Origin of the sequence: Pseudomonas sp. ATCC 43928, from assembly GCF_005938665.2 — a bacterium.
GTDB lineage: Bacteria > Pseudomonadota > Gammaproteobacteria > Pseudomonadales > Pseudomonadaceae > Aquipseudomonas.
In genome coordinates this window covers 979,603-1,037,273 of record NZ_CP041753.1, presented here as the reverse complement: position 1 = coordinate 1,037,273, position 57,671 = coordinate 979,603, and the positions used below count along the sequence as shown (strand labels likewise).

The window sequence follows — 57,671 nt, the reverse complement described above, 5'->3', positions numbered from 1 at the left end:
CTTTGCGGGGGCTTGGCACCGCGCGCACAGGTGCGTACTTCTCTACTGCACCGTTCCTGGGGGCCGCTATTTCGATCCTGTTGTTAGGCGAAGCGGTGACGTGGGTGTTTTGGGTGGCCGCAGGCCTGATGGGGGTTGGCGTCTGGATACACCTGACCGAGAGCCACTCTCACGAGCACCAACACGATCCGCAAACACATGACCATCCGCATATTCACGATGCGCACCATCAACATGAACATGCCTTTGAGTGGGACGGCACTGAACCTCATAGCCATTTACACGACCACGCTCCCATTAAGCACAGTCATCCGCACTTTCCCGATATCCATCACAGGCACCAACACTGAGCGACTGAGACGGCGCGGCAGTTGCTCAGGGTCAACAGTAGTGGAAAAGGATTTCTCTGACAGATTAGAACCACGTCATCCTGGGAATTTTCCTGCAACCCGTAGCGACTGCCATGAACTGGTGAACAACATTTCTGAAAGATAGTCTTCACCCTTCGCTGCGACCCTGCGGATGGTTTTAACAAGCCGAAATTACGTAAGGATCCCTAAACCAATGGAACGCCCTTATGAAAAAGATCACCCGAATCCCACTGAAAAATCCGGCCACTTCACAACCTGAAACCCTCGACCCGACCCAACAGCCCAAAACCACCGAACGCTCCGTCAGTGCCCGCCGGCGCAACCTGAACAGGAACATCTTCAGCGTCCGCCCCGACGTCGACATGCCCACCCTGCTCGCTCACGCCAGCGAAACCCTGGCGTCCCTCAACGTCATGACGCTGGACTTTGCCGACCGACTCGAAGGCCCGCAGCGCAATGTGGCACTGGCGCTTCAGCAGTTGACGATGCTGACTGAGCTTTTGGTCAACCGAGCGAAGGATAACCTTGATCCGAACGCGTCGGTGGCCGCGGGAGAGCCTCCCGTTCTTCACTGAGTGATCGCGCTCGTTGATCGAATGGAGTCTTTACCGCTCCCCCAACACAAAAAGGCACCTGACGAGAATATCGCAGGTGCCTTTTTGGGCTTTGAATGGGTAGAGATGTTCTGTATGCGTGACAATTGAAGCTGAATGTTACTTATACGAGACAATGCAGTGTCAGACGACTCAACACTAGGTTTCATAATCTGCAACTTACTGTCGACTCAATAGACGACAGAGTAGCCACGTTTTCGCCCAAGCGACTTACAGGACAGGGTTTTCAGAAATTTCCTGCAAGCCGTGACGACTCCGAGCTGATTGTGTAGCTCACGCTTCAAACCTACTCTGCCCAAACAAAACAGCGGTTCGTCCCCGACCAGTTGCTTGAGTTCACCCTTACGACCAGAATCCATCCATCGGATCACCTGCTGACAAGGAGGCCAACATGCAAAACATTAAGCTACCTAGCCGCCTTGTCGGCATTGGCTTGTACACCCCAGCAGAAGCTTCGCTCTACACCGGGATTTCAGCTACCGATATACGCCGCTGGTTATTCGGGTACACCGCCCACGGTGTTCAACATCCGGGGCTTTGGGACTCAGAGCTGTCTGATGTGAACGAGTGCGTTCTAGGTTTTCATGACTTACTGGAAATTCGTTTCGTTCATGCTTTTCGCCAACACGGCGTAAGCCTGCAAGCCATCCGTAGTGCCTCGCAGCAAGCAAAAGAGTTGTTTAACCAAGCGTACCCATTCACCTGCAAACGCTTTCAAACCGACGGACGAAGCATCTTCGCCACGGTGATGGGTGAAACAGGGGATGAGGCACTTCTGGACTTGATCAAGCGACAGTATGCATTCGAACAAGTCATCAAACCTTCGCTCTATGAAGGTATCGACTACACAGGATCAGGCTCAGCGCAGCGCTGGTATCCGGTCAAACGCAGCAAAGCCATCGTTCTCGACCCCTCTCGAAACTTTGGAAAACCTGTCCTGTCAGGTACGGGAATTGACACAGCAGCCATTTTTAGCGCCTACAGAGCTGAAGGCAGAGACGTCAAACGTGTAGCCCGCCTCTATGAAATACCTATTGCTGCAGTTGAGGCAGCGGTCAGTTTTGAGCAAAGGAATGCGGCTTGAAGTTCCTATTGGATAACAATCTTCCCCCTGCGTTGGCCCGAGCCTTGAACGAACTGACTAAAGCTGAGGGCCATTCGGTACTGTCTTTAAGGGATAAATTTCCGCAAAGCACCGCTGATGTGGCATGGATATCAGTGCTGAGAGAAGAAGGTGGATGGGCTGTCATCTCTCAAGACAAATTCACAAAAGGTGATATTGAAAAGAGAGCGTTCCGCGAGTGCGGACTGCCGGTCTTCTGTTTGGCCAAGCATTGGGGAAACGAGTCTTATTGGAACAAAGCGCATAACCTGGTGCGATGGTGGCCGTCGATCATGAGTCAGGCACATCTGAATGGAGGTGGCGCTGCGTTCCGCGTACCGTGGAAATGTCCGGCGCACGGAAAATTTGATCAAATAAAAATATAAACCCCGAACCGTGACAGGGCTTCTTTTCATTCATACCTTTGGTGAAGCTACGAGCGACTGAAGCCATCCATCCACATGAATTTTTCTTCACCCCACCGCCCCCCCTCCAACCTGTACATTCCCCCTCGCTCATTCAAGAAACTACGGTTTGCCCGCCCTCCCGCGGGCTTTTTTTTGCCTGCGATCTGGTTAGCGGTCGGTTCCAGTGACTGCTCCCACCATCATTTCAACCGATACAGATACGTAACCTGCGCCTCATGCGGCTGCAAACAAGGCCTCTGATAACACCGTCTGATCAAACCAAACCCGGCCGCTTCGGCCAGCCGCTGGCTCGCCACATTGGCCGATGCGATGGTCAGGTAAAACGTGAAACCGGGCATGCTTTTGATCAACGCTTCAAGCGCCGTGCGCATATAGCCTTTGCCCGAATACTCGGTATTGACCCAGTAGCCGACCACATACCGGTTACGGCGCCGGGGCTTCAAGCCAATGCAGCCGATGATCGCGCGCGCGGTATCGTCGACGATAAACAGCCGCCGCTCACCGGTTTCGCTTTTGAATTCATCGACTGCCCGCGCGAGGAACGATCGGGCCTCGTCCTCGGTGGTGTAGGGTTTGGCCCAGGGCAGAAATTCGCAGTGGACTGTAAAACTGGCATTCAGCGCATGCTGCAACGCTTTACACCATCCGGGGTCGGGGGCGCTCAATCTCAATGTGTGAATACCAACGGTCAGCGCAAGCTCCATTGCATCATCCTTAACTACCAACTCCATGACGTCAGACAATAACAGCGCCTGGAAGGACGCTGCTACTCAGATCGCCCCCCGTTAGTGCTGCCCCAACGTCACCCGTCACCTCTCGCTGGCCGTTCATGTTTCGTTAAGCATTCAACTCGTATGCTTGGGGTTCCCGGTCCCCTGCTCGGTTAGCCAGAAACTCATGTCACGCCCCGTCTCTTCACTGTTTCTACTCGCCGCTCTGCTGTTTTTCTTCGCCCTAAGCAATCACCAATTACAAGGTTCCACGGAGGCCCGGGTCGCCGGAATTGCCATGGAGATGCACCTGGATAACGACTGGGTGACCCCGCATTTGTTCGGCGAGCCATTTCTTGAGAAACCGCCCTTGAGCTTGTGGCTCGACGCCGGGGCGATTCGCGCATTCGGCGGTACGCCGTGGGCGGTGCGGCTCGCGTCGGCGTTTGCCGGGTTGTTCAGCGTGATGTTGCTGTATGCGATGCTGCGGCGGTTCGACCGGCCCAAGGTCATTGCCTGGACGGCGGGGATTTTGCTGGCGACCATGGCCAGTTACTGGAGCAACACGCGCAGCGTCGGCGAAGACGCGTTGCTGGCCTTCGGCGTGAGCATGGCGCTGCTGGCATTTTTTCAGGGGACACGGTATTCGACTGTCGGCAACGCCCTGCTTTTTGCATCAGGGATCGCCATCGCGACCTTGAGCAAAGGCGTACTGGGGCTGGCGATGCCGGGGGTGGTGATCTTCGCGTATCTGCTGACCGAAACCTTGATGGACAAGCGCCTGAAGCCCTCGGACTGGCTGCGCCCCGGCCTGTTGACACTGTTGGGATTGGTGCCGCTGATGATCTGGCTCGCGGTGCTGTATCAACGCGATGGTGCGCATGCCGTGGGGGAAGTGTTGCTGACCAATAGTGTCGGGCGCTTCAGCGGCTCCTTCGTCGAGGCCGGCCATTACGAACCGTTCTACTACTACCTGGCCAAACTGCCGGAGACCTTCGCGCCCTGGAACATTCTGGTGTACCTGGGGCTGTGGCACTTTCGCAAAAGCCTGATGGCCAATCGTTACCTGTTGTTCTTCACGGTGTGGCTGCTGGCGCAGTTCGTCATGCTGACCCTGGCGTCGAGCAAACGCACGGTGTACCTGATGTCCATGACGCCTGCAGCGGCGGTGATTGCCGCGGAATATGCGAGCGTGCTGTTCGAGCGACTTCAGGCCTACTCCGGTGCATCGACCTTGCCGGGGCTGATTGTCCGGCATCGTCGCGGTATAGGGGTTGGCGTACTGGCCGTGGTGATTGGCAGCTACCTCGCTGCCGCACAATGGGTATTGCCTCACGCTGATCGCACGCTGTCCTTCCTGCCGCTGACTGAACAGATTCAGGCATTCCAGGCCAGCGGGCAGCAGGTCGCATTGTTTCAAGCCAACGAGCGGGTGGGCGGCGCCAGCGTGTTCTACACCCGACGCGTACTCAAAGGCCTGGATACCGAGGCGCAATTGCATGAGTTTCTGAGCGCCTCACCGGCTAATGTGGCACTCATGTCTGGTGTAAATGAACCCGCCGCGCCCTTAAAGGTGATCAAGACAATGATGGTGGGGCGTCAGGCTTACTACTTTGTAACCCTGTAAACGGCTCAGCGACGGGTAGCTCAGCCTTTTGCAGCACCGGCAGCTCCAGTCGCGCCCGCCCATAGAACGCCAATGCCGTCAGTAAACACGTCAGCCACACGAAGATCCCGGCCCAAAAGGTGTGGGACATGTAGTGCCAGCCTTGCAGGACCCGTGTCGTGCCGTAGACGAAACCGAGCAGCAGCGAGCCGTACATCATCGCTTTAGCGTACCGCCAGCGGTAGCGGCGAGCCACGAAGTACAGCGCGAGCATGGTGAAGCCGCCCGACGCATGCCCACCCGGCCAGCAGCGACCGTCACCGGCTTCTTTCAGCAGGTCAAAATTCTGGTACCACTCCTTGTGCTCGATTTTCCCGGCGTACTGAGTGGTTTCAACCGGGCAATACACACTGGTGTGGCTCTTGAGGTAGTGGATAACGCCGGTGCTGATGGAAAACGCGAACACCACATACAGGAAGTCCCGGCGGTGTTTACTGGCGAACCGAAGCACAGGCGCGACTTTGATTTTTTCCAGGAAGGCGATGATCTTCGAATGTTTTTCAGCCTTCAGTCGCGGCCAGAGAAATGACAGCAAGGCGCCGATGATCGCAATCTCACCCGTCCAGTTCGGGATGATCCGCGCCCATTTATGGGTGATCTGCTCGAACAGACGGACATGCTCCAACGGAAACACCTGGGTAACCGGGTCATAAAAAAGATCGCTGAAAGCGATGTCGATTTTGGTCATGTCAAACATCAGGAACACCGCGACCGCGCAGGCCAGCGGAATACCAAAGTTCACCCAGTAAAAGCGGTAACGGGAAGAAGTCAGCATCGTACGTCCAGATCCAGAGTGATGAAGAAGAAGCTCATTCGGTGGTCACCGAGTGCCAGTCAGAGGCCTCGATGGAACCAAGCATACGAGGTTCCTGAGGTTTTTCAGCGGAGATAAACAGAGAAGCGCCGTAGCCTAGAGTAGCAGTCGGCAGCTTGAGCTCTTTTTCGAGTTCCGCCATGCACTCGCTGTGGGTCACCAGAATCAGGTTGCGCCCCGCCACTTTGTGCGCCAGAGCATCACGTAACATACTGCCCCGGCAGTTGATCAACCAGTCTTCGCCGACGCCAACCTTGTTGAACATATAACTGGAGGTCTGTGCCGCACGGATGATCGGACTGTTATAGATATCGGTCTTGTTCAGGCCCAGACGTTCAAACTGCGCACCGACCCCCACTGCCACACTGCGCGAGCGATCTGTAATGCCATCATTGCCAATCAGACAGGGGGCGGTGGAGTGATCGCAACGCTCAACGTGACGCACCAGCACGATCATGTCGCCCTTGGCCCACCCCGCAGCCAGCGCACGGGCACCCGCCACATTGCCATGGGACAGATCGGGCACAGCCGCAGGTCGCAACAGCCACACGGTCAGCGGAATCACCAGCAGCAGTGAGGCCACGATGACCATTGCGTTTCGATAACGGGCCAAACGGCTCAGATCGATCGAGCGTTTTATCCCGAACAGACTCAGTCTCAATTCCACGTTCAGCCGCCTCGCCGGCATGCATCACAATCATACAAAACCGCAAGGGTAGCGAGTCTCGCGTTGGCTGCTGGTGAAACCCATGTGAAAAAAAGCTTAAGAACTGCGTAAAAATCTTGTTACAGAATCCATCCGACAAAATCCTTTCAGCTCCCGGGATTGCGGCCGATACATACCTGCTACACACCTTGCTGGCTCCCAAAAACAAAAATCTTCCAGCCAACCGACGATCGAAAGCGCAACGTTCCTGGAGGAATTTGATGAATAGCTGGTTCGGCAACATCAGCGTGAACTTGAAACTGGGCCTGGGATTCGGCCTGGTCCTGGCACTGACCTGCATTCTCGCCCTGACCGGCTGGACCAGCCTGGGCGGGTTGATTGACCGCAGCAACTGGATGAGCGACATCACTCAGCTCAATGCCGGCCTGACCAAGCTGCGCGTGGTTCGCCTGCAATACATGCTGACCAACGGCGACGAAACCGCCGCACAGAATGTGCAAACCACCCTGGACAGTTTTGTTGCTCAGCAAACCGCCCTGCTGGGCAGCTTCAAAAACCCTGAAAACGTCAAAATGCTCAAAGAGCAGGCCGCGACCATCGCCGCTTATCAGACGTCGCTGAACAAAATGCGCAGCGCCTACCGCACCGGCAACAGCGCCCGCGACGCCATGGGCGCCAACGCCGAAACCGCCAGCAAGCTGATCGACGCAATCAACATCCGCGTACAGCAAATGCCCTTGAGCGATCAGCGCTTCGAACAGTTCCTGGCCATCACTGCCGCCAAGGAAGCGTTCATTCTTGCCCGCTATGAAGTGCGCGGCTACACCGCTAACACCAATGCCGAGACCGAGCAGAAAGCCGTTTCCCAACTGGATGCGGCCATCGCCAGCCTGAAGTCGCTGAACGCGCATTTCGCCGACACACAACAAGACGCGCTGCGTCAGTTGGAAACCGCCCTGAGCAACTACCGCAGTGCCTTGCAAGCCTATAAAGCCGCCAACAGCGATGCGGTGCAGGCGCGTAAGGAAATGACCGATCAGGGCGCCGCCATCGTGACCCTGAGCGATCAGCTGTATCAATTCCAGCTCGACCGCCGTGATGCCGAAAGCGCCCAGGCCCGCACACTTCAATTGATCAGCACCTTGCTGGCGTTGCTGGTGGGCATCATCGCCGCCGTGGTCATCACCCGTCAGATCACCGGTCCGTTGCGCGATACCCTTAAAGTGGTCGAGCGCATCGCCGGTGGTGACTTGTCTCAGGACATCAAGGTCACCCGCCGCGACGAACTCGGCGTGTTGCAGCAAGGCATTGCGCGCATGGGCGTGACCCTGCGGGACTTGATCAGCGGCATCCGCGATGGCGTCACCCAGATCGCCAGCGCCGCCGAAGAGCTGTCGGCCGTGACCGAACAGACCAGCGCCGGTGTGAACAGCCAGAAAGTGGAAACCGATCAGGTCGCCACCGCCATGCACGAAATGACGGCCACCGTGCAGGAAGTCGCGCGCAACGCCGAAGAAGCCTCTCAGGCCGCAGCCGCCGCTGACGGTGAAGCTCGCGAAGGTGACAAAGTGGTCAACGAAGCCATCGCCCAGATCGAGCGCCTGGCCAGCGAAGTGGTGCGTTCCACTGAAGCGATGAGCGTACTGCAGCAGGAAAGCGACAAGATCGGCAGCGTCATGGATGTGATCAAGGCCGTGGCAGAGCAGACCAACCTGCTGGCCCTCAACGCTGCCATCGAAGCGGCCCGTGCCGGTGAGGCTGGTCGTGGTTTTGCGGTGGTGGCTGACGAAGTTCGTGGCCTGGCCCAGCGCACGCAAAAATCCACCGAGGAAATCGAAGGCCTGGTGGCCGGCTTGCAGAACGGCACTCAACAAGTGGCGGCGGTGATGAACAACAGCCGTACCCTGACCGACAGCAGCGTGGCGCTGACTCGCAAGGCCGGCGTATCACTGGAAAACATCACCCGCACGGTGTCCAACATTCAGTCAATGAACCAGCAGATCGCTGCCGCCGCCGAGCAACAAAGCGCCGTGGCCGAAGAGATCAGCCGCAGCATCATCAACGTACGCGACGTGTCCGAACAGACCGCCACCGCCAGCGACGAAACCGCTGCGTCCAGTGTCGAGCTGGCGCGGTTGGGCAATCAGTTGCAGATGATGGTGAGTCACTTCCGGGTTTGATATTCACTTTGCGGTGAATGATAAATCGCCTTCTCGGGCAAGCCTCGCTTCTACAGGTTCAGTGAGTAACCTGTACAAGGAGCGAGGCTTGCCCGCGAAGGCTATCTAACGCTTAAACACTAATCGCATTGGTAAACACCAACCGATTGCCAAACGGATCGGCCACGGTCATGTCCTGACTGCCCCACGGCATCGCCTGGATTTGTGGGTGCGCAAACTTATAGTCCTTGGCCAGCAATTGCTGCTGGAACGCCTCCAGCTCATCGGTCTCGATGCGCAGGGCCGAGCCCGGTGTCGCGTCGCCATGATGTTCGGAGAGGTGCAGCACGCACTCGCCACGGGAGATTTGCAGGTACAGCGGGAGGTTCGCCTCGAAGCGGTGCTGCCAATCAATCTTGAACCCCAGAAACTCGACGTAGAACTCCAAAGCCTTGGTTTCATCGAAAATCCGCAGGATCGGGGTGGTTTTGCCGAAACTCATGGGGTAACTCCCTGACTGAATGAGCCCAGTGTGACTGGGCTGGATGTCAGCGCTTCGGCTTGGTGACGGCTTTCTTTAACTGCAATGTGCCACCATGAGACCTGGATCAAAAGATCGTCCGAACGCGGCCCGAACCTTCGGCAGCTTCTACGAAGGCGCGATCAATGAAACCCTCTACGCAAATCCCCCTCCCGCGCCAGAAATCGCCCTTCCCTTCTGCCGTTCGCCTGCCCGTCGCGGTAACTCCAGACTCCGTTGATCCACACTCCATCAATCCCTTGCGCCGCCCGCTGCGGATCGTTGAAGTCGGCCACATCGCGAATCGTCGCCGGATCGAACAACACCAGATCCGCCCAATACCCTTCACGAATCTCGCCACGTTCCTTCAAGCCAAAGCGTGCCGCCGACAACCCGGTCATCTTGTACACGGCGGTATGCAGCGGAAACAGGCCGACGTCGCGACTGAAATGTCCGAGCACTCGTGGGAACGCGCCCCACAAGCGTGGATGCGGAAACGGGTCTTCCGGCAAACCGTCGGAGCCGATCATCGACAGCGGATGCGCGAGGATGCTTCGTACATCGGCCTCGTCCATGCCGTAATACACCGCCCCCGCCGGTTGCAGTCGGCGGGCGGCTTCGAGCAGCGCAGTGCCCCACTCGGCAGCAATGTCCATTAGATCCCGCCCCCCCATTTCCGGGTGCGGCGTGGACCAGGTGATGGTGATGCGATGGGCGTCGGTGACTTGCTTGAGGTCCAGCGTCGAAGAACTCGCCGCGTAGGGATAACAATCGCAAGCCACCGGGTGGGTTTTCGCGGCGTGTTCGAGGGACGCCAGCAATTGCGGACTACGTCCCCAGTTACCGGCGCCGGCACATTTGAGGTGGGAAATGATCACCGGCGACTGTGCGTGGCGTCCGATGCGGAACGCCTCGTCCATGGCCTCCAGCACCGGTTCGAACTCACTGCGTAAATGGGTGGTGTAGACCGCGCCGAATGCCGTCAACTCTTCGGTCAACTGCATCACCTCATCAGTGGATGCCGAGAAGGCGCTGGCGTAGGCCAAGCCTGTGGATAAACCCAAGGCACCGGCCTCAAGGCTATCGCGCAGTTGCTCGCGCATCGCGCTGATTTCAGCGTCGGTCGCGGTGCGATACAGATCGTCCAGGTGATTGCTGCGCAACGCGGTGTGCCCCACCAGCGCAGCTACGTTCAGCGTGGTATTGGCCGCTTCGACGGCCGCGCGATAGTCGCTGAAGCGCGGATACACGAACGCCGCGGCGGTGCCGAGCAGGTTCATCGGGTCCGGCGGATCACCGCGCAAACTCACCGGCGACGCGCTGATCCCGCAGTTGCCGACAATCACCGTGGTCACACCCTGGCTGAGTTTGGGCAGCATCTGCGGCTGGCGAATCACCACCGTATCGTCGTGGGTATGCACATCGATGAAACCCGGCGCCAACACTCGGCCAGCGGCCTCGATTTCTTCGATGGCGCGAGCGTCGTGCAAATCGCCGATTCGCTCGATGCGGCCATTCAGAATCGCCACGTCAGCGGGGTAACCGGGGGTGTTGCTGCCATCGATAATCAGCGCATTGCGGATCAGCGTGTCGTACATCATGTCAGTCTCCCAGCGGCAAGTGATCGTCGCCGCCGCGGTAGTCGTCCAGGGCCAGTTTGATCCGCCGCAGACGTTCTTGATTGTCTTCAGGACTGGCCAGCGCCAGCTCGGTGGCGAGCACATCGATGGCCAACAACATGCCGTAGCGCGCCGCCGTGGGTTTGTAGATGAAGGAAGTCTCGGCGCTTTGCAGCGGCAACAGCACATCGGCCAATTGCGCCAGCGGCGAGTCGGCGCGGGTGATGGCGAGAATTCGTGCGCCGTAGCTGCGCGCCAGCTCCACCGCTTCGAGCAGTTCGGGCGTGATGCCGGTCAGCGAGCAGGCGATGACCGCGTGTTCGGCGCCAAGGCTGGCGGCGGTGACGCGCATCATCACCGGGTCGTGGCACACCGCAATCGGGTAGCCAAGGCGCACCAGGCGCACTTGCAGTTCATCGCTGCACAGGGTCGAGCAGCCGCCCATGCCGAAGGCGTGAATCATCCGTGCCTTGCCCAACAGTTTCACCGCATCGGCGAAGCGCGACTCATCGAACGCCGCCAGGTGCTGGCGCAAGGTCGACTCGATATCGCCGACGATCTGCCCATAGAACGCCGACTGTTCAGGCGTGCCCGCCGGGTCCAGAAAGCGGCTACCGACGCCGCTGGCCTGGGCCAGTTGCAGGCGCAAATCCCGCAGGTCGCGGCAACCGACTGTGCGGGCGAATCGCGACAGCGTGGCAGTGCTGACTTCCGCCCGCTGCGCCAGCTCATCGAGGCTGGCGGATGCGGCAAATCCTACATCGTCGAGCATCAGCCGAGCGATACGTCCTTCGCCGGCGCTGAAGGATTCCTGACGAGCGCGGATCTGATAGAGGATGTCCATGGCGGATGGCTCCGACTAAAGCAGGTGAGAAAGGCCAACGGTCAGGCCGAAGGCGACCACCGAGATCAGCGTCTCGAGCACTGTCCAGGTCTTGAAGGTCTGGGTGACGGTCATGTTGAAGTATTCCTTGATCAACCAGAAGCCGCCGTCGTTGACGTGGGAAAAGATAACCGACCCCGCCCCCGTCGCCAGCACCAACAGCTCCGGGTGGGGATAACCCAGACCAACGGCCACCGGCGCGACAATCCCTGACGCGGTGGTCATGGCCACGGTGGCAGAACCAGTGGCGATGCGCATCAACGCGGCGAACAGCCACCCCATCAACAGCGGCGACAACTGGAATTCATCGGCCAGGCTGACGATCTGATTGGTGACGCCAGCGTCCACCAGAATCCGGTTCAAGCCACCACCGGCACCGACCAGCAAGGTGATGCTGGCGGTCGGCGCCAGGCATTCATTGGTGAACTTGAGGATCGACTCGCGATTGAAGCCCTGGGCCAGGCCGAGGGTCCAGAAACTCAGCAAGGTCGCCAGCAGCAAGGCGATCACCGAGTTGCCAATGAACAGCAGGAACTGATTGAAACCGCTACCCGGCGTGGAGATCAGGTTGGCCCAGCCGCCGATCAACATCAGCACCACCGGCAACAGAATCGTGGCCATGGTGACACCAAAACCCGGCAGGCTATCGCGCGGTTCACGCTCCAGGAACTGGCGTTCCAGGGGGTTATCGGCCGGCAGTTGAATGCGCGGCACGATGAATTTGGCGTAAAGGGGACCGGCGATAATCGCGGTCGGAATACCGATCAGAATCGCATAGAGCAAGGTCTGCCCCACCGACGCCTGATAGACCTGCACCGCCAGCATCGCCGCCGGGTGTGGCGGTACCAGCGCGTGGACCACCGAAAGCCCCGCAACCATCGGCAAACCGACCATCAGAATCGACACGCCCACCCGCCGCGCCACGGTGAATGCGATGGGCACCAGCAAGACAAAACCAACCTCGAAGAACAGCGGCAGCCCTACAAGAAAGGCGATACACACCATCGCCCAGTGGGCATTTTTCTCGCCGAAACGGTCGATCAAGGTGCGCGCCACCTGCTCCGCACCGCCGGACTCGGCCATCATCTTGCCGAGCATCGTGCCCAGCGCCACCACCAGCGCAATGTGCCCCAGCGTCTTGCCAACCCCGGCCTCATACGCCCCCACCACACCCGACGGCGGCATCCCCGCCAACAGCGCCAGGCCGATAGACACCAGGGTGATCACAATGAAGGGATTGATCCGGTAACGGGCGATCAGAACGATCAGCGCAATGATGGCGATGGCGGCGTAAACCAACAGCCAATAGCCGAAGGAAAGCGTCATGCGGTACTCCTCGAAAGGGTCACGTCGAATGGGTTGTGAAACTCATAAATCATTTCGACGGGCTACTTTCAAACGAAGTGAAAGTAATTTTCGTGGAGGGGTAAGGGATGTCGTGCAGAGGTATGGGAGATCGCAGGTTATGAAAATCGGATAGCGGAATTTTCATCCCTCTGCGTGAGAACAATCAGCGTAGAGGGATGATAGTTCCACTATCGAGGCAGGCTTGACTCTGCTGTATCGAGATCAAGTCATCAGAGATTGCGCGATAGCGCCCTGCGTACGCTATCACTGTTCAGCGCAGGGCTTTCAGTCTCGGCAGGGGATAGCGTCGGTGCAGGACTTTCGGCCTGGAAAGAGATTTCAGCCTGGTCCGAGCTTTCGGCTTGAACAGGGCTTGGCGCCTGTTCGCGACTGGCGACTCGATTGTCCAGGGTCTCGATGTAGGCGTTCAAATCTCTAATCAGCAGTTTCTTGCGCTGGGCGCCCCGATACCACGCGTAGAAAAAATAGCCCGCCGCCGCCAGGAAGCCTAGCCCGGCCGTAGCAAGACCGGCGATGCACAATCCAAGCACGATCAGCACTGTCTTCCAGTTAAAGGGCGACAGCTCCAGTTCGGTATTCAGTGCACTCGCGTCACGCAGCACCCATCGCTTGGACGCTGTGTGGTTCTGCAAAATGGTGTGCAGAGGCGAACCATCCTTTTTCAAGGCACTGATCAAAGAGATTTCCTGACCTGTGCGCAAAGGAATGTCCATGCCGCGCAGCTTTACATCGTGCTCGGTACCGTCCGGGGTTTTGACCCAGATCTCATGATTGATAATTGAAACAGAACTGATGCGCACAGGCGTCACATCACCGTCGTTACCGTTCACCTGAACGCCGCCCGTGGATGTCACACGGGTCTCGCTGATTTTTTCACTGCTCACCACTTCACCGCTCAAGACGGTGAAAGAAACGGTTTTATCGCCATGGGTAAAGTTGTGCATTTCGATTCCTTGATAGACCCACGTCGATCGACGCGCAGGAGAAAGATCCGTATGCAGCGGATGCTACTAAGTAGCCATCACACTGTCCATAATTCGCCACCACTCGTGACACAGAGCACAGGAACGCCCCCCATCGATGTCAGTCGTGATGCTCGCTGGCGCGTTTGAGCAGTTTCTTGCAGCGATCGGACAAGTGCAGCACGCGTAGCTGCTTGCCAGCCTTGGTGTAGCGCTCGCGCAATGTCTTCAACGCGGCGATGGCCGAGTAATCAACGAAGCTCAAGTGGCGACAGTCGACAGTGACCACAGACGGATCATTGGCGGGATCGAACTGGTTGAGAAAAGGCGTCGTCGAGGCGAAGAACAACGTGCCGTGCAGGAGGTAGAGCTTGCTGCCGTCGGCTTCAACGTGACTGTCGGCATACAGCTCGCGAGCGTGTTGCCAGGCAAAGTTGAGCGCCGCAATGATGATCCCGCACAACACAGCGATGGCCAGATCGGTGAACACGGTAATCACCGTGACCGCGATGATCACCAAGACATCGTTCAGCGGCACCTTGTTCAGTACCCGCAATGAAGCCCAGGCGAACGTCTGCTGCGACACCACGAACATCACCCCAACCAATGCGGCCAGCGGAATGCGCTCGATCAGCGGCGAAAGGAACAGCACAAACAGCAGGATCATCCCCCCGGCCACCGCACCGGACAGCCGACCGCGACCGCCGGAGCTGAGGTTGATCACGGTTTGCCCGATCATCGCGCAGCCACCCATGCCGCCGAACACACCAGAAACCATGTTGGCAGCGCCCAAGGCCACGCACTCGCGATCCGGATAACCGCGGCTCTCGGTGATCTCGTCGGTGAGGTTCAGGGTCAGCAGGGTTTCCAGCAAGCCGACCACCGCCATCAATATCGCGTAAGGGACGATGATGCGCAGGGTTTCCGGGCTCCAGGGGATGTCTGGCAGCGCAAAACCCGGCAAGCCACCGGCAATGTGCGCCATGTCGCCCAGGGTGCGGGTCGGCAGGCCGAGCAGGTAAACCGCCAGCCCAACGCCCAGAATCGCCACCAGCGCCGGCGGCACGGCCCGCGTCAGGCGCGGCATCAGGTAAACGATGGCCATCGTCAGCGCCACCAGCCCGATCATCATGTACAGCGGCGCCCCACTCAACCAGGCCTCACCGCTCTTGAAGTGCTCCAACTGGGCCAGCGCAATGACAATCGCCAGACCGTTGACGAAGCCGAGCATCACCGGATGCGGCACCATGCGCACCAGCTTGCCCAGCCTCAACAGACCAAACGCCAACATGATCAGCCCGCCCAGCAGCACCGTCGCCAGCAAGTACTGGACACCGTGCTGCACCACCAGCGCGACGATCACCACCGCCATCGAGCCAGCGGCACCAGACACCATCCCCGGCCGTCCGCCGAAGAGCGCAGTCAGGGTGCAGATGATGAAAGCGCCGTAAAGCCCCATCAATGGATTGAGGTGGGCCACCAGCGCGAAAGCGATACATTCGGGGAGCAGGGCGAAAGAGGTGGTGAGTCCGGCCAGGACATCGGCGCGCAGACGTTTGGGTTTCATGGCTTACCTAAAAATACAGGCGGGAAAAGAGGGACGCGGATGTTACGGAATTGACGGCGGGCGGGCCAGTGAATGGGTGGCCTGCTCGCAATGAACGATCACGCGGTCTGCGAATCAGCCCCTGAAATCGGCAATCGCATAAGCCGCCAATTTGCCCTGGATGAAGTCCAGAAAGCACTGGATCCGTAGGGCCAGTTGCGAGTTGCGGTAGTACACCGCGTTGATGGGTTGGCGATAACCGCTGTTGAACTCCGCCAGCAGCACCTGCAAGCGACCGGCGCGGATGTCGTCGATGGTCATGAAGTGCGACAGGCAGGCAATGCCTTGACCGGCCAGCGCCAGGTGCCTGATCGTCTCGCCACTCGACGCACTGATCGACGCTTGAATCGGCCAGCGGTCACCATGGACATAGCGCAGTGGCCATTGGTTGAGACCTTCATTATGGGTAAAGCCCAGCAGCGTGTGCTCGCTCAAATCCTCGACAGCGCTCGGTACGCCGTGTTGTTCCAGATACGCTGTGCTTGCGACGATGTGCAGCGGGCTGCAACCCAGGGAGCGGGCGTGCAGGGTCGAGTCGGCCAGCGTGCCGATGCGGATGGCGATGTCGGTGCTTTGTTCGAGCAGGTCGATGATCAAATCGTTGCTGTTGAGTTCGAGCTGGATGTCCGGGTAGAGACGGCGGAACTCATCGATGTACGGCACGATGGCGTGCAGCATGAACGGCGACGCGGCGTTGATCCGCAGTCGCCCGGACGGGGTTTGCTGGCGTGAGGACAGACGCTCTTCGAGCTCGTCCATCTGATCGAGAATCAGCTTGGCGTGCTCGAAGAAATATTTGCCCTCTTCGGTCAGGTCCATGCGCCGCGTGGTGCGATTGATCAGCGTGGTATCGAGCTTGGCCTCCAGCCGCGACAGCGTGCGGCTGACCGCCGACGGCGTTTGCCCGACTTGCTCAGCCGCAGCCGAAATCGACCCGCACTCAATCACGCAGACGAAAATCTGCAACTCATCGGATCTGGCTTTCACGTGTGTCCCTTATCGATAGTCCTGCACTGCTTCAGATATCGATAGTAGCCGAGCGTCATGCCTTAAGGCCAAACACCTCGGTCAAGTGCTGCTCATAACGCGCCACATCCGCTTCGATATTCGGGCGCTTCATCACATCGACGCACAAAAAGGTCGGCAGACCGGTCATGCCGAGGAAGGTATTGGCCTTGTGGAACGGCAGGTACACCGCGTCCACGCCCTTGGCTTCGAAGAAGTCGGTCGAGTCGTCGAAGGCTTGCTGCGGGGCGTTCCAGGTCACCGAAAGCATGTACTTTTTACCGTGCAACAAGCCGCCGCTGCCGTACTTCTGCGACGCGTCGGAGCGCGTGCGGCCGTCGCTGGCGTAGAGGCTGCCGTGGCCTGCAGTGAAGACTTCATCGACGTACTTCTTGACCGTCCAGGGCGCGCCCATCCACCAGCCGGGCATCTGATAAATGATCACATCGGCCCAGAGGAACTTGGCGACTTCCTCGGCGACGTCGTAGCCCTCGTCGATGAACGTGGTTTTCACATCCACACCACCGCGATCCAGCACGCTCAACGCTGCTTCATGCAGCGTCGTGTTGTAGCGACCATCGGAGTGGGCAAATTTTTTGCCGCCATTGAGCAACAGGACTTTTTTCATGAGAAATCTCGCAAGGTTGGAATCGATGGCGGCAGCCTAACGATCAGCCTCGCGCGGAATAAGCGCTCCATCCGCAAAATTCATTTGACCTATACGCACGAATCAACAAGCGATTGTTGCCATAAACTTGCGCCGATTCTGACTGTTTAGGAGATTCTGATGAGCGAACTGCAAGGCTTCATCCTGCACGCCAAGACCCGCCCGGAAAAAGCCGAGGCCTTCGAAGCGTTCTTCCGTGCCTATGTCGAACCGAGTCGCGCCGAACCCGGTTGCATCGAGTACCACATGCTGCGCGACAAGCAGGACCCGACGCTGTTTATCTTCTACGAGATCTGGCAATCCCAGGCCCATCTGGACGTGCACTCGAACCTGCCCCATATGAAGCAGTTCCTCGACATGCGCATGGAATATCTGGAGCAGGATTTCGATATCCGCCCGATCGAGATGCTCAGCACATCGTCCGCTAGCCGCTGATCAGCAAGTGGCCGCCGAGCACGCCGAGGCCGATGAAGAACACGCGCTTGAACAACACGGCGCTGATCCGCTGGCGCAGCCATTGCCCCAGCAACATGCCGAGCACCGCCGGGATCAGCGCCAGCAGCGACGCGCTCAACTCGCCACCGCCGAGGGCGCCGCGCCATGACAGGCCGGCGGCCAACGCGAGAGTCGAGACAGTGAACGACAGGCCCAGCGCCTGCACCAGTTCATCCTTGTTCAAGCCCAGTGCTTGCAGATAAGGCACCGCCGGAATCACGAAGACACCGGTGGCCGAGGTGATGACGCCCGTCAGCACACCGCAGAGCGGACCGAGCCAACGCTCGGTGCGACCGCCGACGCGCAAGGTCGGCAGGAACAACCCGCTCAAGGCGTAGATCAACAGCGCCGCCCCCAGCCCCCGTACCACCCAATGTCCACCGGCCATGCCGATCCACACTGTGCCAGCACCAGTGCCGATGAAAATCGCCAGCAGCATCGGCCATAACCGGTTGAGCAACCCGCGCAAATGACCGCCGAAGGCCAGTTGCCAGACGTTGGTCAGCGTCGCGGGAATGATCAACAACGCCGCAGCCTGCGACGGTGCCATAGCCAGGCCGAGCAGGCCCATGGCAATGGTCGGCAGACCAAGGCCGATCACACCTTTGATCATCCCAGCCAGCAGGAAAGTGGCGACAATCAATAAGGACAGGGCCAAGCCCAGATGTTGATAGAACGCGGCAAGTGTATTCATGGGGCTATCGTGGGCCCTGAAGGGTGCCTTGAAAATCTGCCATATACTGAGGCTGCCTCTTGCTCTACAAGAGGCAAATGATCCGGGACACTGTATGCACTTCGACCTCACCGACCTGCGCCTCTACCTGAACATCCTCGACACCGGCAACATCACCGCCGGTGCCGCCCGCAGCCATTTGTCGCTGGCGGCGGCGAGTGCACGAATCCGCGCGATGGAAGCCTCACTGGGCATCGAGTTTCTTGAGCGAGGTCGCCGCGGTGTCAGCCCCACTCCGGCCGGCAAGGCACTGGCGCAGCACGCTCGAGTCCTGCTGCAACAGGCCGAGCGCATGCAGCAGGACCTGGTCGAATACGCCAAAGGCGTCAAAGGCCAAGTGCGGTTGCTGTGCAATACCACTGCGATCACCGAGTACCTGCCGGAATTGCTGGCGGACTTTCTGCGCGACCATCCGAACCTCGACATCGACCTGCAGGAGCTGCCCAGCACACGCATCACCCACGCCTTGCGCCAGGGCGCAGCAGACCTGGGGATCGTGTCCGACGCCGTGGATACCGACGGCCTGCAAACCCGCTATTTCCGCGACGATCCGCTGGTGCTGATCCTACCGCGTGATCACCCCTTGGCCGACACCGGACCGCTAAATTTCAGCGCCACTTTGCACCACGACTACGTCGGCCTGAACGCCAACAGCGCCTTGGCCATTTACCTGGAAGAACAGGCCCTGCACAGCGGCTTGCGGATGCAGGTCCGCATCCGCGCCGATGGTTTCGAGGGCGTGATGCGCATGGTCGCCCGGGGAGCGGGGCTGGCAATCGTGCCCTTGGCGGCGGTCGAACGCTGGTCGGCTGAAACGCCGTTCAAAAGCGTCGTACTGGAAGAGCCGTGGGCTCGCCGCAAACTGTTGCTGTGCGCCCGGGACTTCACCGTACTGCCCCGTTATGCCCAGGCCTTGCTGAGCGCCTTGACTCTGCCCTGAGGGGCAGGTTTTTGCCCGCCGGAAAATCTTTGAGCGTTTGCGCGTTTCTGGACAGCTCGATGTCGAATACAGACAACTGAGCGGAGCATGGGCGCTATAGGGTGCGACTTCAGTTCTTCAGTACCACTTTCTATATTCCAAGGCCCGGAGTCCACATGACCGCACCGATTACCGTTCTTCGCGACACTCACCCGTTGCCCGTACTCGACGCCTGCAAATGGGAAAAGCTCGAAGGCGATCCGCACACCGTCAACCTCAACGCGTACACCAGCGAAGATGGCAGCAAGATCATGGGCACCTGGATCTGCACGCCGGGCAAATGGTATGTGGAATACGTGAAGTGGGAATACTGCCACTTCCAGGAAGGCTACTGCATCATCACCCCGGAAGGCATGGCGCCGATCCACCTGCGCGCCGGTGACATCTTCGTCATCGAACCGGGGATGAAAGGCACATGGGAAGTGGTTGAAACCGTGCGCAAGTATTTCGTGTTTGCCTGATGCAAAAAACCGAGAGACCACCCGACGTGGTCTCTCGGTAAAAAGGCATGCATGAATCCTGTGGCGAGGGAGCTTGCTCCCTCACCACAATCCCCTTATTGGGGTTTGCGATAGCTGTTGATGATCGCCGAGAAGTCCTTGCCTCCTTCCCCACGCAGGCTCATCGCCTGATACAACTGCTGGGCCACCGCGCCGAGCACGACCGGTTGGTGCGCCTGACGTGCCGCCTCAGTGGCCAGCCCCAGATCCTTGAGCATCAGTTCAGCACCGAAACCGCCGGTATAACCGCGCGAGGCCGGCGCCGTTTCGACGATGCCCGGCCACGGGTTGTACATCTCCGAACTCCAGCAACGCCCGGTTGAACTGTTGATGACGCCCGCCAGCACGGTTGTGTCGATACCCAGGGCGCTGCCCAGCGCCATGGCTTCGCTGACACCAACCATGGAAATCCCCAGCAGCAGGTTGTTGCAGATCTTGGCGATTTGCCCGGTGCCGACTTCGCCGCAATGGACGATGTTGCGGCCCATCTGCGCCAGCACCGGTTGCAGAGTGGCGAACAGTTCAGGCGTGGCGCCGACCATGAAGGTCAGCGTCCCGGCCGCTGCACCGCCAGTGCCGCCGGAAACCGGGGCATCGGCCATGGCCACGTCCTGCTTTGCGGCCGCCGCGGCAACATCTCGCGCCGTCTGCGGATCGATGGTGCTGCAATCCACCGCTGGCACGCCTTTGGCGATTCCCGCCAGCACACCGTCTTCACCCAGCCAGACACTGCGCACATGGGCCGCTGCCGGCAACATGGTGATCACCAGTTGCGCGTCTTTCGACGCTTCCTTCGGTGAAGTGCTGATGGTGCCGCCGAGTTGAGCCAGTTCGGCCAGCACGGTTTGATTGAGGTCAAACAGGTTCAGCGAATGGCCGGCCTTGATCAGGTTGCGCGCCATCGGCGCGCCCATGTTGCCGAGACCGATAAAAGCGATTTTCATGTCCGGCTCCTTAGCGCAAGTGGATGGTGGTGTTCACACCGTGGTTGATGCTGTCGTCATCGAACCAACGTGCAGTGACGGTCTTGGTTTGAGTGTAGAACTGCACCACTTGCTTGCCATACGGACCGAGGTCGCCGAGCTTCGAACCACGGGAACCGGTGAAGCTGAAGAACGGTACCGGCACCGGGATCGGGATGTTGATGCCGACCTGGCCAACGTCGATTTCCGACTGGAATTTACGCGCCGCCGCACCGCTCTGGGTGAACAGGCCCGTGCCGTTGCCGAACGGGTTGGCGTTGACCAGGGCGATGGCCTCATCGAGGGTGTCGACTTCCAGCACTACCAGCACCGGGCCGAAAATTTCCTGGGTGTAGATCTGCATCTCAGGGGTTACGCCAGAGAACAGGGTCGGGCCGACAAAGTTGCCCTGCTCGTAGCCCGGAACAGTGATGTCGCGACCGTCCAGCTCCAGCTTGGCGCCTTCCTTGATCCCGCTTTCGATCAGCTCGAGAATCCGTGCCTTGGCCCGCTTGGAAATCACCGGGCCAACATCAGTGCCTGGCTCGCTGCCGGCATTGACCTTGAGTTTCTGCGCCAGCGCCTTGAGATCCGGCAGCCATTGTTTGGCCGCGCCCACCAGCACCACCACCGAGGTGGCCATGCAGCGTTGCCCGGCCGCACCGAAACCGGCGCCGACCAGTGCATTAAGCGCTTGCTCGCGGTTGGCATCGGGCAGCACAACGGCGTGGTTCTTGGCCCCCATCATCGATTGCACGCGCTTGCCGTGTTTACCGGCCAGCTCGTAGACATGCGTGCCGACCGCGGTCGAACCGACGAACGAAACAGCCTTGATGTCCTTGTGGGTGCAAAGCGCATCGACCACATCCTTGCCACCATGAACGACGTTGAGCACACCCGGCGGAATGCCGGCTTCAATCGCCAGCTCCACCAACAGCATGGTCGACATCGGATCCTGCTCGGAAGGCTTGAGCACGAAGGTGTTGCCGCAGGCGATGGCCATCGGGAACATCCACAGCGGAATCATCGCCGGGAAGTTGAACGGGGTAATGCCGGCGCAGACGCCGATCGGCTGACGCAGGGTGTAGGTGTCAACACCGCCTGCGACGTTCTCGGCGAACTCGCCCATTTGCAGGCTGCCAATGGAGCAGGCGTGCTCGACCACTTCCAGGCCACGGAAGATATCGCCCTCAGCGTCGGCGATGGTTTTACCCTGCTCATTGCTGAGCACTACGGCAATACGCTTGGAGTGCTCGCGAATCAGCGCCTGAAGCTTGAGCATGATGCGCATCCGCGCGCCGACTGGCGTCAGCTTCCAGGTCTGAAAGGCGCGATGAGCGGCGCTGATGGCGGCATCGACTTCAGCAGCGGTCGCGAAAGGGACTTTGGCCAGCACTTGCTGGGTCGCCGGATTGACGATGTCGTGCCATTCGGTGGTCTGGGATTCGACCCACTCGCCATCGATCAATAACTTGACCTTTTGTACGGTGGTTTCTAGCGATGCGTTCATGTCGGGTCTCCGGGACGTTGTTCTTATTTAGAGAGCTATCTTGGGAGCCAAGGCGAGAAAGTCGCCTTGAGATGAGGCGTGTGTCGCGATTTGGTTGTCGGACTGTTTTTGGAGTATAGATGTGCAAACTTCTAATAAGAACGCACATAAAAGCCGGTCCATCATGCAAAAAAACATCACGTCTTTAGGCTCGTTGAACTGGGATGACCTCAAATTTTTCCTTGAGGTTGCCCGTACTCGCAAGGCCAGCACTGCGGCCAAGCGTTTGGCGGTGGACTACACCACTGTGTCGCGACGCATCAGTTCGCTGGAGGCCTCGTTGGGTACGCTGTTGTTCGAGAAGTCCCGCACCAGCGGCTTCGTCCTGACCGCTGAAGGCCAGCGTCTGCTGGGTTACGCCGAATCGATCGAAAGCACTCTGCACATGGCTTGCGAGCAGGTCTCGGGCTCAGGCGTCGCGTTGTCCGGGCATGTGCGCATGGGCTGTACCGAAGGGTTCGGCAGCTTTTTCATCACCCCGCAGCTGAGCCATTTCGTCGACGCCTACCCGGCGATCTCGGTGGACATCCTGCCGCTCCCGCACTTCATCAGCCTGTCCAAGCGCGAGGCAGACATCGTCATTGCGCTGGAGCGGCCGGAACACGGCCCTTATGTCTGCTGCAAACTCTGTGACTATCGATTGCAGCTGTACGCGACCCAGGATTATCTGGACAAGCACTCACCGATCCGCCGCCCGGCAGATTTGAGCAAGCATCAATTCATCAGTTATGTGGACGATCTGGCGTTCAGCTCGGAGCTGCTGTACCTGGCGAATGTGCTGCCCGGTGCCAGTGCCAATCTGCGCAGCACCAGTGTGATCGCGCAGTTCGTGGCGGCGCAGCAAGGACGGTCACTGGCGATTCTGCCGTGCTTTTTAGCGGCTCAGGATCCGCGATTGCTGCCGGTGTTACCACAAGAGATCACCATCACCCGGCAGTTCTGGATGTACTGCCGGGAGGACCTGCGCAAGCTCAAGCGGATTACCTTGTTGTGGGATTACATCCGTACCGTCACCGAGCAGAATCAGGCGCTGTTGATGGGGGAAAGTCGGGAGATGGTGTTCGCCGATTAATCGGCACTCACCACGATCGACACCCGGCGGTTCTCGGTGCGCCCGGCCGCGGTGGCGTTGGAGGCGACGGGCTTGCTGCTGCCCAGGCCGCGTAGCTGGATGTTTTGTTCTTTCATGCCGACAGCGGCCAATACCGCTTCAACGCTTTTCGCGCGACGCAGGGAAAGTTGTTCGTTATAGGATTCCTCGCCCGAGGCATCGGTATGGCCGTCAATCCTCACCCGCTCGATTCCCACGCCCAACAACGCCTTGCCAATGCGTTCGACGATCTGGGTACTGGCGGGGTTGAGGTGTTCGACATCGCTACCGAACAGCACTTTGCCGGACAGGCCGAAGGCCCAGCCCTCATCCGTCATCTCGAAACCTTGCTGCTTGAGTACAGCGATCTGCGCCGGGGTCAGTCCTCTCTGCGGTGTCGTCTGGCAACCGGTCAATGCCAGCAAGGTCATGAATAAGCTAATCGTAAAAAATCGCAGAGAACGCTGAGTGAATGTGAACACAAAAATTAGCTCCTGGTTTGAAGATGGACGACAGAGTGCTCCGACCCTGCCGTGTGGTGAGCGCCTCGGGAAAGGCGTTTGGCCTGATACATCGCGGCATCTGCAGCATCGAGCAGCGCACCGGGCGTAAGCCCATGATCCGGGTACACGGCGATGCCGATGCTGAGTGAAGTCAACACCTGGGTACCGCCCGGCAACAGGATTGGCGCGTCCATACTGGCAATGATTTTGTCGGCAATCCGTTCGGCGTCTTCTATCTTGTGCAGCGGCGTCAACAGCACGGCAAACTCATCGCCGCCCAGACGCGCAACCAGATCCTCTTCACGCAACTGCGCACGAACCCGGGTCGCCACGGCGATCAGAACCGCATCACCGGCAGCGTGACCGAAGTTGTCGTTGATCTCCTTGAACCGGTCGCTGTCGAGAAACAGTACGGCCACTCCCTCATCCAGCTTGCCCGCATTGCGCAAGGCGCGCATCAGGCGGCCTTCGAAAAACGCCCGATTCGGCAACCCGGTAAGGCTGTCATGGCTGGCCTGGTGGGCCAGGGTTTCGTTTTCGCTTTGCAGATGGGTCTGCCAGGACTCGAGCTCGTCGAGCAAAGCATTGAAGTCGTTGCCCAGGTTGTCGAGTTCGGCAATGTCGGCGGGCGGTACGCGCCGGTCGAAAGCACGCTCGCTACGGGCGGCGTGAGCCACGGCAGCCAGGCTGCGCAACGGGCCAGTGATTCCTCGCAATTGCCGACGCGCCAGATAAAGCGCTACCCAGGCACTGACAGCGGTACACAAGACGATTCCCACCAGACCGCTGAGCAAAAAGCGCATCAGGCTGCCGCCGTGACCGATGAGCAAGATGCTGCCGATTTCCCGACCTTGATGAGTGATCGGCATGCTGATGGGTTTTTCCAGAATCGTTCGGGCGATCTGCATTTCAAGATCGGAGAGCCACCCCGTTTCCGGTCGTTGCCAACGTGCGAGCAACTCGCCTTGCTCGTCCATCACTTGCGCATCAGCCACTTCTTCAGTGGAGGCGATCAATGCCAGCGCTTCGGTGGCGGCGGCCTTGTCGTTGAACACCACCGCGGCTTCCACGGTGTAGTTGATCGAACGGGCAATCAGATGCAGGTTGTGATCGGCATAGACCCGCAAAGCCAGAACACCCAGCAGGGTCAGTGAAACACTGGCCATGGCCACACCCACCAGGGCGACGATCAAATGTCCACGGCCGATAACCGACCCCAGGGTCGGGCGTATGCGAGGTTTGAATAGACTCATGGCGCCGCCGGCTTGCGGCGCGACAGTTGCAGCACACTGGGGTGAATGCGTACACCGCTGCGGGCGACCGAGTCGAGGTTGACCTCGAAGGACACCTGCTCATCACCGACCCGCAGACAGAACAGACTGCCGACAGTGCATTGATCGCCGCCTTCGCTGATGCTCACCACCGGGCGTCCCGTCAACGAGGCGAATAGCCGACTGCGTTCATCGCCGGTCAGCTTGCCGATGTACACCGCATCGCATTCACTGGCGATGACCGGATTATCGGCCAGCAACCGTCGTACAGTAACCGGTCGACCCGTGGCTTGTGTGGTGCCTTTGACCAGGTCGTCGGTGTATTCAGTGGGGCCGACCACGCACAGGCGCAGTTGTTGGGGCTCAACAGGCCATCGGGCATAACTGAGGATCCCGAGTACTACCTGAGTGACCGACCTGGCACGTTGGTCGGCTTTGCTCACGATAGTTTCCGACTCAGCACAGGCAACGCCCGTCAACAAACAGAGGAGGCCGGCAAGCAGCACTTGTTTGCAGCCAACGACGCGCCCTGTCGCCCAGACAGCCAACTTCATGCAGGAATTCTCTACGATCGCAACAAAATGATGCCGCAACGATAGCACAGCACCGAAACACCAGCGAGGCGACGCGCCACGGCACATCGGACAGATTCCGGCGTCTGCCACCGCCCCTCAATGGCTCGGCCAGGTACCCTCTTCCAGCTCCAGCATTAACCCGCTCAAGCGCTTGACCTTGCGCCGCACGGCCTCTTCGAATACGCCGGCTCGAGGCTCAATCAGGGTGAACCAGTCCTTGGCCCGGGTTATCCCGGTATAGATCAGTTCCTTGGTAAGCACAGGATTCAAAGCATCCGGCAGAATCAACGCCGTATGGGCAAATTCCGAGCCTTGGGATTTGTGCACGGTCATGGCATACACCGTGTCGACATCGTTGAGTCGGCTTGGCAGGACAAAGCGCACACCGCCCTGCCCGTCATTACGCGGGAAGGCCACACGCAGCACGTGCCGCCCGGCCTCCGGGCCTTCACGCTCCGGCAGCTTGAGGGCAATGCCAATGTCACCGTTCATCAAACCCAGGCCATAGTCGTTGCGGGTCATCAGCACGGGCCGACCTTCGTACCACTGATGGTCGCTGTCGATCAGCCGTGCCTTGAGCAGCGCGTCGGTCACGCGCTGATTCAAACCTTCCACGCCCCAAGGCCCTTTGCGTACGGCACACAACAGCTGGAAAGCGTCGAAGGCCTGCAGCACCACGCGAGCCCAATCAGCCCAGCATGGATCGTCGAGCGGGCGGTCGAGCGATGGTCGCTGGCTGCGCAAAAGACTCAGGTAATGCCGATAACCTTGCGGCCCCCCGCCATGGCCCTCGAGCAACAAGCGCTCCAGCGCCCGGTCCTGCTCACCCTTGAGGGGCAGGGAAAATACGTCGTCATGACCTGCAGCGGCCAATAACTTGCGCGCGTCCTCGGGATGCTGTTGGTTGACCCAACGGGCCAACTGACCAATGCCGCTACCCTCGCCGAAGCGCCGTGAGTGGCGCAGCATCACGACTTGCTGGGCCAGTGGATGCGCGCCTTGGGTGTCTTCCCGCAAACCGCTGGCATCGAGGCGCTCACCGCTGACCGCCTCCAGCCACTGGCGGGTCTGCGGGCTGTACCAACCGGCTTCGGCATCACGACACAGATCGCCCAGTACGGCACCGGCCTCTACCGACGCCAGTTGGTCCTTGTCACCGAGCAGCACCAGACGAGCATGGGGCGGCAACGCATCGAGCAGGTTGGCCATCATTTCCAGGTCGATCATCGAGGCTTCGTCCACCACCAATACATCCAGCGGCAAGCGATTACCCGCGTGGTGACGGAAATGCCGGGTACCGGGACGACTGCCGAGCAAACGGTGCACGGTGGTCACATCCGACGGGATCTTCTCGCGCACCGTTTCAGGCACTTTCAGGGTTTGAACCTGCTGGCTGATGGACTCGGTCAATCGTGCGGCAGCTTTGCCGGTGGGTGCCGCGAGACGAATACGCAACGGTTTACCGGCCTCCACTGCGGGTGCCTGGAGCAATGCAAGCAAGCGCACAACCGTGGTGGTCTTGCCGGTTCCCGGGCCGCCGGTGACGATGCTGAATGCACTTCGGGTAGCCAGGGCACACGCGAGCTTCTGCCAGTCGATCACTTCATCAGACCTGGCTGGACCGAACAGAGCGGTCAGGCGTTGGGGCAAATCACCCGGCGTTGCTTCGTGTGCCGCCAGGCGCTGGCGCAGCGCGTGGTCGATGCGCCGTTCGTAAGCCCAGTAGCGGCGCAGGTACAGGCGCTTGCCCGACAGCACCAACGGCCGGTGTTGCGCAGCCTCACGCCCATCGACGGCCAGAGCCACCAGACGACTGGACGCCAGGACCTTGCACCAATGGGCACCGTCCAGCGCCTCAAGCAATTGCGACGGCAGCAACATCGCCCCGCTTTGCACATCACCCTCCGGCGGCAGCGACAGGGCAAAATCCGGCTCTTTCAGTGTTTCGAACAGATCCAGGCAGACATGACCGTGACCCAGTTGGTGACTGATCAACGCGGCGGCCAGCAGCACCAGCGGATCATCGTCGGGAGCGAGCTCGTGGAGAAACGCGACGAAGGCCTTGTCCAGCGCCCGCAGCCAGCCGCGTTCGACCCAGCGCGTGAGCAGCAGCAACAAGTCATCTGCGCGGCTCAACGGGGCCAGGTCCGCCAGACTTTCGGCCGCCAACGGCGTAGGCAGCAAATCGGCGAAAGTGCGACTCATAGCAATACTCCCTGTTCCCAGGCGGGTTCGGCCTTGGGCTCTGGCTTGCCTTGGAACAACCGGTCCAGGCGCTCGATCAGCTCCCGTGGCGGACGGGCAAAATACACACCCTGGCTGGCCGCTCGAGTACCGCGAAGAAACAGATACAACGCTCCACCGACATGCCGCTCGTAATCGTAATCGACCAGCCGAGCCTTAAGCTGGCGATGCAGGGCGAGCAGGTACAGTACGTATTGCAGGTCGTAACGGTTATCGAGAATCGACTGCTCCATGGCCTGCTCGGTATAGGCCGCGTCATCGACGCCCAGCCAGTTGGATTTGTAGTCAGCGACGTAGTAACGGCCTTCATGCTCGAACGTCAGGTCGATGAAGCCTTTGAACATGCCATTGAGCAGCACCGGTTCGGCGGCCACCCGGGCCACGCCGTGATGGGTGTATTGACGCACAAGCTCATCGAGCTTGAGTACATCGACTTTATGACTGGCGAACCAGAACTCCATCTCGACCCGGTATTGAGTCAGTTGCTCGAACACCACCGGCGCCTGCCCGCCACCGATGTGCAATGGGGATTTGAGCAAGTGCTGCAACCAGCCGCTCAGCGTGGTGATCCAGCCTTCCCAGCCACGGCGGTTGCAGCGACGGGCGATCGCGTCTTCCACGGTTTGCGGTGCAGCGGCAAAACCTTCGTCACCGGCCCATTCGAGCAATCCATGAAGAAAAGTGCCAGGGTTCGGACCACGAGGGAATCGATGAATATCAGCACCGCCAGCGGCGACTTCTCGTGGCGCTTCAGGATCAAGGCGTTCATCATCAAAGAGCTTTTGTGCTTGCGCGCTCTCCGGTGCTTCGTCACTGCCCACGCTCAGACTGTCACCAATGCGTAAGGCGCTGTAAGAAGCGATCCACCAGTTTTCACTGGCCTTGCGCCGGGGTATCAGCGGGGCCAACAACGTCGCTTCATTGCGTGGCGGATGGTAATGCTCGGCGGTCGCGTCAGGCATTTCACCGTAGTTCAGCGCCGCACAGTCTTGCTGCAGGTCTTCCAGCCAACGACGCAGCCCTGCCGACTCAGCCAATTGCGCACCACCGCCCAGCAGATAACCCAATGCCGAAAGGTGCAGGACCGAGCCGTTGTTATTGCCGCGCTTGAGATCAGTCACACCCAGCCAGCACGCATGTTGTGCCCGGGTCAGGGCCACATAGAGCAAACGAAGGTCTTCAGCCAAACGTTCATCGTCGGCTTGGGCGATCAACTCGGCCGTCGGCTTCAAGCTCACCTGCGCCTTGCCCGCGGCATCGTGGTAATACAACGGCAGACGACTGCCATCCACCGGTTTTGCCGAGCAGATGAACGGCAGAAACACCAACGGATATTCAAGCCCTTTGGATTTGTGGATGGTCACGACCTTGACCAGTTGCTCGTCGCTTTCCAGGCGCAGGATCTGTTCTTCGCCAGCCTGACCAGACAACGCCAGATGCTCGGACAAATGACGGATCAGAGCTTGCTCGCCATCGAGTTCAGCGGCGGCCTGCTGCAGCAACTCGGACAAGTGCAGCAGGTTGGTCAATATCCGCTCACCATCGCTGCGCGCGATCAACGCCTGGGGCAGCTGAAAATCATGTAGCAATCGCCGCAACATGGGCAGCACGCCCTGTTTGCGCCAGAGCTCGCGATAACCGCGGAACTGCATGACCCGTGCTTCCCAGGCCAGTTCGTCCTGGTTCAGTCGCTCCAGTTCAGCCAGTGAAAGGTTCAGCGTGATGCAGGCCAGCGCGGCACGCAGGGGACGTTCGACATCCGGCTCGGCACAGGCCTTGAGCCACGTCAGCAGATCATGGGCCTCCTGCGCGGCGAATACCGAGTCCTTGTCTGACAGGTAAACACTGCGCACACCGCGAGCGGAAAGTTCGCCGCGCACGGCCTGGGCCTCTTTGCCGTCGCGCACCAGAATCGCGATATCCGCCGGCAGCAGGCCTCTGAGACCCTTACCATCCTGTATGAAGCCCGCACGCCCCTGCTGACCGCCATTGAGCAACGCAGTGATCTCACTGGCGCAGGCGGCGGCCAATTGTTGTCGATACACCACACCGGACAGTGGCTGGTCAGAGGACAAATGCCAGATGTTCAGGGCAGGCACAACCTGCCCCTCAATGTGCAGGACTTCTTTGCGCCCTTGGGACTCCACGGGCAGAAACGGTACCGGGTTCTCGCCACTCTTCTCCCGGAACAGGAACGCGCCGCGCCCCTGCTCGCGAGATTCTGCGCGCTGGAACACATGGTTCACCGCGTTGACCATGCCATGACTGGAACGGAAATTTGTGCCCAGGGTATGCAGGCGGCCAGTGGTGGCTTGCCGGGCGCGCAGATAGGTATAGATATCGGCACCGCGAAAGGCATAGATCGCCTGCTTCGGGTCGCCGATCAGGAACAGGCCGGATTCAGGGTTGTTGTCTTCGATGCGATAAATGCTCTCGAAGATTCGGTACTGCACCGGGTCGGTGTCCTGAAACTCGTCGATCAGCGCAACCGGGAACTGTTCGCGGATCAAGGTCGCCAGACGCTCACCGCCATCGGACTGCAACGCTGCATCGAGACGCAGCAGCATGTCATCGAAACCCATTTCCGCGCGACGACGCTTTTCTTCCTCGAACCTAACACCGACCCAGTGGGCGGCATGTTGCAGCACGGCGGCATCGGGGGTCGGCAAGCCATCGAGACTGGCCTTGAGGCCGGGCATCGCATCGAGACCGGGATGACGGGGAGCTTCACCTTTCCAGGCTTCAGCCATGCCATCGGGAGTCAGGCGAGTGAAGCCGGTGCCAATGTCCAGTTGCTCCAGAGATTCGTCTTCGGCCCAGGCCCGGAGCTTTTCGAACCAGGGTTCGAAGTAGCGCGCCTGCATCTTGCGACCATCGACGCTTTTGCTCGCGACGCCCTGATGACAGATGGCAAGCAGCTCATCGGCCCATTGGCGCCAGGGCATCTTGAGCTCGAGCAACGCGGCCCGTCGTTCCTCCAGGCACTCGGCGATCAACTCGGCAGGTTCTTTACCTTCAACGCTGTCACGCTCGCTGGCGAACAATCCACGCACTCGCGGCAACAACGCTGCCGGGCCACCCCAGTTGCCGCGAACCCAATTCAGCGCATCGCCTTGCATCGGATAGCAGAACAGTCGCCAGTAGTCGCGCAGGACTTCGCCAAGCAAATCACTGTGATCGGTTTCCAGGGTCTGGGTGAACAGGCTGCCACTGTCGAATGCATGTTCGCGCAGCATGCGCTGGCACCAACTGTGGATGGTCGATACCGCCGCTTCATCCATCCACTGGGCGGCGATGTCCAGGCGATTTGCACAGCCGGGCCACTGCTCAGGGAGGTATTGCTCGCGCAACTCCGCAATCAGGCCATCCGGTGCCGGTGTCTCATCGCGGAAAAAACGCGCAGCTTCAGCCAGTCGCGTACGAATACGTTCGCGCAGTTCTTTGGTCGCGGCATCGGTGAAGGTCACCACGAGGATTTGCGGCGGCAGCAATTCACGGCCAAAACCACTCGACTCGTCGCCATGACCAAGGACCAGACGCAAGTACAGCGCAGAAATGGTGAAGGTCTTGCCCGTCCCGGCGCTGGCTTCGATCAGTTGGCTTCCACGCAGGGGGAATGCCAGGGCCAGCGGTGTTTTCGTGGTCATGAGCGCGCCTCCTCGCTGGTCAATGAACGCCAGGGAGCCTCAAGCAGCGGCCGATACAAAGCGTCGCACCAATCGGGGAAGGTCTCGTCGGCAATCAGGACATCGTAGTCGGCGTATTGCCGAGCGAGTGCCGGGCTTTCGCGGCGCTCGCCATCAGTGGTCTGGCGATCGCCTTCATAGGCCTTGCGGGCGGCGGCGTCAGCCTTGACCGGATCGGTTTGAGCCAGCCAGGCGAAGGCTGTTTTTACGGCAATCGGCAACGGCTGGCGCATGCCCGTTTGCCAGGCCAGCAACAGATTACCCAAGGCATCAAGTGCTGCATCCTTCGCCAACGGAGCCAGTAACAGACTGTCGTCGCTGGCCACCAACGCGGTGGTCATCGACATCCCGCCGGCACAGGCAACCAGGTGATTGATCCATGGTCGTGTCAGACGATGCCATTTGCGGGTTTTGAGTGAGCCGATGCTGTTGGGAATCGTGGTGACCGACAGCAAGCCACCGTCCGCGCGTTGATGCAGGCCACTGAGCCAGCCCTCCAGGCGCAGCCCATGCAGTTCCAGACTCACCGGCAACGCGCTGGTGAGCGGGGTCGGCCATAACGCCAGGAGCTGCTGATAGCGCTGCAACAGATCCGGCAACGGCTCGATCAACTCTCGCTGCAGACATTCGCCGAAACCGGCCATGGGCAAGAGCCCGCTGTTCTGCAGACGTTTCGCCTGTGCTTCCAGTACCTGATCGATTTGGTCCAATTGCCCGAGCGCTGCTTCGAGCAAGCTGTCGCTGAGGCTATAGCGTTGCAGCGCGTCGAGTACAAATGGCTCTTCATCCGCCAAAGGCGCTTCGGCAGCCTCGAAGAACACTTTGAGTCGCTGACTGAAGAAATGCCGTACCGGATTGCGCAGAAAATCCTGCAACTGACCCAGGCTCAGCGGCTCGTCCTGAATATAGGGCTCAAGAACCTCGATGGCAGGCGTCAAACCGCTGGACTGATGAAGTACCTGCCACTCGCTGGCGTAGCTGAACAAATCATCGCCTTCATGGAAGTAGCGTGCACTGAAGGGTTGCAGCGGATGTTCCTGAGTCATGGACTCAAGCAGATCAGCCTTGTCATCGTGCAATCGCCAACCGCTGGCGAGATGATCACGTAGCTGTCCTATCAATACCGAAGCCGGGCGCTCACTGTTGTCCCGAATACTGCGGCCGACCCAGCTGATATAGAGTTGGTCCCGCGCCGACAACAAGGCTTCCAGTAACAGATAGCGGTCATCTTCACGCCGGGAACGATCGCCGGGCCGGTAGTCGCTGCCCATCAGGTCGAAGTCCAGTGGCGGCTGCGCGCGAGGGTAATCGCCGTCATTCATGCCCAGCAGGCAGACCAGTTTGAACGGGATCGCTCGCATGGGCATCAGGGTACAGAAGTTGACGGCACCGGCGAGAAAGCGCTGAGACAAGCGACCTTGGTCGAGGCCAGCCAGCCAGGCTTCACGGACTACGGTCAGTGGTAACTCGTCCTGCAAGCCTACTGACTCGCAGGTCTCAAGCCAGGTCTCGCGCAACTCTTCGAGTTGAGCCAATAAATAGTCGTCATGTTCGTTACTGGCCTGGAAGAACAACTGCACCAGTGCTTGCAAGCGGATGCCCCAGAGTTTGGGCGACGCAGGTTGGGTGAGCTCCTGGTGGGCAATCTCCAGTGCATCCAGCAGTGCGACCAAAGGACCTATGAGCGCAGCATCCAGGCCACCGATCTCGTCGTAGGGTTCAATACCCTCGCAGGCACTGGCGCTGCCCACGGCATAACCAAGCAACATCCGTCGCAAGCCGAAACGCCAACTGTTTTGCTCCAGTTCTTCCGGCAGGCCCAGACCCGCACGCTGCTCGGCATTCATCCCCCAACGGATACCTGCGCCTTCGATCCAGCGGTGCAAGGTCGGCAGGTCACGTTCCTCTACGCCAAACCGAGCGCGTAATGCCGGAACGTCCAGCAGATCGAGAATTTCACTGACGGGGAAACGACTGTCAGGCAGCTTGAGCAGATGCTCGACAGCGATCAGTAGCGGGTCCCTGCCGCGCTGGCCTTGGTCCGCGAGCGTGAAGGGAATGAAGCGTGGATCGTGGCGATCAAGCTGACCAAAGACAGCGCGGATGTGGGGGGCGTAACTGTCGATGTCTGGAACCATCACGATCACGTCACGAGGCCTTAAGTCTGGATCAGCACTGAATCGTGCGAGCAGCTGATCGTGGAGAATCTCCACTTCGCGTTGAGCGCTATGGGCGATGTGAAAACGGATCGATTCGTCCTCTGTCAGATCGACTGCTGGCCAACTCTCGCGAGTTTCGTTCAGGGGGCGCAATTCCAGGATGTCGTCCTGCAACTGATTGAGCATGCTCTGAGGCTGGTTATCGCTGAAAAGGTCGATGCGCCCATCGCGAAATGCCGAGCGATAGCTGTTGGGATCGTCGTAACTGTCGAGCAGATTGATGTAGTCCCGCCCCTGCTTGCCCCACGCCGCCAATAGCGGGTGGGCATGTTGATGGAGCGTTTGCGGATCAAGCACAACCGGCATGCCACGCTTGCGAGCCTGGCGTTTGTATTGATGCCGCAACAGGTCTTTATCGGCGACGATGTCCGCCCAATGGTGGCGACATGGGTTGTGTACGCACAGCAAGACCTGACTGAATCGAGCCAGCCCGGCAAGTGCTTCCAAGGCTTGAGCTGGCAGTGAAGAAATCCCGAAAACAATCACCCTGGAAGGCAATCCACTGGGCGCGCTGTCGAGACTATTGATACGCTCGATAAAGCGTTGGTGGACACCCGCGCGGCTTTGCGCCATGCCTTGTGCACCGACATCCAGCAACAGCGCACGCCACAGCTCTGCTTGCCAGCAGTTGGCCGGAGTCAGGGCTTTGGCTTCGCCTCTGCCATTTCGTAATTGGTGACGGCCTTCTGCCCAGTCTTCGAGCCAGTCCGCCCTGTACACCTGATATTGGTCGAATAGATCGGCCAGCCGCTCCGCCAATTGATAGCGTTTGCGTAAGTCGGTGTCATTCGTAAGGAAGCGCTGCAGGGGTTCGAAGTGCGGTTGGTTGATCAACTGTGGCAGCAGACGCATCAGGCGCCAGGTCAGCGGGGCTTTATCGAGCAGGGACTTGGCCGGGATTTCGTCACGTCCCAGCACCATGCGATAGAGCTGCCACATGAAGCTGCCTGGCAACTGCACATCGATGGCGGCAGCGATTCCGCAGCCGCCCATGCCGTCATCTTCTGGGTCCTCGGCCAGTGCCAGCTTCAGCCATTGGGCGATGCCGTTGCTCTGCACCAGGGCGATTTCATTTTCCAAGGGAGCCAGCGGGTAGCGCCGCATCCAACTGACCACCAGGCTGCGCAGCTCGTCCAGGCGGTTGCCGTGAACCACCATAAAACCAGCACTGAGGGACGTAGCGTCCGGCATAAAGGCTTCCTTGGGAAAATACAAAAGCTAGGGCCGAACCTTAGCACTGTCGGCAGACCGTGACAGCCGGGACCGTTCCGATGTTGCTGTACGAACTTTCCTGCGGACAAAACAAAACCCCTACCTGCATACGCAGATAGGGGTTTCGGAATTTAATCTTGACGATGACCTACTCTCACATGGGGAAACCCCACACTACCATCGGCGATGCATCGTTTCACTTCTGAGTTCGGGATGGGATCAGGTGGTTCCAATGCTCTATGGTCGTCAAGAAATTCGGGTACCGAACCGTCTTTCGACGCTTCAGCAAATTGGGTATGCGATAGTTTATGCGGCTTTTGTGAATGCTTGCGAACTTTCGGTTCATTGCGTCTTCACACACCGCAATCTGGTGTCCTTTCGGATCAGCAAATTGCTTGGGTGTTATATGGTCAAGCCTCACGGGCAATTAGTATTGGTTAGCTCAACGCCTCACAGCGCTTACACACCCAACCTATCAACGTCGTAGTCTTCGACGGCCCTTCAGGGGACTCAAGGTCCCAGTGAGATCTCATCTTGAGGCTAGTTTCCCGCTTAGATGCTTTCAGCGGTTATCTATTCCGAACATAGCTACCCGGCAATGCCACTGGCGTGACAACCGGAACACCAGAGGTTCGTCCACTCCGGTCCTCTCGTACTAGGAGCAGCCCCTCTCAAATCTCAAACGTCCACGGCAGATAGGGACCGAACTGTCTCACGACGTTCTAAACCCAGCTCGCGTACCACTTTAAATGGCGAACAGCCATACCCTTGGGACCGGCTTCAGCCCCAGGATGTGATGAGCCGACATCGAGGTGCCAAACACCGCCGTCGATATGAACTCTTGGGCGGTATCAGCCTGTTATCCCCGGAGTACCTTTTATCCGTTGAGCGATGGCCCTTCCATACAGAACCACCGGATCACTAAGACCTACTTTCGTACCTGCTCGACGTGTCTGTCTCGCAGTCAAGCGCGCTTTTGCCTTTATACTCTACGACCGATTTCCGACCGGTCTGAGCGCACCTTCGTACTCCTCCGTTACTCTTTAGGAGGAGACCGCCCCAGTCAAACTACCCACCATACACTGTCCTCGATCCGGATAACGGACCTGAGTTAGAACCTCAAAGTTGCCAGGGTGGTATTTCAAGGATGGCTCCACGCGAACTGGCGTCCACGCTTCAAAGCCTCCCACCTATCCTACACAAGCAAATTCAAAGTCCAGTGCAAAGCTATAGTAAAGGTTCACGGGGTCTTTCCGTCTAGCCGCGGATACACTGCATCTTCACAGCGATTTCAATTTCACTGAGTCTCGGGTGGAGACAGCGCCGCCATCGTTACGCCATTCGTGCAGGTCGGAACTTACCCGACAAGGAATTTCGCTACCTTAGGACCGTTATAGTTACGGCCGCCGTTTACCGGGGCTTCGATCAAGAGCTTCGCGTTAGCTAACCCCATCAATTAACCTTCCGGCACCGGGCAGGCGTCACACCCTATACGTCCACTTTCGTGTTTGCAGAGTGCTGTGTTTTTAATAAACAGTCGCAGCGGCCTGGTATCTTCGACCGGCGTGGGCTTACGCAGCAAGTGCTTCACCCTCACCGGCGCACCTTCTCCCGAAGTTACGGTGCCATTTTGCCTAGTTCCTTCACCCGAGTTCTCTCAAGCGCCTTGGTATTCTCTACCCAACCACCTGTGTCGGTTTGGGGTACGGTTCCTGGTTACCTGAAGCTTAGAAGCTTTTCTTGGAAGCATGGCATCAACCACTTCGTGTTCTAAAAGAACACTCGTCATCAGCTCTCGGCCTTAGAATCCCGGATTTACCTAAGATTCCAGCCTACCACCTTAAACTTGGACAACCAACGCCAAGCTGGCCTAGCCTTCTCCGTCCCTCCATCGCAATAACCAGAAGTACAGGAATATTAACCTGTTTTCCATCGACTACGCTTTTCAGCCTCGCCTTAGGGACCGACTAACCCTGCGTCGATTAACGTTGCGCAGGAAACCTTGGTCTTTCGGCGTGGGTGTTTTTCACACCCATTGTCGTTACTCATGTCAGCATTCGCACTTCTGATACCTCCAGCAAGCTTCTCAACTCACCTTCACAGGCTTACAGAACGCTCCTCTACCGCATCACCTAAGTGATACCCGTAGCTTCGGTGTATGGTTTGAGCCCCGTTACATCTTCCGCGCAGGCCGACTCGACTAGTGAGCTATTACGCTTTCTTTAAAGGGTGGCTGCTTCTAAGCCAACCTCCTAGCTGTCTAAGCCTTCCCACATCGTTTCCCACTTAACCATAACTTTGGGACCTTAGCTGACGGTCTGGGTTGTTTCCCTTTTCACGACGGACGTTAGCACCCGCCGTGTGTCTCCCATGCTCGGCACTTGTAGGTATTCGGAGTTTGCATCGGTTTGGTAAGTCGGGATGACCCCCTAGCCGAAACAGTGCTCTACCCCCTACAGTGATACATGAGGCGCTACCTAAATAGCTTTCGAGGAGAACCAGCTATCTCCGAGCTTGATTAGCCTTTCACTCCGATCCACAGGTCATCCGCTAACTTTTCAACGGTAGTCGGTTCGGTCCTCCAGTCAGTGTTACCTAACCTTCAACCTGCCCATGGATAGATCGCCCGGTTTCGGGTCTATTCCCAGCGACTAGACGCCCTATTAAGACTCGCTTTCGCTACGCCTCCCCTATTCGGTTAAGCTCGCCACTGAAAATAAGTCGCTGACCCATTATACAAAAGGTACGCAGTCACCCAACAAAGTGGGCTCCCACTGCTTGTACGCATACGGTTTCAGGATCTATTTCACTCCCCTCTCCGGGGTTCTTTTCGCCTTTCCCTCACGGTACTAGTTCACTATCGGTCAGTCAGTAGTATTTAGCCTTGGAGGATGGTCCCCCCATATTCAGACAAAGTTTCTCGTGCTCCGTCCTACTCGATTTCATTGACAAGAGATTTTCGCGTACAGGGCTATCACCCACTATGGCCGCACTTTCCAGAGCGTTCCGCTAATCTCAAATCAACTTAAGGGCTAGTCCCCGTTCGCTCGCCACTACTAAGGGAATCTCGGTTGATTTCTTTTCCTCAGGGTACTTAGATGTTTCAGTTCCCCTGGTTCGCCTCTTGCACCTATGTATTCAGTACAAGATAACCATCTTATGATGGCTGGGTTCCCCCATTCAGACATCTCCGGATCAAAGTCTGTTTGCCGACTCCCCGAAGCTTTTCGCAGGCTACCACGTCTTTCATCGCCTCTGACTGCCAAGGCATCCACCGTATGCGCTTCTTCACTTGACCATATAACCCCAAGCAATCTGGTTATACTGTGAAGACGACATTCGCCGAAAATTCGCATGCTCAATTAAGAGCAACTCACAAATTTTACCTTAGCCTGATCCGTTACCAGTGAAAGTAACGTTCAGTCTATCTTTCTATCACATACCCAAATTTTTAAAGAACGATCTAGCCAAAGACTAGAAATCAACATTCACCATCATCACGATGGAATGCTCATTTCTAAGCTTTCAACAACAGAAGCAGTAGTGGTGGAGCCAAACGGGATCGAACCGTTGACCTCCTGCGTGCAAGGCAGGCGCTCTCCCAGCTGAGCTATGGCCCCGTATTTCTACAGGTATTCCCACACAAAATTGGTGGGTCTGGGCAGATTCGAACTGCCGACCTCACCCTTATCAGGGGTGCGCTCTAACCAACTGAGCTACAGACCCAATTTCGGGCTGCTTCGTATCGTCTTCTTCAATGAATCAAGCAATTCGTGTGGGAACTTATGGAGCAGCTGATGTCGTCGATTAAGGAGGTGATCCAGCCGCAGGTTCCCCTACGGCTACCTTGTTACGACTTCACCCCAGTCATGAATCACACCGTGGTAACCGTCCCCCCGAAGGTTAGACTAGCTACTTCTGGTGCAACCCACTCCCATGGTGTGACGGGCGGTGTGTACAAGGCCCGGGAACGTATTCACCGCGACATTCTGATTCGCGATTACTAGCGATTCCGACTTCACGCAGTCGAGTTGCAGACTGCGATCCGGACTACGATCGGTTTTATGGGATTAGCTCCACCTCGCGGCTTGGCAACCCTCTGTACCGACCATTGTAGCACGTGTGTAGCCCAGGCCGTAAGGGCCATGATGACTTGACGTCATCCCCACCTTCCTCCGGTTTGTCACCGGCAGTCTCCTTAGAGTGCCCACCATAACGTGCTGGTAACTAAGGACAAGGGTTGCGCTCGTTACGGGACTTAACCCAACATCTCACGACACGAGCTGACGACAGCCATGCAGCACCTGTCTCAATGTTCCCGAAGGCACCAATCCATCTCTGGAAAGTTCATTGGATGTCAAGGCCTGGTAAGGTTCTTCGCGTTGCTTCGAATTAAACCACATGCTCCACCGCTTGTGCGGGCCCCCGTCAATTCATTTGAGTTTTAACCTTGCGGCCGTACTCCCCAGGCGGTCAACTTAATGCGTTAGCTGCGCCACTAAGAGCTCAAGGCTCCCAACGGCTAGTTGACATCGTTTACGGCGTGGACTACCAGGGTATCTAATCCTGTTTGCTCCCCACGCTTTCGCACCTCAGTGTCAGTATCAGTCCAGGTGGTCGCCTTCGCCACTGGTGTTCCTTCCTATATCTACGCATTTCACCGCTACACAGGAAATTCCACCACCCTCTACCATACTCTAGCTCGACAGTTTTGAATGCAGTTCCCAGGTTGAGCCCGGGGATTTCACATCCAACTTAACGAACCACCTACGCGCGCTTTACGCCCAGTAATTCCGATTAACGCTTGCACCCTCTGTATTACCGCGGCTGCTGGCACAGAGTTAGCCGGTGCTTATTCTGTCGGTAACGTCAAAACAATTACGTATTAGGTAACTGCCCTTCCTCCCAACTTAAAGTGCTTTACAATCCGAAGACCTTCTTCACACACGCGGCATGGCTGGATCAGGCTTTCGCCCATTGTCCAATATTCCCCACTGCTGCCTCCCGTAGGAGTCTGGACCGTGTCTCAGTTCCAGTGTGACTGATCATCCTCTCAGACCAGTTACGGATCGTCGCCTTGGTGAGCCATTACCTCACCAACTAGCTAATCCGACCTAGGCTCATCTGATAGCGCAAGGCCCGAAGGTCCCCTGCTTTCTCCCGTAGGACGTATGCGGTATTAGCGTTCGTTTCCGAACGTTATCCCCCACTACCAGGCAGATTCCTAGGCATTACTCACCCGTCCGCCGCTCGCCACCAGGTACAAGTACCCGTGCTGCCGCTCGACTTGCATGTGTTAGGCCTGCCGCCAGCGTTCAATCTGAGCCATGATCAAACTCTTCAGTTCAAACATCTTTGGGTTTTTAAGAAACCCTAAACTTGGCTCAGCAATCGTTGGTTACATCTTTGATTTCTCGCGGAGTAACTTGTGATGCTGATAATCTTGTTGACTATCAGTCTGACTCCACAAGCACCCACACGAATTGCTTGATTCAGTTGTTAAAGAGCGGTTGGTTAAGAGCTTTCGTCTCAACCGAGGCGCGCATTCTACAGCAGCCCCTGTTGCTGTCAAGCGGTTATTTTCAGAAGCTTTCAAAGTTTCCTTTGCAACTTCAACCACTTGCGCTTCCGATCTCTCGTTAGCGGGAGGCGAATTCTACAGCGTTAGTCGCTGCTGTCAACACCTCTTTTTCTCCGCTTTCGACCGAGAAGATCGAACCGTCAATAAGGCGACAACATCATGCCCTACCAACTCCTTCTGGCTTCGATGAACTGAAGCGTAACCGCTGTCGAAAACTGCGTAACTCGTTGTTTACCAAGGAGTTTTCCGTTTCGACTGCGCCGGAAGTGGGGCGAATTATAGACGTCCAGGATCTGCCGTCAACCTCTAATTTCACATTTCTGTCATATCGGTCAAAACAGCCCGAAAACACAAAGGCCGACCTCTAGAGGTCGGCCTTCTGCCCTTCTACTTACAAGCTAGGGAATGCGAATTGCGAAGCTTCATGGCTTGCCCGTTGCGGCCAGCGCTGGGTAATAGCCTTGCGACGGGTATAGAACCGCACGCCATCCGGGCCATAAGCATGCAGATCGCCGAACAGCGAACGCTTCCAGCCGCCAAAGCTGTGATACGCCACTGGCACCGGCAACGGTACGTTGACGCCGACCATACCCACTTCGATCTCATCGCAGAACAACCGCGCCGCTTCCCCATCACGGGTAAAGATGCAGGTGCCATTGCCATACTCGTGATCATTGATCAGTTGCATCGCCTCTTCCAGGCTGTTGACCCGGACGACGCACAGCACCGGCCCGAAGATCTCTTCTTTATAGATGCGCATCTCTGGCGTGACGTTATCGAACAGGCAACCACCGAGGAAGAAGCCGTCCTCATGACCGGCCACGCTCAGACCACGACCGTCCACCACCAGCTTCGCACCGGCGGCTACGCCGTCTTCAACATAACCGCTGACCTTGTCCCGCGCCTGACCGGTGACCAGAGGCCCCATGTCCAGGCCACAAGTTGTACCAGCGCCGATTTTCAGTGCCTTGATCTGCGGTGTCAGTTTGGCCACCAACGCATCCGCCACCTGGTCACCGACACACACGGCCACCGAAATCGCCATGCAGCGCTCACCGCACGAACCGTAAGCGGCGCCCATCAACGCGCTGACCGCGTTATCCAGATCCGCATCCGGCATCAATACCGCATGGTTCTTCGCCCCGCCCAGCGCCTGGACGCGTTTGCCGCGCTTGGTGCCTTCGGCGTAGATGTATTCGGCAATCGGCGTCGAACCGACGAAGCTCAACGCTTCGACTTCCGGCGCTTCAATCAGTGCGTCCACTGCGGCCTTGTCGCCATGCACCACACTCAGCACGCCTTTCGGCAGGCCGGCTTCCAGTAACAATTGAGCGATCAGCAGCGTGGAGCTTGGATCGCGCTCGGACGGCTTGAGGATAAAGCAGTTGCCACAGACGATCGCCAACGGATACATCCACAGCGGCACCATGGCCGGGAAGTTGAACGGGGTAATGCCGGCCACTACGCCCAATGGCTGGAAATCCGACCAGGCATCGATGTTCGGCCCGACATTACGGCTGTACTCACCCTTGAGGATTTCTGGTGCCGCGCACGCGAACTCGACGTTCTCGATCCCGCGCTTCAATTCACCGGCAGCATCTTCCAGGGTCTTGCCGTGTTCTTCGCTGATCAGTTGTGCGATGCGGGATTCGTTCTGTTCCAGCAGTTGCTTGAAACGGAACATCACCTGAGCGCGCTTGGCCGCTGGCGTATTGCGCCAGGCCGGGAACGCAGCCTTGGCCGAGTCGATGGCTTTCTGAATGGTTTCGCGGCTGGCCAACGGCAGCTTGTGGATAACCTGGCCGGTGGACGGGTTGAACACATCGGCCGTGCGACCGTCTTCGGTCACCAGTTCGCCATTGATCAAATGCGGGATGAGGCTCATGCGGGGCTCCTGAAATTGTCCACAGGCGTCCTTTGAAAGGACGCCTTTATATAGAAGAGGGAATCAGTCGATCTTGTTCAGCACTTCGCCGACTGCATCGAACAGACGATCAAGGTCCTGCGGCTTGCTGTTGAAGGTTGGGCCGAACTGCAGGGTGTCGCCGCCGAAGCGAACGTAGAACCCGGCTTTCCACAGCGCCATGCCAGCTTCGAACGGACGCACGATGGCATCGCCGTCGCGAGGTGCAATCTGGATCGCACCGGCCAACCCGTAGTTGCGAATGTCGATGACGTTCTTGCTGCCCTTCACACCGTGCAGTGCGTTTTCGAAATGCGGTGCGACTTCCGCCACGCTCTGCACCAGGTTTTCCTTTTGCAGCAGGTCGAGTGCCGCCAGGCCTGCGGCGCAAGCCACCGGGTGCGCGGAATAGGTGTAGCCGTGCGGGAATTCCACCGCGTACTCAGGCGTCGCCTGGTTCATGAAGGTCTGGTAGATCTCGGAGCTGGCAATCACCGCGCCCATCGGGATCGCGCCGTTGGTGACTTGCTTGGCAATACACATCAGGTCCGGAGTGACACCAAAGCTGTCGGCACCGAACATCGAACCGGTACGACCGAAACCGGTGATCACTTCGTCGAACACCAGCAGGATGTTGTGCTGATCGCAGATCTCGCGCAGACGTTTGAGGTAACCCTGCGGCGGAACCAGCACGCCAGCGGAGCCGGCCAATGGCTCGACGAATACCGCTGCGATGTTCGAGGCATCGTGCAGTTCGATCAACTTGAGCAATTCATCCGCCAGCGCGATACCACCCTGCTCCGGCATGCCACGAGTGAAAGCATTGCTCGCCAACAAGGTGTGCGGCAGATGATCGACATCCATCATCGCCTGACCGAACAGTTTGCGGTTGCCGTTCACGCCGCCGAGGCTGGTGCCGGCGATGTTCACGCCGTGATAACCACGAGCGCGGCCAATCATCTTGGTCTTGGTCGCCTGGCCTTTCAGGCGCCAGTAGGCACGCACCATTTTCACCGCGGTATCTGCACATTCGGAACCCGAATCGGTGAAGAACACGTGATTCAGATTGCCCGGGGTCAGGTCGGTGATTTTCTCGGCCAACTGGAACGACAGCGGGTGACCGTACTGGAAGCCCGGCGAGTAATCGAGAGTGCCCAATTGCTTGGCCACCGCCTCCTGGATTTCCTTGCGGGTGTGCCCGGCGCCGCAGGTCCACAGACCCGAGAGCGAATCGTAGACCTTGCGGCCCTTGTCGTCTGTCAGCCAACTGCCCTCGGCCGCCACGATCAGGCGCGGGTCGCGCTGGAAATTGCGGTTCGCGGTGTAGGGCATCCAGTGAGCGTCAAGCTTGAGCTGGCTGGCCAGGGAAGTCGGGGCGTTTTCAGGCACGTTCATGGGCAAAACCTCGCAGGGCAAAATAAGCGGCGTGGAGATCAAAAGCGTTCTTGCAGCTAAATTGCCACGGGGATAAAGTCGGTGAAATCCAACTTTTCTAACCTTCAGTCAGGCCCGGACTAAACTATGAGTACCCGTCGCCCCGATCCGCTGGCGCAAGTCAGTGACTTTGATATCCGCCTGCTGCGGATTTTTCGCAGCGTGGTGGAGTGTGGCGGCTTCTCCGCGGCGGAATCGGTGCTGGGTATCGGTCGCTCGGCCATCAGCCAGCAAATGAGCGATCTGGAGCAACGCCTGGGGCTGCGCCTGTGCCAGCGAGGTCGCGCGGGGTTTTCCCTGACCGAAGAAGGCCGTGAGGTCTACCAATCTGCGTTGCAGCTATTAAGTGCGCTGGAAAGTTTCCGCACCGAGGTCAACGGCCTGCACCAACACTTGCGCGGCGAATTAACCATCGGCCTGACCGACAACCTGGTCACCCTGCCCCACATGCGCATCACCCACGCCCTGGCCCAATTGAAGGAACGCGGCCCCGACGTGCAGATCCAGATCCGCATGATTGCGCCCAATGAAGTCGAACAAGGCGTGCTCGACGGTCGCTTGCATGTCGGCGTGGTGCCGCAAGCCAGCGCGTTGTCGGGGCTGGAGTATCAGCCGCTCTACAGCGAACGCTCGCTGCTGTATTGCGCGGTCGGCCATCCGCTGTTCTATGTCGACGACAAACAACTGGATGATGAGCGCCTCAACAGCCAGGACGCCATCGCCCCGACCTTCCGTTTGCCCGCCGAGATTCAGGCCCATTACCAGGCGCTCAATTGCACCGCCAGTGCGTCGGATCGCGAGGGCATGGCCTTTCTGATCCTGACCGGGCGCTACATTGGTTACCTGCCGGATCACTACGCCAGCCTCTGGGTGCAGCAAGGCCGTTTGCGTGCACTGAAACCCAAGGCACGTTTTTATGACCTGAACCTGGCATCGGTTACACGCAAGGGCCGTCGCCCGCATCTGGTTCTGGAGAGTTTTTTGGAGAGTCTGGCGGCGACTCGCTGAAAGCTTGTGGGAGCGGTGCCCAAGGTTTTATCGCCATAGGACTTGTCTGAGGCCCGTGGGTGCGCTATCAACGCATCTGGTTGCACCCATCTACCTGTTCGGAAGTGCCTATGACCTTTGAAGTCCCAGCCCACGGCGGCAAACCCGCCGGCCGCATTCGTCAGAAGAACGAAGAGACCATCATCAAAGCCGCCGAAGACGAGTTCGCCCGTCACGGGTTCAAAGGCACCAGCATGAACACCATCGCGCAAAAAGCCGGGTTGCCCAAAGCGAATCTGCATTACTACTTCACCAACAAACTAGGTTTGTACGTGGCGGTGCTGAGTAACATCCTTGAATTGTGGGACAGCACCTTCAATACCCTGACCGTCGAGGACGATCCGGCAGAAGCATTGACCCGATACATTCGCGCAAAAATGGAATTCTCCCGGCGCCAGCCACAAGCTTCGCGGGTCTTCGCCATGGAGGTCATCAGCGGCGGTGATTGCCTGACCGAGCATTTCAACCAGGACTACCGCACCTGGTTTCAAGGTCGGGCCGCGGTGTTCCAGGCGTGGATCGACGCCGGCAAAATGGACCCGATCGACCCGGTGCACCTGATTTTCCTGCTGTGGGGCAGCACCCAGCATTACGCCGACTTTGCCACGCAGATCTGCCGTGTCACCGGGCGCACCAAGTTGACCAAGCAAGACATGGAAGACGCCGGCAGCAACCTGATTCGCATCATTCTCAAAGGCTGCGGCCTGACGCCGGCTATTTAAGACACCCATGCCTTTTACCCTCAGCGGTTTTTGCGAATACCGCGAAGAGATTCGCAAAAGCCGCTTCATCGCCCTCGCCGCGCCGATCGCCAGCGCAGCCGATGCCCAGGCGTTCATCGAGCAACACAGTGATTTGAACGCCTCACACAATTGCTGGGCCTGGAAGCTCGGCGATCAATACCGCAGCACTGACGATGGCGAACCCGGTGGCACCGCTGGCCGGCCGATCCTTGCGGCGATTGAAGCGCAGGATTGCGATCAGGTCGCGGTCGTAGTGATCCGCTGGTATGGCGGCATCCAGTTGGGCACCGGCGGCCTCGCCCGAGCGTACGGCGGCAGTGCCAACAAATGCCTGCAAGGGGCACCGAAAGTCGAGTTGATCAGTCGGGTGCCGGTCAGTTGTGCCTGTGCATTTGGCGAGTTGGCGTTGGTGAAGCTTCGGGTCGCGGAGCTGGGTGGTTTGGTGGTGGAGGAAACCTTCACGGCCAATGGTGTGGAACTGCAATTGGCGATTGGCGACGGGCAGATAAGTACGCTGCAAACGCAGCTGGCGGACTTAAGTCGCGGGCGTATTTTGTTGCAGCGTTAAGATCAAAAGATCGCAACCTTCGGCAGCTCTACGCGCCTGTGGCCGCTGCGATCTTTTGGGGCACCCCGATTTTCTTTGCTCTCGACACTTGCCCACATCTGCTGTGCACCCGGCTGTGGATAACCTGAGCACATTCTGCTGTAACCCTTCTGTCATGCGGCTTTGCGGGCTTTGCTCATTTTTCGTCCAACTCGCCATCCGCGACGTTTATTCCACGTAAAAACAATCAGTTAGAGTGGTTTATCGCCATTAGAAGAAAGCCCCCCAGTGCTTATGCCCACACGGTCGGCTTGCGCACAGATACTGTGGAACAAGCTGTGGATAACCCGTTCATGGCTGGCGCAGCCCCATGCCTGACAATGCCTGCAGCCTATTGCTCGTTTTTTGACCAATTGATCGCGCGCAAAACCGGAGCCTGATCAAAAACCTTGCCCTCAAGTGGTGCCTCTTTAGGAGTTGGAATAGGTCGAGACAGCGTCCGCAACGCCTGTGCCAGCGGGCTTTTGTCGATTTCCTGACTCAATGGCCAGGAAATTGCTTTATCCACAGGCATATCCTTTTGCGACCCGAGCCTGTCATGTCCAACCCCGCGCCTTCCCCCGATCAAACACCCCGCCTGCAATTGCGCAGAATCAGCAAACGTTACCCCGGTTGCCTGGCCAACGATGCCATCGACTTGAGCATTGCGCCCGGTGAAATCCACGCCCTGCTCGGCGAAAACGGTGCGGGCAAAAGTACCCTGATGAAGATCATCTACGGCGTCACACACGCCGACTCAGGGGAGATGATCTGGCAGGGCCAGCGCGTGACCATGCGCAATCCGGCCCAGGCCCGCAGCCTCGGGATCGGCATGGTGTTCCAGCATTTCTCGCTGTTCGAAACCCTGAGCGTGGCGCAGAACATCGCCTTGGCGATGGGCGCTGCGGCCGGTACGCCGAAGCAGCTTGAACCGAAAATCCGCGAGGTGTCCCAACGCTATGGCATGGCGCTGGAACCGGAGCGACTGGTCCACAGCTTGTCCATCGGCGAGCGTCAGCGGGTGGAAATCATTCGCTGCCTGATGCAGGACATCCGCCTGCTGATTCTCGATGAACCGACGTCGGTACTGACCCCGCAAGAGGCCGACGAATTGTTCATCACGTTGCGCCGACTGGCCGCCGAGGGCTGCAGCATTCTGTTCATCAGCCACAAGCTCGGCGAAGTGCGTGCGTTGTGCCACAGCGCCACGGTGTTGCGCGGCGGACGAGTGGCCGGGCATTGCGTGCCGGCCGAGTGTTCGGACCAGCAACTGGCGCAGTTGATGGTCGGTGAAGCCGCTGAGCTGATTACTGACTATCCGAAGGTCAGGGGGGCTGATGCGTTTCTGAACGTGACCGGATTGTCCTGGCACAACCCGGACCCGTTCGGCTGCTCGCTCAAGGGCATTGATCTCGAGGTGCGCAGCGGCGAAATCGTCGGTGTCGCCGGGGTGGCCGGCAATGGCCAGGATGAGTTGCTGGCCTTGCTTAGCGGTGAAGAACGGCTGCCGGGAAATGACGGGGCGAAAATCAGTTTCGGCGGGCAACCGGTGGCGCACCTGCGGCCGGATGCACGACGCAAACTCGGCCTGGCCTTCGTCCCCGCCGAGCGTCTGGGGCATGGCGCGGTACCGGAACTGAGCCTGGCGGATAACGCCCTGCTCACCGCATTTCAACAAGGGCTGGTCAGCAATGGATTGATCCAGCGCAGCAAAGTCGAGGCACTGGCCGAAGACATCATCCGCCGCTTCGGGGTCAAGACACCCGATGCCCAGGCAGCGGCTCGCAGCCTGTCTGGTGGCAACTTGCAGAAATTCATCCTCGGCCGGGAAATCCTTCAGCAACCCAGGTTGTTGGTGGCCGCGCACCCGACCTGGGGCGTGGACGTCGGCGCCGCCGCGACCATTCACCGGGCGCTGATCGCCTTGCGCGACGCTGGGGCGGCGATCCTGGTGATCTCCGAAGACCTCGACGAACTGTTCCAGATCAGCGATCGCCTCGGCGCCCTGTGCGGCGGCCGGCTGTCGGCACTGCAAGCCACCGTCGACACCCGCCTGATCGATGTCGGCGGCTGGATGGCCGGCCAGTTCGATGCACCCCAATCACCTGCACCCGTAACGTTTTAACGGAGTTTCACATGCTGCTTTCTCTCGAACCCCGTGGCCAGCAATCGCGCCTGATGTTGTGGTGCTCGCCGTTGCTGGCGGCTGTGTTGACCCTGGGCTGTGGCTCATTGTTGTTTATCGCGCTGGGCCACGACCCGTTGCTGACCTTGCACACCTTGCTGATTGCACCGATCAGCGACCTGTACGGGGTCTCTGAGTTGTTGGTCAAAGCATTGCCGATTCTGCTCTGTGCATTGGGCCTGGCAGTGGCGTATCAGGCACGGATCTGGAACATCGGCGCCGAAGGTCAGTTGCTGCTCGGCGCCTTGGCCGGCAGTGCATTGGCGGTGAACATCATCGACCTGCAAAGCCGTTGGGCGCTGGTGTTGATCCTGCTCACCGGCACCCTGGCCGGTGCCGCATGGGCCGGGCTGACGGCATGGTTGCGCACACGCTTCAACGCCAATGAAATCCTCACCAGCATCATGCTCAATTACATCGCTTTGAACCTGCTGCTGTTCTGCGTTCACGGGCCGCTGAAGGATCCGGCCGGGTTCAACTTTCCGGAGTCGGCGATGTTTGGCGATGCCAGTCGTTTGCCGCTGCTGATGGAGGATGGTCGGGTCCATGCGGGCGTGTATTTCGCCTTGCTCGCGCTGGTTGCGGTGTGGGTGTTGTTGCAGAAGAGCTTTGTCGGTTTCCAGATCAAAGTGCTCGGGCTGGACAAGCGCGCGGCGGGTTTTGTCGGCTTTCGCGAGAAGCGGCTGATCTGGCTGGCGCTGTTGATCAGCGGTGGCTTGGCGGGGCTGGCCGGGGTTTGCGAAGTCACCGGGCCCATTGGACAACTGGTGCCGCAGGTTTCGCCGGGTTATGGCTATGCGGCGATCACCGTGGCGTTTCTCGGGCGGCTGAATCCCATCGGCATTCTGTTTTCCAGCCTGTTGATGGCGCTGCTGTACATCGGTGGCGAAAGCGCGCAGATGAGCATGAACCTGCCGCAAGCCATCACTCAATTGTTCCAGGGGATGATGCTGTTTTTCCTGCTGGCCAGTGACGTGCTGATTCTCTACCGACCACGTTTGAACCTGCGCTGGGTACGGCGCACCTCGACCACCGCCGTACAAGCAGGAGCCTTGTGATGGATATCGATCTGCTGAGCAATATTTTTTATGCCATGGTTCGCTGTGGCACACCGCTGCTGCTGGTGGCGTTGGGCGAGTTGATCTGCGAGAAGAGCGGCGTCCTCAATCTTGGGCAGGAAGGCATGATGCTGTTTGGGGCGGTGATCGGTTTTATCGTCGCCCTGAACAGCGGCAACCTCTGGCTCGGCGTGTTGCTGGCGATGTTCGCCGGGATGTTGCTGTCGTCGCTGTTTGCCCTGGTGGCGCTGGTGTTCAACGCCAACCAGGTGGCGACAGGGTTGGCGTTGACGATCTTCGGCGTGGGCCTGTCGACCTTCGTTGGCGCTGCGTGGGTCGGCAAACCGCTGGCGGGTTTCGAGCCGCTGGCGATTCCTTATCTGAGTGAAATTCCGCTGATCGGGCGGATGCTGTTTGCCCAGGACCTGCTGGTGTATCTGTCGTTTGCCTTGTTTGCGCTGGTGGCCTGGGTGATTGTGAAAAGTCGCGTCGGGTTGATTATTCAGGCGGTCGGCGAAAGCCCGGACGCCGCCAGTGCAATGGGCTTGCCGGTGTTGCGCGTGCGTACGCTGGCGGTGCTGTTTGGCGGGGCGATGGCGGGGTTGGCGGGGGCATATTTGTCCCTGGCCTATACGCCGATGTGGGCGGAGAACATGAGCGCCGGTCGCGGCTGGATTGCCCTGGCGCTGGTGGTGTTTGCCAGTTGGCGAGTGTGGCGGTTGCTGCTTGGAGCTTATCTGTTCGGTCTCGCCAGCATCCTGCATTTGGTGGCGCAGGGGTTGGGGCTGGCGATTGCGTCGAGTCTGCTGGCGATGCTGCCGTATGTCGCGACCATTGTGGTGTTGGTGCTGCTGTCCCGGGATGCCGTGCGCACACGATTGTATGCGCCGGTGTCGTTGGGGCAGCCGTGGCGGGCGGGGCATTAAGTGGTGGCCCGCGAAGGCGTACGAACAGGCAACGCTTGGGCCACACCCCACATTAGTTCAAAGACCAGGAAAATCGCCAATAGTAAACTCGCCCCATGGGCCAGGGCATAAGCCTGCCAAGCCGAAAACAAGAGCCGTCCCACCGCGTCATACCGCCCAAACACTTGCTGCGGATCGCGAATCCGCAACACGGCCCACACGCACACAATCGAGCCCAACAGATTCGCCATCAACATGTGCACCGGCTCGAACGGCGGTAGCTCGCCGGGCAGATTGAAAGTCTGACTCAGGTTTAACAGCACGCCATGCAACGCCGTAAAACTCCACGGCGTGGCAAATGCCGCCGTGACGATCAGGTCGTACCACGCGCTGCCACGCACCAGTTGACGATATTGCGTTGAAGTCCACATTGGCATTGCTCCATACATTCAGGGAGCAACAAGGCTAAAGCCTGGAGTATGCTCCAAGGTCAAGCCCTCTCGAGACATCAAGGAAGCCATTCATGTCCACGGCAAAAACCGCACTCATCATCGGCGCTTCCCGGGGCTTGGGCCTCGGTCTGGTGAAAACCCTGCTGGCCGACGGCTGGCAAGTCACCGCCACCGTGCGCAACCCGCAGAACGCCGAAGCCTTGCAGGCGTTGGGCAAAGTGCGGATCGAAAAACTCGACATGGACGATCAGCAAGCGGTCATCGCCCTCAGCCAACAGCTCAAGGGTGAAGTCTTCGATCTGTTGTTCGTGAATGCCGGGGTCAAGGGGCCGGAGGTCCAGACGCCGGGTGGCGCGACCCTGGCCGAGGTCGGTCAATTGTTCTTCACCAACGCCGTGGCGCCGATCAATCTGGCTCAGCGTTTCGTCGCGCAGATTCGTGAAGGCAGCGGTGTGCTGGCGTTCATGAGTTCGGTGCTGGGCAGCGTGACCATGCCCGACGCGCCGGAGCTGGCGCTGTACAAGGCCAGCAAAGCGGCGCTGAACTCGATGACCAACAGCTTCGTCACGCAACTGGGCGAACAGAAACTCACTGTGCTGTCGCTGCACCCGGGCTGGGTGAAGACCGACATGGGTGGCGAAGGTGCCGACATCGATGTGGAAACCAGCACCCGCGGGTTGATCGATCAGGTGAATGCGTATGCCGGCAAGGGCGGGCATCATTTTGTGAACTACCGGGGTGAAACCATTCCCTGGTAATCGGGTGTTGGATTTGACGCCTTCGCGGGCAAGCCTCGCTCCTACAGGTCCGACGCATGACTCTGTAGGAGCGAGGCTTGCCCGCGAAGCTTTTTTGATTGAAACTCCGCACCTCGCCCCCGCGGCGACCCTGGATCAGCAGACAGGGCAACACTGAGCTGGCAACCCTGAACCCCACTTTCAGAGGAGCCGGCCACTATGCCTGCGACCCGTACCTGGTTAAAAAATCCCCTCGCCATTTTCACGGCCAACGCGCTCGATGCCCGTGGCGGCCTGGTGCTGCAAGACGGTTTGATCGTCGAAGTGCTCGGCGTCGGCCAGCAACCGTCAGCACCCTGTGGACAAGTCTTTGATGCCCGCGAACATGTGATCTTGCCGGGGCTGATCAACACCCATCACCACTTCTATCAAACCCTGACCCGCGCCTGGGCGCCGGTGGTCAATCAGCCATTGTTCCCGTGGTTGAAAACCCTCTATCCGGTCTGGGCCCGGCTCACGCCGGAAAAACTCGCCCTCGCCACCAAAGTCGCCTTGGCCGAGTTGCTGCTGTCCGGCTGCACCACCGCGGCCGATCACCATTACCTGTTTCCGGAAGGCCTGGAAAATGCGATCGACGTGCAGGTCGAGAGTGTCCGCGAACTGGGCATGCGCGCCATGCTCACTCGCGGTTCAATGAGCCTTGGTGAAAAAGACGGGGGGCTGCCGCCGCAGCAAACTGTCCAGGAAGGCGAAGTGATTCTCGCCGACAGCCAACGCTTGATTGCCGAGTACCACGAACGGGGTGACGGCGCGCAAATCCAGATCGCTTTGGCGCCCTGCTCGCCATTTTCAGTAACCCCGCAAATCATGTCTGCCAGCGCCGAACTGGCAAACACCCTCGACGTGCGCCTGCACACTCACCTGGCCGAAACCCTCGATGAAGAAGACTTCTGTCTGCAACGCTTCGGCCTGCGTACCGTGGATTATCTGGACAGCGTCGGCTGGCTCGGCCCACGCACCTGGCTGGCCCACGGCATTCATTTCAACCCCGACGAAATCGCCCGCCTCGGCGCGGCCGGCACCGGTATTTGCCATTGCCCGAGTTCGAACATGCGCCTGGCTTCAGGGATTTGCCCAACCATCGAGTTGACCGACGCTGGCGCGTTGCTGGGCCTGGGCGTGGACGGTTCGGCGTCCAACGATGCCTCGAACATGATGCTCGAAACCCGACAGGCGCTGTACATCCAGCGTCTGCGTTATGGCGCAGAGAAGATCACCCCGGAACGCGTATTGGGCTGGGCCACCAAGGGTTCGGCGCAGTTGCTCGGGCGCAGCGACATCGGCGAACTGGCGGTGGGCAAGCAAGCGGATCTGGCGCTGTTCAAACTGGATGAACTGCGCTTCTCCGGCAGCCATGATCCGGTGTCGGCGCTGCTGCTGTGTGGCGCGGACCGGGCGGACCGGGTGATGATCGGCGGCAAGTGGCGGGTGATCGATGGGCAAGTCGAGGGGCTGGATCTGAAAGGGTTGATCGCCGATCACAGCCAGGCGGCTCGGCAGTTGATCGCCGGCGTCTAAGTCGACGCAGACCTATTGCGGGAGACACTCGCACCAGCGGATGGCGTGAATTCGCGAGGGTGCACCGGGATGGTTCTGTGGTGGTCGTTAGGGCCCCTTCGCGGGCAAGCCTCGCTCCTACAGGAATTGTGCCTATCGCGGGATTGGGTGCAACGCAAAACCTGTAGGAGTGAGGCTTGCCCGCGAATGCCGTTATGCGGTCCCGGATTTTGTTGTCCTGTTGGTCAGCAATTTGCATTGACCCGGCACACCTCACAACAAAATGGAGTTCCAGTTCATGCACAAACGTCCGTTGAAGCAGCTGCTTTGCGCTGTCGCCGCAGCCATCGGTCTGAGCGCCAGCCTGACCGCCAGTGCTGCCGCCCCGCTGAAAGTCGGCTTCGTCTATATCGGCCCGATCGGTGATCACGGCTGGACGTATCAGCATGAACAGGGACGCAAGGCACTGGCGGAGAAGTTCGGTGACCAGATCACCACCAACTACGTGGAGAACGTCGCCGAAGGCGCCGATGCCGAGCGGGTGATCCGCAACATGGCCAAGGACCAGTACGACCTGATCTTCACCACGTCTTTCGGCTATATGAACCCGACCCTGAAAGTTGCCAAGCAATTTCCCAAGGTGACCTTCGAACACGCCACAGGCTACAAGCAGGACAAGAACCTCGGCACTTACCTGGCACGCACTTACGAGGGCCGCTACGTCGGCGGTTTCCTTGCGGCGAAGATGACCAAGACCAAGAAAATCGGCTACGTCGCTTCCTTCCCGATTCCAGAAGTGATCCGCGACATCAACGCCATCCAGCTGGCCCTGAACAAATACAACCCGGGCACCGAGATCAAAGTGGTGTGGGTCAATTCCTGGTTCGATCCGGGCAAGGAAGCCGACGCCGCCAATGCGCTGATCGATCAGGGCGTGGACGTGGTGTTCCAGCACACCGACAGCCCGGCGCCGATCCAGGCGGCAGAACGGCGTGGCGTGTATGCCGTCGGCTATGCATCGGACATGGCGCACTTCGGGCCGAAAGCGGTGTTGACGTCTATCGTCAACGACTGGGGCCCGCACTACATTCAGGCGACCCAAAGTGTGCTCGACCATGCATGGAAATCCCAGGACTACTGGGGCGGTTTGCAGGAAGGCACGGTTGAGCTGCCAATCAGCGACCTGGTGCCGGCCGCAGTGAAAACCGAAGCCGAGCAGATCATTGCCGACATCAAGAGCGGCGCGTTGCATCCGTTCACCGGGCCGATCAAGGATCAGGCCGGCGTGGAGAAAATCCCGGCGGGCGTGAGCGCGACCAATGCGCAACTGGCGTCGATGAACTACTACGTCGAAGGCATGAAGGCTGAGATGCCGAAGTGATTTTTTACCCGTGACACCGCCAAGATCGCAGCCTGCGGCAGCGCCTACATGGATTGACTTACACCTGTAGGAGCTGTCGAGCGAAGCGAGGCTGCGATCTTTTGGCCCCAGCATAAAACCTCGCCTGGAACACTTCATGAACCAACTCCCGATCATCGACATCGCCCCGCTCTACAGCGATGACGCTCAAGCCTGGCAATCGGTCGCCACAGGCATCGACCGCGCCTGCCGCGAATGGGGCTTTTTCTATATCAAGGGCCACCCGATCGCTTCGTCGCGCATCGAGGCAGTGCTCGACCATGCCCAACGCTTCTTCGCCCTGCCCGCCGCCGAAAAACTCAAGATCGACATCACCCGGACCCGCCACCACCGCGGCTATGGCGCCATCGCCACCGAACAACTCGACCCGAGCAAACCCAGCGACCTGAAAGAAACCTTCGACATGGGCCTGCACCTGCCCGCCGATCATCCCGAGGTGCTGGCGGAAAAACCCTTGCGCGGACCCAACCGTCATCCGTCGATGCCCGGTTGGGAATCGCTGATGGAGCAGCACTACGTCGACATGCAAGCACTCGCGCAAACCCTGCTGCGGGCCATGACCCTGGCATTGGGCATCGAGCGTGACTTCTTCGATAGCCGTTTCAAAGAGCCGGTCAGCGTGCTGCGGATGATCCATTACCCGCCGCGCCACACTGCCAGCTCCATCGATCAGCAAGGTGCCGGCGCTCACACCGATTACGGTTGCATCACCCTGCTCTACCAGGACGCCGCTGGGGGGTTGCAAGTGCGCAACGTAAAAGGCGAATGGATCGATGCACCGCCGATCGAAGGCACGTTCGTGGTCAACCTCGGCGACATGATGGCGCGCTGGAGCAACGACCGTTACCTGTCGACGCCACATCGGGTGATCAGCCCGCTGGGAGTGGATCGGTACTCGATGCCGTTCTTTGCCGAGCCACACCCCGACACCCCCATCGAATGCCTGCCCGGTTGCCAGGACGAACAGCATCCGGCGAAGTATCCGGCCACCACTTGCGCCGAATTCTTGCTCTCGCGCTTTGCCGACACCTACGCTTATCGACGGGAACAGGAAGCCGTGTAATGAACCGGCTGGTCAGGTTTTACTCATTGTTTCGGCGGGCATCTGTAGAATGCCCCCATTGCACTTGATGAGATTTCAAAAATGTACGACTGGCTGAACGCTCTGCCCAAGGCAGAATTGCACTTGCACCTGGAAGGTTCGCTGGAGCCTGAGCTGCTGTTCGCCCTGGCCGAACGCAACAAGATCGCCCTGCCGTGGAACGACGTCGACACCCTGCGCGAGGCCTACGCCTTCAACAACCTGCAAGAGTTTCTCGACCTGTATTACCAGGGCGCCGATGTGCTGCGCACCTCCCAGGATTTCTACGACCTGACCTGGGCCTACCTGTTGCGCTGCAAGGAACAGAACGTGATTCACACCGAACCGTTCTTCGACCCGCAAACCCACACCGACCGTGGCATCCCGTTCGAAGTGGTGCTCAACGGCATCGCCGCCGCATTGAAAGATGGCGAGCAGCAACTGGGGATCACCAGCGGTTTGATCCTCAGCTTCCTGCGCCACTTGAGCGAAGACGAAGCGCAGAAAACCCTCGACCAGGCGCTGCCGTTCCGTGATGCATTCGTGGCCGTGGGCCTGGACAGCTCTGAAATGGGCCACCCGCCGAGCAAGTTCCAGCGCGTATTTGACCGTGCCCGCCACGAAGGCTTCCTGACCGTGGCCCACGCCGGTGAAGAAGGCCCACCCGAGTACATCTGGGAAGCCCTCGACCTGCTGAAAATCCAGCGCATCGACCACGGCGTGCGCGCCATCGAAGACGAGCGCTTGATGCAGCGGATCATCGATGAGCAGATCCCGCTGACGGTGTGCCCGTTGTCGAACACCAAGCTCTGCGTGTTTGATCACATGTCCCAGCACAACATCCTCGACATGCTCGAACGCGGCGTGAAGGTCACGGTGAACTCCGATGACCCGGCGTACTTCGGTGGCTATGTCACCGAGAACTTCCACGCGCTGTACACCGATCTGGGCATGACCCAGGATCAGGCCAAGCGTCTGGCGCAGAACAGCCTGGATGCGCGGTTGGTGAAACCTTAAAGGTCACCCGATAAACCTGTGGGAGCGGGCCAGCCCGCTCCCACAGGTTCGGTGATTAATTGATGATCACCGGCTCGCTCAATTCTTCCAATGTCTTGCCCCGGGTTTCCATCCCGAAGATCCACACCACTGCCGCTGCAATCGCAAAGCACATCGCCCCCAGCGCAAACACTCCGCCCTGCCCCGTCATCGGGAACACCAGCCCGGTCACCATTGGCCCGAGCAGCGAACCCACGCGGCCGATGGCCGAAGCGAACCCCGAGCCCGTGGCCCGTGCCGACGTCGGGTACAACTCCGGGGTGTAGGTGTAGAGCACCGCCCACATGCCGAACAGGAAGAACTGCATCAGCAGCCCCGATGTAATCAACAGGCTGACGTTGCCGCCGAACACCGCGCTCTGACCATAAAGAAACGCCATCACCCCGCCGCCGAGCAAGGTCACGACGCACACCGGTTTGCGCCCCCAACGCTCCACCAGCCAGGCGGCCATGAGGAACCCGGGAATCCCGCCGAGGGAAATCAGCACCGTGTAATACACCGACTGGGTCACGGCGAAACCCGACTGTTGCAGCAGCGCACTGAGCCAGGACGTCAGGCCATAGAAACCCAGCAAGGCGAAGAACCACACGCTCCAGATCATCATCGTGCGCCGGCGATATTGCACCGACCAGATTTCCCGCAGCGCGGAGAAGAAGTTGCCCGGTTGACTCGCCACCCGTGGCAGGCGAATCGGCTCAGGCAGATCCGAACGGCCCAATGAAGCCCGAACCCGTTCTTCAATGCGGT

The 57,671-nt window shown here is 58.9% G+C and carries 46 protein-coding genes, 2 tRNA genes and 3 rRNA genes (2 of these 51 only partly in view); 21 read left to right on the top strand and 30 right to left on the bottom strand.

Translation table 11 applies throughout. The features are described 5' to 3' along the window. From FFH90_RS04640 to FFH90_RS04625, 4 genes are all read left to right on the top strand, one after another. Positions 1-350 carry the 3' end of a DMT family transporter gene (locus FFH90_RS04640; protein WP_138866751.1) on the top strand. The gene continues 691 nt to the left of window position 1, outside the view, so 350 of the gene's 1,041 nt are visible here — the last part of the coding sequence; its start codon lies beyond the left edge, outside the window; the stop codon is at positions 348-350. Positions 351-577: 227 nt separating this feature from the next. Next, positions 578-946 carry a DUF6124 family protein gene (locus FFH90_RS04635; RefSeq protein WP_018929439.1) on the top strand — a complete coding sequence of 123 codons (369 nt, stop codon included), beginning with the start codon at positions 578-580 and terminating at the stop codon, positions 944-946. Between the two features lie 430 nt (positions 947-1,376). Beyond that, positions 1,377-2,069, top strand: a complete 693-nt coding sequence (locus FFH90_RS04630; RefSeq protein WP_018929438.1) for a DUF433 domain-containing protein — start codon at positions 1,377-1,379, stop codon at positions 2,067-2,069. Then, positions 2,066-2,473: a hypothetical protein gene (locus FFH90_RS04625; protein WP_018929437.1), complete on the top strand. Its 408-nt coding sequence runs from the start codon at positions 2,066-2,068 to the stop codon at positions 2,471-2,473. The genes FFH90_RS04630 and FFH90_RS04625 overlap by 4 nt, the downstream gene beginning before the upstream one ends. Positions 2,474-2,694: 221 nt before the next feature. Here the strand turns inward: FFH90_RS04625 and FFH90_RS04620 are convergent, their stop codons facing one another. Next, positions 2,695-3,219 carry a GNAT family N-acetyltransferase gene (locus tag FFH90_RS04620; protein WP_138866750.1) on the bottom strand — a complete coding sequence of 175 codons (525 nt, stop codon included), beginning with the start codon at positions 3,217-3,219 and terminating at the stop codon, positions 2,695-2,697. Positions 3,220-3,412: 193 nt separating this feature from the next. On the opposite strand from FFH90_RS04620, the gene FFH90_RS04615 reads away from it, so the two are divergent. Further along, entirely contained in the window at positions 3,413-4,852 is a 1,440-nt protein-coding gene (locus FFH90_RS04615; protein ID WP_138866749.1) for a glycosyltransferase family 39 protein, read from the top strand. Here FFH90_RS04615 and FFH90_RS04610 read toward each other — a convergent pair. Further along, positions 4,803-5,666: a phosphatase PAP2 family protein gene (locus FFH90_RS04610; protein ID WP_064616104.1), complete on the bottom strand. Its 864-nt coding sequence runs from the start codon at positions 5,664-5,666 to the stop codon at positions 4,803-4,805. The two genes, FFH90_RS04615 and FFH90_RS04610, sit on opposite strands and share 50 nt — an antisense overlap. A gap of 34 nt (positions 5,667-5,700) precedes the next feature. Continuing rightward, positions 5,701-6,372 (bottom strand): phosphoglycerate kinase, encoded by a 672-nt coding sequence (locus FFH90_RS04605; RefSeq protein WP_026286668.1) that lies wholly within the window; start codon positions 6,370-6,372, stop codon positions 5,701-5,703. 260 nt (positions 6,373-6,632) lie between these two features. Here FFH90_RS04605 and FFH90_RS04600 point away from each other — a divergent pair, with 260 nt between their 5' ends. Beyond that, the gene (locus tag FFH90_RS04600) at positions 6,633-8,552 is read left to right on the top strand and encodes a methyl-accepting chemotaxis protein (protein WP_018929432.1); all 1,920 of its coding nucleotides are present in this window, start codon (positions 6,633-6,635) and stop codon (positions 8,550-8,552) included. A 112-nt stretch (positions 8,553-8,664) separates the two neighbouring features. Here FFH90_RS04600 and FFH90_RS04595 read toward each other — a convergent pair whose 3' ends face one another. From FFH90_RS04595 to FFH90_RS04560, 8 genes are all read right to left on the bottom strand, one after another. Further along, complete coding sequence (locus FFH90_RS04595) at positions 8,665-9,033, bottom strand: glyoxalase superfamily protein (protein WP_138866748.1); 369 nt, start codon at positions 9,031-9,033, stop codon at positions 8,665-8,667. Positions 9,034-9,194: 161 nt separating this feature from the next. Next, entirely contained in the window at positions 9,195-10,652 is a 1,458-nt protein-coding gene (locus FFH90_RS04590) for a D-aminoacylase (protein ID WP_138866747.1), read from the bottom strand. 1 nt (position 10,653) lies between these two features. After that, positions 10,654-11,514 (bottom strand): MurR/RpiR family transcriptional regulator, encoded by an 861-nt coding sequence (locus FFH90_RS04585; protein WP_019582627.1) that lies wholly within the window; start codon positions 11,512-11,514, stop codon positions 10,654-10,656. Between the two features lie 15 nt (positions 11,515-11,529). Continuing rightward, positions 11,530-12,879, bottom strand: coding sequence for a gluconate:H+ symporter (locus tag FFH90_RS04580; protein WP_064616102.1), 1,350 nt, complete (start codon positions 12,877-12,879; stop codon positions 11,530-11,532). Between the two features lie 251 nt (positions 12,880-13,130). Next, entirely contained in the window at positions 13,131-13,865 is a 735-nt protein-coding gene (locus tag FFH90_RS04575; protein ID WP_138866746.1) for a hypothetical protein, read from the bottom strand. Positions 13,866-14,004: 139 nt separating this feature from the next. Further along, positions 14,005-15,450, bottom strand: coding sequence for a SulP family inorganic anion transporter (locus FFH90_RS04570; RefSeq protein ID WP_086946398.1), 1,446 nt, complete (start codon positions 15,448-15,450; stop codon positions 14,005-14,007). Positions 15,451-15,564: 114 nt separating this feature from the next. Beyond that, positions 15,565-16,476: a LysR family transcriptional regulator gene (locus FFH90_RS04565; RefSeq protein WP_018929425.1), complete on the bottom strand. Its 912-nt coding sequence runs from the start codon at positions 16,474-16,476 to the stop codon at positions 15,565-15,567. Positions 16,477-16,531: 55 nt separating this feature from the next. Further along, positions 16,532-17,122 (bottom strand): NAD(P)H-dependent oxidoreductase, encoded by a 591-nt coding sequence (locus tag FFH90_RS04560; protein ID WP_018929424.1) that lies wholly within the window; start codon positions 17,120-17,122, stop codon positions 16,532-16,534. A 159-nt stretch (positions 17,123-17,281) separates the two neighbouring features. On the opposite strand from FFH90_RS04560, the gene FFH90_RS04555 reads away from it, so the two are divergent. Next, positions 17,282-17,596: a putative quinol monooxygenase gene (locus FFH90_RS04555; RefSeq protein WP_018929423.1), complete on the top strand. Its 315-nt coding sequence runs from the start codon at positions 17,282-17,284 to the stop codon at positions 17,594-17,596. Here the strand turns inward: FFH90_RS04555 and FFH90_RS04550 are convergent. Beyond that, entirely contained in the window at positions 17,586-18,350 is a 765-nt protein-coding gene (locus FFH90_RS04550; protein WP_019651020.1) for a sulfite exporter TauE/SafE family protein, read from the bottom strand. The two genes, FFH90_RS04555 and FFH90_RS04550, sit on opposite strands and share 11 nt — an antisense overlap. Positions 18,351-18,444: 94 nt before the next feature. Between FFH90_RS04550 and FFH90_RS04545 the strand changes: the two genes are divergently transcribed. Beyond that, the gene (locus FFH90_RS04545) at positions 18,445-19,329 is read left to right on the top strand and encodes a LysR substrate-binding domain-containing protein (protein ID WP_138866745.1); all 885 of its coding nucleotides are present in this window, start codon (positions 18,445-18,447) and stop codon (positions 19,327-19,329) included. A gap of 155 nt (positions 19,330-19,484) precedes the next feature. Continuing rightward, positions 19,485-19,829, top strand: a complete 345-nt coding sequence (locus tag FFH90_RS04540; protein WP_007900627.1) for a cupin domain-containing protein — start codon at positions 19,485-19,487, stop codon at positions 19,827-19,829. A 95-nt stretch (positions 19,830-19,924) separates the two neighbouring features. Here FFH90_RS04540 and mmsB read toward each other — a convergent pair whose 3' ends face one another. Next, positions 19,925-20,812 (bottom strand): 3-hydroxyisobutyrate dehydrogenase, encoded by an 888-nt coding sequence (gene mmsB / locus FFH90_RS04535; protein WP_019582621.1) that lies wholly within the window; start codon positions 20,810-20,812, stop codon positions 19,925-19,927. Between the two features lie 10 nt (positions 20,813-20,822). Continuing rightward, positions 20,823-22,340, bottom strand: a complete 1,518-nt coding sequence (locus FFH90_RS04530; RefSeq protein WP_018929419.1) for a CoA-acylating methylmalonate-semialdehyde dehydrogenase — start codon at positions 22,338-22,340, stop codon at positions 20,823-20,825. A 163-nt stretch (positions 22,341-22,503) separates the two neighbouring features. Here FFH90_RS04530 and FFH90_RS04525 point away from each other — a divergent pair, with 163 nt between their 5' ends. After that, positions 22,504-23,451, top strand: coding sequence for a LysR family transcriptional regulator (locus FFH90_RS04525; protein ID WP_018929418.1), 948 nt, complete (start codon positions 22,504-22,506; stop codon positions 23,449-23,451). On the opposite strand, the gene FFH90_RS04520 is transcribed toward FFH90_RS04525, so the two are convergent. From FFH90_RS04520 to FFH90_RS04460, 13 genes are all read right to left on the bottom strand, one after another. Further along, a complete protein-coding gene (locus FFH90_RS04520; protein ID WP_178114239.1) occupies positions 23,448-23,900 on the bottom strand; it encodes an OmpA family protein in 453 nt (150 codons plus the stop codon). The genes FFH90_RS04525 and FFH90_RS04520 overlap by 4 nt on opposite strands. 56 nt (positions 23,901-23,956) lie before the next feature. After that, the gene (locus FFH90_RS04515; RefSeq protein ID WP_138866743.1) at positions 23,957-25,225 is read right to left on the bottom strand and encodes a diguanylate cyclase domain-containing protein; all 1,269 of its coding nucleotides are present in this window, start codon (positions 25,223-25,225) and stop codon (positions 23,957-23,959) included. Continuing rightward, the gene (locus FFH90_RS04510) at positions 25,222-25,797 is read right to left on the bottom strand and encodes a YfiR family protein (protein WP_018929415.1); all 576 of its coding nucleotides are present in this window, start codon (positions 25,795-25,797) and stop codon (positions 25,222-25,224) included. The genes FFH90_RS04515 and FFH90_RS04510 overlap by 4 nt, the downstream gene beginning before the upstream one ends. Before the next feature lie 117 nt (positions 25,798-25,914). Beyond that, positions 25,915-28,023 (bottom strand): exodeoxyribonuclease V subunit alpha, encoded by a 2,109-nt coding sequence (gene recD / locus FFH90_RS04505; protein ID WP_138866742.1) that lies wholly within the window; start codon positions 28,021-28,023, stop codon positions 25,915-25,917. Continuing rightward, positions 28,020-31,709, bottom strand: a complete 3,690-nt coding sequence (recB, locus tag FFH90_RS04500) for an exodeoxyribonuclease V subunit beta (RefSeq protein ID WP_138866741.1) — start codon at positions 31,707-31,709, stop codon at positions 28,020-28,022. Before recB ends, recD begins: the two co-directional genes overlap by 4 nt. Then, positions 31,706-35,158: an exodeoxyribonuclease V subunit gamma gene (gene recC / locus FFH90_RS04495; RefSeq protein WP_138866740.1), complete on the bottom strand. Its 3,453-nt coding sequence runs from the start codon at positions 35,156-35,158 to the stop codon at positions 31,706-31,708. Before recC ends, recB begins: the two co-directional genes overlap by 4 nt. Before the next feature lie 156 nt (positions 35,159-35,314). Continuing rightward, positions 35,315-35,430 (bottom strand): 5S ribosomal RNA (gene rrf, locus FFH90_RS04490). A gap of 155 nt (positions 35,431-35,585) precedes the next feature. Continuing rightward, positions 35,586-38,477: ribosomal RNA gene (locus tag FFH90_RS04485) — 23S ribosomal RNA — on the bottom strand. A 246-nt stretch (positions 38,478-38,723) separates the two neighbouring features. Then, a tRNA-Ala gene (locus FFH90_RS04480) sits at positions 38,724-38,799 on the bottom strand. Between the two features lie 29 nt (positions 38,800-38,828). Continuing rightward, positions 38,829-38,905: transfer RNA gene (locus FFH90_RS04475), tRNA-Ile, on the bottom strand. 82 nt (positions 38,906-38,987) lie between these two features. Continuing rightward, a 16S ribosomal RNA gene (locus FFH90_RS04470) occupies positions 38,988-40,526 on the bottom strand. Together the 16S, 23S and 5S rRNA genes with 2 tRNA genes alongside form the textbook arrangement of a ribosomal RNA operon. A 625-nt stretch (positions 40,527-41,151) precedes the next feature. Beyond that, positions 41,152-42,645 carry a CoA-acylating methylmalonate-semialdehyde dehydrogenase gene (locus tag FFH90_RS04465; RefSeq protein WP_138866739.1) on the bottom strand — a complete coding sequence of 498 codons (1,494 nt, stop codon included), beginning with the start codon at positions 42,643-42,645 and terminating at the stop codon, positions 41,152-41,154. Positions 42,646-42,708: 63 nt separating this feature from the next. After that, on the bottom strand, positions 42,709-44,058 hold the full coding sequence (locus tag FFH90_RS04460; RefSeq protein ID WP_018928366.1) for an aspartate aminotransferase family protein: 1,350 nt from the start codon (positions 44,056-44,058) through the stop codon (positions 42,709-42,711). A gap of 126 nt (positions 44,059-44,184) precedes the next feature. On the opposite strand from FFH90_RS04460, the gene FFH90_RS04455 reads away from it, so the two are divergent. From FFH90_RS04455 to FFH90_RS04445, 3 genes are all read left to right on the top strand, one after another. Beyond that, positions 44,185-45,105, top strand: coding sequence for a LysR family transcriptional regulator (locus FFH90_RS04455; RefSeq protein ID WP_138866738.1), 921 nt, complete (start codon positions 44,185-44,187; stop codon positions 45,103-45,105). 110 nt (positions 45,106-45,215) lie between these two features. After that, positions 45,216-45,866, top strand: coding sequence for a TetR/AcrR family transcriptional regulator (locus tag FFH90_RS04450; RefSeq protein ID WP_018928367.1), 651 nt, complete (start codon positions 45,216-45,218; stop codon positions 45,864-45,866). A gap of 7 nt (positions 45,867-45,873) precedes the next feature. Beyond that, entirely contained in the window at positions 45,874-46,455 is a 582-nt protein-coding gene (locus FFH90_RS04445; RefSeq protein ID WP_019582316.1) for a YigZ family protein, read from the top strand. Positions 46,456-46,825: 370 nt separating this feature from the next. Here FFH90_RS04445 and FFH90_RS29920 read toward each other — a convergent pair whose 3' ends face one another. Then, complete coding sequence (locus FFH90_RS29920; protein WP_155943496.1) at positions 46,826-47,002, bottom strand: hypothetical protein; 177 nt, start codon at positions 47,000-47,002, stop codon at positions 46,826-46,828. 30 nt (positions 47,003-47,032) lie between these two features. Here FFH90_RS29920 and FFH90_RS04440 point away from each other — a divergent pair, with 30 nt between their 5' ends. Genes FFH90_RS04440 through FFH90_RS04430 form a run of 3 tightly spaced genes read left to right on the top strand, consistent with a single transcriptional unit; the run spans position 47,033 to position 50,642 of the window. Then, positions 47,033-48,598 carry an ABC transporter ATP-binding protein gene (locus FFH90_RS04440; protein ID WP_138866737.1) on the top strand — a complete coding sequence of 522 codons (1,566 nt, stop codon included), beginning with the start codon at positions 47,033-47,035 and terminating at the stop codon, positions 48,596-48,598. Positions 48,599-48,609: 11 nt separating this feature from the next. Then, positions 48,610-49,716 carry an ABC transporter permease gene (locus tag FFH90_RS04435; RefSeq protein WP_018928370.1) on the top strand — a complete coding sequence of 369 codons (1,107 nt, stop codon included), beginning with the start codon at positions 48,610-48,612 and terminating at the stop codon, positions 49,714-49,716. Further along, on the top strand, positions 49,716-50,642 hold the full coding sequence (locus tag FFH90_RS04430; RefSeq protein WP_019582313.1) for an ABC transporter permease: 927 nt from the start codon (positions 49,716-49,718) through the stop codon (positions 50,640-50,642). The genes FFH90_RS04435 and FFH90_RS04430 overlap by 1 nt, the downstream gene beginning before the upstream one ends. On the opposite strand, the gene FFH90_RS04425 is transcribed toward FFH90_RS04430, so the two are convergent. Next, positions 50,639-51,052 (bottom strand): hypothetical protein, encoded by a 414-nt coding sequence (locus FFH90_RS04425; protein WP_138866736.1) that lies wholly within the window; start codon positions 51,050-51,052, stop codon positions 50,639-50,641. The genes FFH90_RS04430 and FFH90_RS04425 overlap by 4 nt on opposite strands. A gap of 92 nt (positions 51,053-51,144) precedes the next feature. Here FFH90_RS04425 and FFH90_RS04420 point away from each other — a divergent pair, with 92 nt between their 5' ends. The 5 genes from FFH90_RS04420 to FFH90_RS04400 all read left to right on the top strand — a co-directional run bounded on the left by FFH90_RS04420 (position 51,145) and on the right by FFH90_RS04400 (position 56,885). After that, a complete protein-coding gene (locus FFH90_RS04420; RefSeq protein WP_138866735.1) occupies positions 51,145-51,831 on the top strand; it encodes an SDR family oxidoreductase in 687 nt (228 codons plus the stop codon). 198 nt (positions 51,832-52,029) lie between these two features. Beyond that, complete coding sequence (locus FFH90_RS04415; RefSeq protein WP_018928374.1) at positions 52,030-53,388, top strand: 8-oxoguanine deaminase; 1,359 nt, start codon at positions 52,030-52,032, stop codon at positions 53,386-53,388. A gap of 277 nt (positions 53,389-53,665) precedes the next feature. Beyond that, complete coding sequence (locus tag FFH90_RS04410; RefSeq protein WP_018928375.1) at positions 53,666-54,748, top strand: BMP family ABC transporter substrate-binding protein; 1,083 nt, start codon at positions 53,666-53,668, stop codon at positions 54,746-54,748. Between the two features lie 136 nt (positions 54,749-54,884). Further along, entirely contained in the window at positions 54,885-55,850 is a 966-nt protein-coding gene (locus FFH90_RS04405) for a 2-oxoglutarate and iron-dependent oxygenase domain-containing protein (protein WP_138866734.1), read from the top strand. 81 nt (positions 55,851-55,931) lie between these two features. After that, entirely contained in the window at positions 55,932-56,885 is a 954-nt protein-coding gene (locus FFH90_RS04400; protein WP_138866733.1) for an adenosine deaminase, read from the top strand. Between the two features lie 55 nt (positions 56,886-56,940). Here FFH90_RS04400 and FFH90_RS04395 read toward each other — a convergent pair whose 3' ends face one another. Beyond that, on the bottom strand, positions 56,941-57,671 hold the 3' portion of the coding sequence (locus tag FFH90_RS04395; protein ID WP_028940369.1) for an MFS transporter. The gene runs 652 nt beyond the window's last position; the window shows 731 of its 1,383 coding nt (coding positions 653-1,383); its start codon lies beyond the right edge, outside the window — the gene reads right to left on this strand; it ends in the stop codon at positions 56,941-56,943.

Bases quoted from the DNA above. Each gene is read 5' to 3' on its own strand.
- FFH90_RS04430 (WP_019582313.1), top strand. From the start codon at position 49,716: ATGGATATCGATCTGCTGAGCAATATTTTTTATGCCATGGTTCGCTGT.
- FFH90_RS04540 (WP_007900627.1), top strand. From the start codon at position 19,485: ATGACCGCACCGATTACCGTTCTTCGCGACACTCACCCGTTGCCCGTA.
- FFH90_RS04525 (WP_018929418.1), top strand. From the start codon at position 22,504: ATGCAAAAAAACATCACGTCTTTAGGCTCGTTGAACTGGGATGACCTC.
- FFH90_RS04595 (WP_138866748.1), bottom strand. From the start codon at position 9,033: ATGAGTTTCGGCAAAACCACCCCGATCCTGCGGATTTTCGATGAAACC.
- recD (WP_138866742.1), bottom strand. From the start codon at position 28,023: ATGAGTCGCACTTTCGCCGATTTGCTGCCTACGCCGTTGGCGGCCGAA.
- FFH90_RS04630 (WP_018929438.1), top strand. From the start codon at position 1,377: ATGCAAAACATTAAGCTACCTAGCCGCCTTGTCGGCATTGGCTTGTAC.
- FFH90_RS04560 (WP_018929424.1), bottom strand. From the start codon at position 17,122: ATGAAAAAAGTCCTGTTGCTCAATGGCGGCAAAAAATTTGCCCACTCC.
- mmsB (WP_019582621.1), bottom strand. From the start codon at position 20,812: ATGAAAATCGCTTTTATCGGTCTCGGCAACATGGGCGCGCCGATGGCG.
- FFH90_RS04520 (WP_178114239.1), bottom strand. From the start codon at position 23,900: ATGACCTTGCTGGCATTGACCGGTTGCCAGACGACACCGCAGAGAGGA.
- FFH90_RS04420 (WP_138866735.1), top strand. From the start codon at position 51,145: ATGTCCACGGCAAAAACCGCACTCATCATCGGCGCTTCCCGGGGCTTG.
- FFH90_RS04445 (WP_019582316.1), top strand. From the start codon at position 45,874: ATGCCTTTTACCCTCAGCGGTTTTTGCGAATACCGCGAAGAGATTCGC.
- FFH90_RS04635 (WP_018929439.1), top strand. From the start codon at position 578: ATGAAAAAGATCACCCGAATCCCACTGAAAAATCCGGCCACTTCACAA.
- FFH90_RS04555 (WP_018929423.1), top strand. From the start codon at position 17,282: ATGAGCGAACTGCAAGGCTTCATCCTGCACGCCAAGACCCGCCCGGAA.
- FFH90_RS04600 (WP_018929432.1), top strand. From the start codon at position 6,633: ATGAATAGCTGGTTCGGCAACATCAGCGTGAACTTGAAACTGGGCCTG.
- FFH90_RS04580 (WP_064616102.1), bottom strand. From the start codon at position 12,879: ATGACGCTTTCCTTCGGCTATTGGCTGTTGGTTTACGCCGCCATCGCC.
- FFH90_RS04455 (WP_138866738.1), top strand. From the start codon at position 44,185: ATGAGTACCCGTCGCCCCGATCCGCTGGCGCAAGTCAGTGACTTTGAT.
- FFH90_RS04415 (WP_018928374.1), top strand. From the start codon at position 52,030: ATGCCTGCGACCCGTACCTGGTTAAAAAATCCCCTCGCCATTTTCACG.
- FFH90_RS04570 (WP_086946398.1), bottom strand. From the start codon at position 15,450: ATGAAACCCAAACGTCTGCGCGCCGATGTCCTGGCCGGACTCACCACC.
- FFH90_RS04530 (WP_018929419.1), bottom strand. From the start codon at position 22,340: ATGAACGCATCGCTAGAAACCACCGTACAAAAGGTCAAGTTATTGATC.
- FFH90_RS04410 (WP_018928375.1), top strand. From the start codon at position 53,666: ATGCACAAACGTCCGTTGAAGCAGCTGCTTTGCGCTGTCGCCGCAGCC.
- FFH90_RS04405 (WP_138866734.1), top strand. From the start codon at position 54,885: ATGAACCAACTCCCGATCATCGACATCGCCCCGCTCTACAGCGATGAC.
- FFH90_RS04610 (WP_064616104.1), bottom strand. From the start codon at position 5,666: ATGCTGACTTCTTCCCGTTACCGCTTTTACTGGGTGAACTTTGGTATT.
- FFH90_RS04465 (WP_138866739.1), bottom strand. From the start codon at position 42,645: ATGAGCCTCATCCCGCATTTGATCAATGGCGAACTGGTGACCGAAGAC.
- FFH90_RS04440 (WP_138866737.1), top strand. From the start codon at position 47,033: ATGTCCAACCCCGCGCCTTCCCCCGATCAAACACCCCGCCTGCAATTG.
- FFH90_RS04545 (WP_138866745.1), top strand. From the start codon at position 18,445: ATGCACTTCGACCTCACCGACCTGCGCCTCTACCTGAACATCCTCGAC.
- FFH90_RS04515 (WP_138866743.1), bottom strand. From the start codon at position 25,225: ATGAGTCTATTCAAACCTCGCATACGCCCGACCCTGGGGTCGGTTATC.
- FFH90_RS04400 (WP_138866733.1), top strand. From the start codon at position 55,932: ATGTACGACTGGCTGAACGCTCTGCCCAAGGCAGAATTGCACTTGCAC.
- FFH90_RS04550 (WP_019651020.1), bottom strand. From the start codon at position 18,350: ATGAATACACTTGCCGCGTTCTATCAACATCTGGGCTTGGCCCTGTCC.
- FFH90_RS04575 (WP_138866746.1), bottom strand. From the start codon at position 13,865: ATGCACAACTTTACCCATGGCGATAAAACCGTTTCTTTCACCGTCTTG.
- FFH90_RS04615 (WP_138866749.1), top strand. From the start codon at position 3,413: ATGTCACGCCCCGTCTCTTCACTGTTTCTACTCGCCGCTCTGCTGTTT.
- recB (WP_138866741.1), bottom strand. From the start codon at position 31,709: ATGACCACGAAAACACCGCTGGCCCTGGCATTCCCCCTGCGTGGAAGC.
- FFH90_RS04460 (WP_018928366.1), bottom strand. From the start codon at position 44,058: ATGAACGTGCCTGAAAACGCCCCGACTTCCCTGGCCAGCCAGCTCAAG.
- FFH90_RS04510 (WP_018929415.1), bottom strand. From the start codon at position 25,797: ATGAAGTTGGCTGTCTGGGCGACAGGGCGCGTCGTTGGCTGCAAACAA.
- FFH90_RS04435 (WP_018928370.1), top strand. From the start codon at position 48,610: ATGCTGCTTTCTCTCGAACCCCGTGGCCAGCAATCGCGCCTGATGTTG.
- FFH90_RS04590 (WP_138866747.1), bottom strand. From the start codon at position 10,652: ATGATGTACGACACGCTGATCCGCAATGCGCTGATTATCGATGGCAGC.
- FFH90_RS04620 (WP_138866750.1), bottom strand. From the start codon at position 3,219: ATGGAGCTTGCGCTGACCGTTGGTATTCACACATTGAGATTGAGCGCC.
- FFH90_RS04425 (WP_138866736.1), bottom strand. From the start codon at position 51,052: ATGTGGACTTCAACGCAATATCGTCAACTGGTGCGTGGCAGCGCGTGG.
- FFH90_RS04585 (WP_019582627.1), bottom strand. From the start codon at position 11,514: ATGGACATCCTCTATCAGATCCGCGCTCGTCAGGAATCCTTCAGCGCC.
- FFH90_RS04450 (WP_018928367.1), top strand. From the start codon at position 45,216: ATGACCTTTGAAGTCCCAGCCCACGGCGGCAAACCCGCCGGCCGCATT.
- recC (WP_138866740.1), bottom strand. From the start codon at position 35,158: ATGCCGGACGCTACGTCCCTCAGTGCTGGTTTTATGGTGGTTCACGGC.